Origin of the sequence: Pseudoxanthomonas sp. UTMC 1351 (assembly GCF_040948865.1) — a bacterium.
Lineage (GTDB): Bacteria > Pseudomonadota > Gammaproteobacteria > Xanthomonadales > Xanthomonadaceae > Pseudoxanthomonas_A.
This window is the reverse complement of the sequence record NZ_JAVGJT010000015.1, coordinates 1-44,513: the sequence shown is the minus strand read 5'-3', so window position 1 is coordinate 44,513 and position 44,513 is coordinate 1. Positions and strand designations below refer to the sequence as shown.

Here is a 44,513-nt window from a genome sequence, read left to right as displayed (position 1 = left end):
CCCCCCCGGCCCCCCCCTCCGCCCCCCCCGGTGGGTGGTCAATCGCGACCACCGATGTTGTACTGAGCCGCCGCCGCGTTGCTGATGATGCCCGAGAGCGGCAACAGCTGGGTCAGGAAGCGGTTCCAACGCGTGATGCCTGCCGGGCCCACCCACACCACGTCGCCCGGGCGCAGCGAGAACTGATCGGCCAGGGCGAAAGCGACCGGTGATGTCGCGTCAAGGTGATAGACCTTCGCTGGTGCGCTTTGCATGTTCTCCACGCCGCGGATCACGTAGACCGCCCCGCCCTTGGATGTCACCGGATTCAAACCACCGGTCCGGCCGAGCGCCTGGGTGAGCGTCATGTCCGTAGTCTTGAAAGTGAGCGACTGTGGGCGCAACACTTCACCTACCACATAGACTTCCTTGCGGTCGTTGAACGGCAGGAACAGGCGATCGCCCGGCTTCAGGTAAATGTCCTGGGCGATATTGCCGTTCCGGTTCAATGCATCCAGATCGAGTTGATAGTTGCGTCCGTCGCGGGTCAGCACCATACCGGACAGATCGGCCTGCTCGACATTGATACGTCCCCTGCCGATGGCCTGCGCGAGAGTCAGCGGTACCGTCGTGAACTCCTGCGGTGTGGTATCGGTGAAGGCACCCTGCAGCGCCACGCGGCTGCCGAAACCGACGACGTTGACGTCCAGCTGCGGGTTGCGCAGATAACGCCCCAGCCGTTCGGCCAGTGTGCTGCGCAGCTGCTCGATGGTCATGCCGGAGACATTGATCTTGCCGGCATAGGGATAGAAGAACGTGCCGTCCGGCTGTACCAGACGGCCGTTGGTGATCGCCTGTTGCTGGCTACCCGCAGGCGTCGTCAATTCAGGATGATCCCAGACCGTGACCAGAATCGTGTCGCCAGGATGTATCTGGTACGACTCCGGCTTGTAGCTGGCCAACTCAGGGGGGAGTTCCACGGCGCTGCGGGGCGCCGAAATCACTTCTGGCGTAATGGCGATCATCTCCACGTCGCCGCCCTCCACCAATGCGTGGTTCCCTGTCATCCGCTGACCTGGTCCTAGTGCGCATCCGGCAAGCATGGCGGCCAGTGCGGCCGCGCCAATACGAAGCATGATTTTCACCTTGATAGGCCCTCATAAGGTCATGGCACCGGCACCGTGCGTCGACCGCCGTATGCCGCTAGTTGCGATGGGATGTGCCGACTACCGATCGCGTGGTCTCGACAGCGTCGGCCAACAATAGGCGTGTGCTGCAGGTCACATTGGAAGCCTAAATTGGGGGTTGCGGTAAACGCGTGAAGGAACAAAGCCTGGTCTGCCAGTGTTCATCAAATCGCTTTCACGAACAGATCACATGGATGTATCGGCTTTGCTTTGCAAATAGGTCGCGGCCAACGCCGCGAACTCCTTCATTGCCCGGCCACTGCGCCACAGCGCACTGGGCGACGGCAACCAGCTGCGTACCCAGCTCATGCGTCGCGCGCGTTCCGGTACGGGCACCGGCACGACGTGAAAACCGGCTTCACGGAAAACCAGCGCGGCGCGCGGCATGTGCAAGCCCGAAGTGACCAGCAACACCGTTCGTATGCTGCGTGGCTTGGCCAACGCCGCGGTGTACTGCGCGTTTTCCCGGGTACTCCGACTGCGCTCCTCCAGCAACAATGCAGAGTCCGGCACTCCCAACCGGTTGATGGCCTCGGCCATACGCTGCGCCTCACTGATACGCCCGGCCTTTCCCCCGGTCAGAATGATCACCGGTGCTCGCCCGGCCAACCATGCCCGCGCGCCCGCCGCCACACGGCTGCTTTCAAGATCACTCAGCCGAACGTTCTCTTTCTTGAGCCAGCCGTAGTACTGCCCCCCGCCCAGGACCACGATGGCGTCGGCTTTCGGCAGAGTTTCTTCGTTCACCTTGGGGTAGTGGAATTCCAGATGGCCGCGCAACCAATCCGACGCTTGCGGAATCGACCAGATCAGTGACCACCCCACCGCGAACACGGTAAGCGCCACCGCCGCCTTTCGCCGGCGCAACAGCAACAATATCGCGCCGGCCCCGAGCAGCCACAGCGACAGCGTCAGCGGGAAGGTCAGCGAGACCACGAAGCTTTGCAGCAATGACAACATAGGCGCGTCAGATCACGATGGCACGGGTCACGAGCACGTAGAAGACAGCGCACGAGGCCACCAGGCACATCCGTATCAGCAAAGGATTACGCAGGAAGGCGAGCCGATTGTGACAGAGCACCGCCGCCAGTATCAGCGACACCGCAAGCCAGCCTGGCAACAGGTAGCGATTGGAGAAAAATCCCCAGCCGACCGAAAAGAACGGCAGCAGCAACACCAGATAGACCGCCGTGCTGTCCTTGATTCGTTCCCGGTAAGGAAACCGCACCATCGGCGCAAGCACGTGCGGAAGCACATACCAGAAGATGGAGAATATGGCGAAGTCTATTCGCACCCCCGATTCGAAGCGCGTGGTGGCGGTGTACTCCATGACGATCTGGTATACCGATGGCAACGCCGTGCGTACCGCCGCCATCGACAAGCCGGATACATAGAACAGAAAAGCGGCCGCGGCCAGATAGCGCTGGAAACTGGGCCGCAGCAGAAGCACCGGAGCGAAGGCCAGATACAGCAGCGACGAGTAGTGAAAGCTGGTAGCCAGCGCCCCCCACAACGCGAATTTCCACCAATATCGCTGATGAAAGGCCAATAGCGCGGCGAAGACCAGTAGCGCCGCCAGTCCCTGCCGGATCGCATTGATCGACGCGTTGACGAACATCGGCGAAATCAGCAGAAACATCACCGATGCGCTGAGGAGAGTAAAGAAGCCGCTGGCGGCGCCAAGATAATGGAAGTAGCGCCGGGTGGCGACGGCGGCGGTTCCCAACAGCAGCGCGAACAGCACCGCTTGATACCCGATGACACTTACGCCCATCTGTTGCAGCACATAGCTCAGATAGACGAATCCAGGTTCCAGGCGGGTTTCCACCAGGCCGCCTTTCAGACGCTGATAGAAGCCGGCGTACGCATCAGTGTCGGTCCCCAATTCAAGCGGCCGGGTGCCGATCAACCAGCAACCGAAGACCGCTACCGCCAACAGCAGTATCAGGCTAAGACCCGTTGCCGCCGCCGAATGACTTTCTTGCTGTGGCCGCAGCGACGAATCGCGCGGCCTCAGGAGGGTGGTGGTTGTCGTGGTCATGGAGAAAGCTGATCTCCTGATTGGAGGCGGCGCAGCCACAGCACCAAGTGGCGGCGTGCACGGCGGATCTTGCCGACACTGCGCGTGAACATGCGTTCACGCGCGCTGACCAGGCCCATTCGCTGCAGCTCGTTGCCGACCTCGCGGCCGGCCCGATGCATCGCGTCGAGGTCTCCGCTTAGTCCGCCGGCGCCGAAGGCCGGCTTGTGCAGGTAAGCCAGAACCTGGTTGATCTTGGCGCAGCGATAGCCGGAATGCGCGATCTGCGCCCATAGCAGGTAGTCCTCGACGAGCCGGAACTTTTCGTTGAACCGGAACGGAAGGTCACGCCGCAACACCACCGAGGGAGTAGAGAACGGATTGTTCAGCAGCAAGCGCCGGCGACCGACAATGGTCGTGCGGATCGGCTTGCGAAGCGATTCCGGCTCAAGGCCACGGCTGCGCACCCGGATGCGGTGCGATATCAAAGCGATCTGCGGATCCGCCAAGAGCGCCTTCACCTGCAACTCCAGTTTGCGCGGCGCCCAGCTATCGTCCGAATCCAGGAACGCAACGTATTCCTGGGTGGCCTGCTCCCAGCCGGCATTGCGCGCGCGCGACGGGCCACTGTTAACGGGCAGCGCGACAACTTTGATCCAGCCGGCAGGATAAGCGCGGGCAAGCGAATGCAGCGTCTCCAGCGTACCGTCTCCGCTACAGTCGTCGACCAACAGAACTTCCGCCGGCGGCAGCGTCTGGGCAGCGATCGACGCAACGGCGTCGCCCACGGTATCGGTGCAGCGGTAACACGGAACTACCGCACTGACGGGCGCGCGCGAAGGTGTCTGCATCAGCGGCACGTTGGCGTTCATGCCGCAATGGCCCTTCCCCACGGCGCACGCAAAAAAATCTCCTGGGCCTGCAGCGCATAGTCGTCGCGCGAAAGCCCCGGAGTGTCGTACTCACCGAACATCGCATCGAATCCCTGCGCGAATGCGGCGGCGCTGTGATGCTGCGCGGTGATCCGCCGCGACCAGGGCAAACCGATGTCGTCGGCAAAATCGGCACATTTCGGGTGATAGTCGACGATCAGGAACGGCACGCCCAGCATGTAGGCGACGATCGCACCGTGCAGGCGCGTACTGACGAACGTATCGCACTTGGCGATCGCCTGCGCCATGGCGACCGGGTCGCTACGGCGATAGCGAGTCAGCTCGGCGGAAATGCCATGTGCGGACAGTCCCTGCTGCAATGCCTCGGACAGTTTGAGATCGCCATGCTCCGGGTGGTCGTTGAGGCTGAATATTTCAGGCTGCACGCGATATCGGCTGTTCAGCCGCACCAGCGCCTCGATCAACGACACCTGAAGCGCGGCAGGCTCAGGCGTCGGGTAGTCCGCGCGAGCGCTATAGCGGCACGGTGCGATACCGATGCGCAGCGAATCTCCTGGTACAGGCAACGGCGGCCGTTCTGTCATGGGCAGCAACAGCGGCAATAAGCCGGCAAGGTCGCGGCCGTGGTGAACACGATCCGCCACCCCCATCTTGGCCGCCAGTTCGTAGGAACGGCGGTCGCGCACGGCAATGTAGGAGAACTGGCGCATGAACGCTGCGGCCGAGTCTTGCGCTGCCTGGCTGCCGAACGGACCCACCGACACCCCGACCGCGGCCAGTTGCAGACGTCCACGGCGCTGGGCCGACAACATCAGCGGCCGACGAAACGATCCATGGCCGTTGATCACCGAACCACCGCCCATGACCAATACATCGGTGTCGCGCACCGCACGAAGAAAACTGTAGAACCGGCTCGCCTGACCGACCATATTAGTCGCGCCATAAGTGGCCGGCGGATACCACGCGGGCATCGTGTAGTGCGAACTCACGCCGTCGATCGCCGGACCAACGACCCGCGGTCTTGCACCCCAGAATCGGGGCGCGGCGGCCGTGCAGATCGCGCCGAACAAATCGTCGCCGAAATTGCGCATACCGTAGTACCCGGTAAAGCTGACGCGTAGATCGCGCTCCATCATTCCTCCACGAATGTCTTGATACGGCGTACGCCGAGATACATGGAAAGCAACAGCAGGATTTCCGCAGCCACGGTGGCGGCGGCCGCGCCGAACTCGTTGAATTCGGGAATCAGAAGTACGTTCAGCACCACCGCCGCGATTGTCGCCCACGTCATTGCACGCACGCGGTAGCGCATGTGCCCGCCCGTGAGCAGCGCCGAACCCACTGATGTGGACAGGAAGCGAATGGGAACGCATATCGCCAGCACCATCAGGATGCGGGCAACCAAGCGATAGTCTTCGCCGAATATCCATGGCACCAGCCACGGCGCCGACGCCGCCAATCCCAGTCCGGTCCCAAGCCCCAGCAGCAACATGCCGATATTGCCCTGGTGGTAGACACGCCAGAACTTGGGTTGATCGTGCACTGCCCAGCGATGCAGCTTGGACAGCAGGAACTTCTGGTAGATCGTGGAAGGCAGTAGGTAGATCGCGGTCATCACGGCCATTGCGATGCCGTAACGCCCTGCCTGCGTGTCGCCATTGATGTATTTGACCAGCACCGTACTTACCTGGAAAAACACCGGATAAAGTATAGCGGCCACACCGTATGGCCAGGCTTCACGCCATAGTTCGGCTATGCCGGGATCCGCGGGCATCGGTCCCTCCACGCGCGGGCCATGCCCACGCAGCTGCATCTGGCCGCTAAGCATGGCGCGCGTCGGCGGATATGAGATCGCGGCGACAAGCAGCCCCACCACGCCATAACCGACCGCAGCGGAATAGGCGGTCATGGGCACCAGCAATGCCAACAGCGCGACCAGAAGACGCCCGGCCGGCATCATCAAGTGCAGACTGGCCAACGCGCCGTAGCGATCTTCCAAACGCCATTTGCTGCCAACCAGATTGATCCCCAGCAGCCCAAGGACCACCGGTGTGAGCAGCAGCAGCGTCGCCCGTGTCGCGGCATCTACCGGCGCGCCGAGCAACGCCCACGCCACGATCGAACCTATTGCCAGCAGCGTCGTCAGTGTCGTGAACCATAGCGACGAGGAAAGCCAGCGGTCGCCCTGCCAACCTTCCGCCCCGTACACCCGCAGGCGGAATTGCGACAAGCCGAAGCCGGCCAACGGCGCCACCATGGAAACCGTCGCCAATGAAGAAGCGAACAGGCCGTACTCGTGGGGGCCCAGACGCCGTGCGAGTATCGCCTGAGCCAGGAACACGAAGAACGCTCCCGCCATCGTGGCCAGCCACAGCATGGAAACCGCGGCGAACGCCGAACGCCATGAGCGCGGAATCATGAGACAACGTACTGCGGCGTCTCGTCCGTCAACGGCGCTCCCAGCAGCTCACCATAGACGTCGATGGTTTTCTGGATGACGATCCGCTCATCGAAATGCTGTAGCACTTGCTCGCGCGCTTGCGCGCCGAGCCTGCGCACCAGCTGCCGGTCATCGTCCAACCGGGCCAGCGCATCGGCCAGCGAGCTGGCGCTGCGCGGTTCCACTCGCAGGCCGTCCACGCCATGTTCGGTGACGACTTCCCTACAGCCGGGCAGCCCCGTGGTGACCAGCGCCAAACCACTGGCGGCACCTTCAATCAAGCTCTTGGGCACGCCCTCCCGGTAGTAGCTGGGGAGCGCCATCACGTCGACCTCGCGCAACAGTGCCGGCATATCGTCGACATGGCCCAGCCACTTCAGCACACCTTCCCGGTTCCATCGTTCCACTTCGTCGCGCCCGACCGACCCGGGGTTTCCGGGATCGGGCATACCCGCCAGCAAGAATTCGATCTGCCGCCCTTGTTGGCGCAACAGCAGGGCCGCGTCCACGTACTCGCGGATGCCTTTCTCCCACAGCAGTCGCGCGGCCAAAATCACCCGCAGTGGGCGCACCGCCGCCGCATCTCGATCCATCGGACGGAAACGTTGTATGTCGACGCCGGAACTGCGGATCAGGCGAATCTTCTCCGGGGCGGCGAGCCGAAGTCCGGTGAATGCCTCGGCATCGTCCGGGTTCTGCAGAATGATGCGCGAGTTCCCACAGGCCAGCGTACGGCGCATCAGCTCGCTGACGACAGGCCTCAGCACGCGCGCTTTGGGATTATTGCTGGTGAACACGTAGCCCATGCCGGCAACGGCATTGACGACCGCCGGAACCGCGGCGCCGCGCGCCGCCAACGCGCCGTATACCGCGCACTTCACCGTGAAGTTATGCAGCAGATCGGGGCGCTCGTCCTTCAGAAGCTGCGCCAATCGCCGCAGCACCAGAGCTTCGCGCAGCGGATTGAGGCTTGCGCGATCCATCGGCAGCGTCAACCAGCGCACGCCGTGCTGGGCAAAACGGCCACCGAAATCGCCCGGCGGTGAAATCATGACGGTCTCGACACCCAGCGACCTCAGCCGCAAGGCCGTGGTCAATCTGAAGTTGTAGAGATACCAGTCTGTATTAGCGAAGAAGGCGAATTTCATTGGGCTTTCAAGCACCGCCCTTGGTTGCCAACGAATCACCCGGAGCGCCTTCCTTTCGCAGCCCCAGGTGGCGCATCGCCGCTTTTGCCGGCGCCTTCATCGGCCGGACGAACCTACGGTAGAAAGCACCCTTGATGCGATTACCCCGCGGAATACGCCAGCCGAAACCTTCATCCACCGCGTACAGGCAGGGGTTGCAGTACCCACAAGGTTTCGCGCCATGGGGCTTATGGCAGAACCACGTCATGCTTAGTATGTCGATCCAGCCCCGCTCCCGGGCGATGTCGGCCGTTTCGCTTTTCCCCAGCTCGAACAGCGGAAACGAGAATCCGCCGAAGATCAGGAATTCCTTGGTATCGCGGTATTGGGAACTGATCCTGTAGGTGCGATAGCCGCCACCATCGGTCTGCATCACGAATCGTCCGATAATGCCTTGGATCCTGCCGCCGCGGTGGCCCGCGGCGAGTTCAAGCTGCGCGATGCCCTGCTGGTTGCGGAATCTCGCCAGCCATTCGTACTGGCTGCCGATGAATCTCTCGGCCACGATACGACGGAACGCATCGGTCACGCGTGCATCCGGCGCCAGGTCGGCGACATTGAACTTTTGAAGTGGCGCCAGCAATTGCCGTGTGTACGGATACTTCTCGAACAGCGCGTCGCGGATGCGCTCCATTGCGGCCAGTTCGGCGCGGGTGGAGGGCCGCGTTGGGTCCAGCAGATAGTGAGGCACGACCTCACGGCGGTGGAGCAGCAACAGCTGCAACAGCTGGAACGTCGAATCCCAGCCGCCGGTCCAAAGCAGGTCCACCGGAGGATGGACGGCTTGGCTCGCCGGTGTGGCTACGCTCGCAACGCTATCGCTGGCAGAGGCGCCCATATGGTGGACCTGATGTGGTTGAAGGAAGGGAATCACGCGGCTTCCGGCAAGAGTTTCTATCTATTTATCTCGATTTATGAATGGGGGAAATTTTGCACGGACGTCGTGAAGACCCAATGAGCGCGATAGGCTGCGCTTCTCAAAACACGGCGCGGCTTCAGCAGAAGCATTTGCGGCGGTAACTATCGATAGTATTGCCGCCCGTTCATTACCGCTCGGTAACGAAAATTTTTCAGGAAATATTTTGGATTTGCGCGCGCATTCAGCTAACCAAGAGCGTATTCACCAATATTAATGCGCCTTTCACCAATTTGAATAACGGTGCGCATGAACCCTTCAGCGAAGTAAATCCAAAATCCCATCACAAATACGCACATCCAGTGAAGCGAAAGTGAAGAACTGCGATAGATTAAAAAAATGGTCGCAAAGGTGGTTATCGGCAGGACGCGATAGGCGCGACCTAACAAGCACTCCAACTGGGAAAACCTACTCCATGAGCAATAATCAACTCGCACGCACTTCGTGCGGGCCAGGGATGGCGCGGCGCAATTTCCTGCGCAAATCGGCTTTACTCGCGTTGCCCGTCTCGCTATCGGGCCTGGCCGGGCCCGTCATGGCCGCGGTTGCTTCCGCGAACTACTCGCTTCCATCCCTGAAACGTGGCAGCACAGTCGTCAGCGTGCGCAGCTACGGTGCGCTGGGCAACGGAGACAACGACGACACGGCCGCGTTCCAGCGAGCGATCAATGCCCTGCCGTCTACCGGCGGCACGGTCGACGTGCCGGCAGGCACGTATTCGCTCGATCCCAGGGTTTCCGTTCGCCTGCGCAGCAACATGCATCTGAGGCTTGCTGACGGCGCCATATTGGCGACCAGGCGCAACAGTGAGGACCGCGCCTACACACTGATGCTCTACAAGGTGAACAACGTCGAGATTTCCGGTGGCAGGCTCGTGGGAGACCGCGACAACCACCTGGGAACGACGGGCGAATGGGGCCACGGGATCCAGGTACTGGGCTCAACCAGCATCGTCATCCGCGATATCCACGTTTCCAAGTGCTGGGGCGACGGCGTATGCGTCGGCGGTGCCATGGTGTCCAATGCCGCTCCCATTGCTTCACGCAGCATCACCATTGCCAATGTCGTCTCTACCGGCAACCGCCGCCATGGCCTGACCATCGCCAACGCACACGGCGTCAGGGTCTACGACAGCGAATTCAGCAACTGCAATGGTCTGACCTTCGGTTGCGGTATCGACATCGAGCCGAGCAACAGCAATACCGCGTCGGATATCCGCATCGAGAACTGCCTGCTCGATAACAACCAGGCCAACGGCATCATGGTCTACAAGCGGGTCAGCACCGTCACGATCAAACGCTGCACGATTACCAGCAATGGCGGCTACGGCGTCCTGACCATCGCGCCGCTGACCGGGTATATCTCGCAGAACCGGATCCGCCACAACTACCTTCAGGGGTTGATGTTGCGTGCCGGTACGTACAACTACAAGGCCGCCGGAAACTACTTCCGCAACAACAATACCCGCCTGCACGGCGTCAAGACCGCGGCATCGCCGTATGTGGCGATGTCCGGCCTGGTGGGTGGGAACAACGGCAACGGCGCTCACATCCAGAAAACGGACGATTGCCGCAGCATCGGTGTGACCACCAACTACTACGCGAAATAGCGGCAGTTGTAGTTTCGTTTCACTCGCGAAGGATGCCGGCATAGCCGGCATCCTTTTTTGTGCGCGACCATCGCATGCGGCCGTAGGAGCAGTATCTCTCCGGTAGGAGCGGCGTCTCGCCGCGAGCTCTTTCCATCAGGTCGCGATAGAAGCTAAGAGCTCGCGGCGGGACGCCGCTCCTACATAGCTTTAAACAGTCGGTCTTGCTTGGCGTCACTCCACCACGTTGTCCGGCCCCATCCGAACCGCAACGCTGTCCTCGGCGATCCGTACCTGGTGCTTGCCACCGCGCCCGCGGTCATTGTCCTTGATCCGGTTTCCGGCTACGCGCACATTGCGCGAACGGGTGCGCAGGTTTATGCCGCGCAGGGTATTTTCCCGGATGATGTTGCCGACGAAGACGCAATCGATGGCCGTTACCGCCAGAATGCCGTCACCCCGGTTGCGCTCGATGGTGCAGTTCCTGATCGTCACGTCGGCGGCACGCTTGAACAGCGAAATTCCCGGTCCGCGATTGCCGCGCACCAGACAGTTCTCTATCACGACATCGCTCGCGACATCGACATCTGGTTCAATGTCGATACCCGCGCCAGGCGCTATGCCGCCGGTATAGCTGAATTCGCAATTGCGTATGCGCACGCGCCGCGAGCTGCCGATGGTCAGGCCTTGGCGGCGGTTTTCGGTGGAGACCACCTTCTCGAACACATAATCGCGGCCGGGCCGGCTGGGCTCGCCAGGATGCTTGATGCCACCCGCGGAAATGCCATCGCCCCAGCAGCGTGAAATGTGGATATTGCGGATAGTAACGCCGGAGCAGCCGCGGACCCGGATGCCGTGGCCCCATTCGCCGGTGGTGCCCAGGTGCGAGTCGCGGTCGCCGATGATGCGACCGCCGGAGATTTCCACATCTTCCAGTTCCTGCGCCAACAGCACGTACGCACGCGGGGCGGCATTTGCCTTGGCCAGGAGCCTGGCACCGGTTGCCATGGACAGGTGCATGCGGCTCCGCAGCTTCACGCTGCGCGTGGGATCGATGACGTAGGCGCCGGCCGGCACGTACAAGGTCCCGCCGTCTTCCGGCAATGCGTCGACCGCATCCTGGAAGGAATCGGTGTCGTCATGTTCGCCATCCCCTTTTGCGCCATGGTCGCGCACGTCGATTCTCGCGCTTCCACGCTTCCTCGCTACCGCACTCGCGGGCGCCGCCAGAACGACGCTCGTACCGCAAACCAATGCGGAGGCGGTAAACGTGAGCAAGCCACCCAGAAAGTCTCTTCGCGCTGCCGAACCTGGGCTTTCTTCCCAATCGGGATTCATGCCGCGACCGTCTGCAATGCGACCTCACGCTGCATTGCGATCTCGCGACGATGCTCGACCATCCAGGGCAGCACGATAGCCAGCAGATAGAATTTGGAAGCGTGATATTTGTTGTCCAACCGCCGCCGGTTTCTGTCCAGCCAGGGTACGGCGCCAGGCAGCAGATCGCTGGTTTGCTCCGCGTAGCTGCGCACCAGGTCGAAGCGTTGCGCCGCCAGACCGCACAGATCGAACCGAAAGCTGCCTTTCTTGCGCACGTAAGGCAGATCCTCGCCAAAGCGGGTGGCGATGTGCTTGCGGATCAGCATCTTGTTGACGTGGGTGACCGGGTCGACCTTCTGATCGCGCGGCACCTCGCGGTGGATCCACTCGCGCAGCGTGCGGTCGCAGAATGGATAGGCCGCTTGCAGCGACAAGGCGCTGGCGGTGTACAACCCTTTGGCGAACGCGCCGGCCGACCCGGCGATGGACATCGACATATCGCGCCATTCCCAAAGGCTGGTCGCCGATGCGATCTCATCGTTGAACAACGCCAGGCGAGCACGCGATTCACGCGAGATGGGACGCCCGAACAAGCTGTCAACTTCCGTATCGCTGAAACGCGAACCGGGGAAGACGCGTTCGATCGCATTCATCTGCAACGTGCCCAGCATGAAGCACAGCTGGAAACTGCGATCGACCAACGGTAGTTCAGCGACGTTGCTTGGCAGGCGGATATTCCGAGCCAGCCTGGCGAGTATCCGTTGTTGCCGGTCCACCGGCGTGCCGAAATAGCTGTCCGCCCCCAATCCATCGATAACGCCGTCGCCACCACGCGCAGCGACCTCGGTGGCCAGGTCCACATAGGAAAGCAAGGCGAAGTCGGCGGTCAGCAACGGCATGCGATCGGCCACCGCGACATAACGGTCATATGCCCGGCCGGGATCGCACACCAGCGCTTCATGCCGCAAGCCCAGCGATCTGGCGACGTGGCGGGCCGACTCCAGTTCGTTCTCCTCGCGGCCGCCAAGATAAGTGATGCAGGTGGTATCCGGCCTGGCATCGGCTGCGGCGATCGCCAGCGTGGTCGAATCCTTGCCACCGCTCTGCAGCAGCCATGGCGCTTTCATCTCGGAACACGAATTGCTGATGGCCTGACAGAGCAAGCGATGGTAGACACCTACCCAATCCTGGTCCTGCTTCGCGACCTCGGGTACCTCGCCGGCATTGCGGAACTTGAAATGGAATACCGGCGCCACGTGCATGTCGTGATTGGGACAGAAGCCGAAGGTCACCAGTTTCACGTCCTCGAAGATCGAATGCGGTGGATAGACGAACGCGTTGCGCAGTATGTCGGCCACGGATATCAGATCGATCCGTTCGCGCGCGGCGCTGCCCTTCGACAACGCGGAGAAGTCCGGCTTACCGTAGTACGGGGACATGGTGATCTGCATGCTAGGGCCTGTGAACACTATTGGAATGGGTCACGTTGTTTCTCGCCTTTACCAAACGCTCGCCCTTGTGGGAGCGCCGTCCCCGGCGCGAGCTTTTGCTTCTATCGCGATCTGACAGGAAGCGTTCGCGGCGGCACCTCCGGATGGCGAACGCGTGTGCTTCAACTGCTCTCGGCTTTGCAGCGGTCTGACGGAAGAGCTCGCGGCGGGACGCCGCTCCGCGCCCCGATAGCCTCTCGGCCTGCTCGATCGAAAGCGCGCCGCAGCGCGTCCAGATGGCGAACGCGTGTGCTTCAGTTGCTTCTTGGCTTCCATCGCGATCTGACGGGAAGAGCTCGCGGCGGGACGCCGCTCCGCGCCCCGGTAACCTCTCGGCCTGCTCGATCGAAAGCGCGCCGCAGCGCGTCCGGATGGCGAACGCTCGCGCTTCAACTGCTCTTGGTTTTAAAACGACCTGACGGAAGAGCTCGCGGCGGGACGCCGCTCCTACAGGGGCGGAACGCGGAGAAGCAACCCGACGGGCCGCAACCCAGTGCGCACGGTGCAGCGTCATCATTCCGGCATGTATCGGCATACGTCTCCTCTTTCTTCTTGCCCCGCGCGCACTGGATTGCGGCGTGGCCCTGCGCTCAACCCAGCTTCGAGTTGTTGCGGGCAGGGATGTACTCGTAATAGCTGTACGCGTACCGGCCGGCGCCGCGCTTCTGCACGCCATTGAATATGGCGCCTTTGACGCGCACGCCGTTCTGCTCCAACCGTTGCTTGGCCAACGCGATCTCCCGTTGCTGGTTCAAGCCCCAACGCACCACCATCAGGCTGGTGCCCACGTGATGGCCGATGACCGCGGCATCGGTTACCGCCAGCACCGGCGGTGTATCGATCACGACGATGTCGTACTGCTGCCCTAACTGCTGCAACAACGAAGCGAACTTCGGGTTCATCAGCAGCTCTGAAGGATTGGGAGGCGCTGATCCCCGCGAGATGAACGACAGATTGTCGGTACCGGGGACGCGGCGGATGGCGTCCTCCAGCTCGACCCGCCCGGAGAGCAATTCGGACAGCCCCCCTTCCCAACGGACGCCGAGTGCTTTATGCAAGGTGCCGCGGCGCATGTCCGCATCGATCAGCAGCACGCGCTGTCCTGCCTGGGCAATAGCGACGGCGAGATTGGCGCAGACAAAGGTCTTGCCCACGCCGGGACTTGGCGCGGCGATCATCAGCAGATTGTTCTTGGTCTTCAAGCGCGCGAAGTGCAGGCTGGTGCGCAGCGTGCGCAAAGCCTCCATCGCCAGGTCCGTGGGCGCACGCAGGGCGAGCAGATGCTGCCGCCCATCGCGGCTGTAGCGATTCTGGTGCACGCTCAGCTCGCGGCCTTTTTCGCTGAAAGGTATCGAGGCGTAGACGGGCAGGCCCAGCAGTTCGATATCGATGGGGTCCTCGACTCCGCGCTTGAACGTCTGCTGCAGCAAGACGAAGGCCACCATCACGAAAGCGCCCAGCAGGGTGCCTCCGGCAAGGATTGGGAGCGTTTGCGGCCATGCGGGATTACGCATGTTGACCGCCGCCGGATCGATCACCAACGCATTGCCCACCGCGCTGGCACGCGCGATGTCGAGCTGTTGCGCCTGATCCAACAGATTGGCATAGGTCTGGTTGGTCACCTCGACATCGCGGTTCAGACGGAACAAACCCTGCTGCGTGTCCGGCAGTTGCTTGATCCGACCCATGAGCGCGTTCTTCTCGCCCTGAAACTGGCCGATCTGCCGCTGCAACGCCTGATAGCTGGGGTGCTCCGGCGTGTATCGGCTCGCGATGTCCGTCATCTGGATACGCAGCTGCTGGATACCTGTGTCCAGCGCGATGGTCTGGTCGATCAGCGCCTTGTTCTGCACACCGACATCCAAGGTCTGGGTGCGGTTCTGGAAGTCGCGCAGCGCTGCCTGCGCTTTCGCCAGCTCGTCGCGTACATTCGGCAACTGCTCGGTAACGAACTTCAGACGCTTGGCCGCCTCGGCGGAATTGCGGGCGACGTTCTGGTGTACGTAGGCCTGAGTGATTTCATCCAGCACGCGCTTGGCACGCAGCGGATCGGTATCCGCGTACGTCAGCGAGATGACGCCGGAGCTGCGGCCCTGCTCGGTAGCGATAACGTCGCGCTTCAGGCCGGCCATGATCGTGGTGGTGTCCAGACGCTTGACCTTGAAGCGCATGCCGGGATTGGCGACGAGTTCGTTCACCCGCACCTTGATGCCGTTGCTGTCCACGTCCTGCCCCGCGCGCCCTTGTACCAGCACGCGGCCTTCGCCATCGGACAAGGTATAGCGGCCTCCTTGGCCGACATTCATTTGCAGCGGAACGTCGACGTATTCCGGCGGCACGTCCAACCGCGCGATCTTCACCCGCTCGCCGCCCCAGCCATAACGGCTCAGTCCGAACCAGGGCGATGCCAGATCGCCGGGCTTCGATGATTGATACTGACGCGCGATGAAATCGCCGATCAGCGGCAAGCGGAAGGGCTCGATGGCGATATCCAGATCAAGCTTCTCCAGTGCCTGGCCCAGCACTCGGCGCGACGTCAGCAGCTGTATCTCGGTGGCGGCTGGCGCTTCAGCGGGCGACGGCGCCGCCATCGCGTTGCTGCTGCTCAAACCGGGCACGTTGGGAAGCCTGTTCTGGACCTGCACCACGGCGTTGGCTTCGTACTTGGGTGTGACCAGTACGATGTAGGCGAGGCTGGCGAGCAGGAACAAGCCCGTTCCCAACAGAATGGTCCGTTTATTTTCAGAGAGCGTCGTCACCAGAGACGGCAGGTCGATGTCGTCGTCGTGGATCGTCGGCGTCTGACCGCGCGTGGCGGTCCTCGTCATTAAATGCGTAGCCATAGTGCTTCACCAGTCAAAGTGGGAGTCACCGCGCACAGCTGCGACAAGGGCCTGCCTGCGCGGTTGAGTTGCTGCCGTTCTTCGCGTCCGCTATCCGGCGGATGTGGATGTAGCGGGTTCATAGCGCCCCCCGGATACCTTGGATACCTTCCAGGCCTGGAGCGATAAGCGGGCCTGTGCCCCGCGTCGGGATCGCGGAGGCGGTTTTTGTGGGGCACAGGTCCGCCAATGCTTCGATGATGCGTTGGCATGCGATGTCTTCGCCGCTCCAATCTTCCGATTCCAGGCACATCGCTTCGTAAGCGGGTTGCTCGCCCAGCAACGTCAGGATGCGGTCGGCCATGGTCGTCGGGTTCGGGCCCACCGCTTTCACGTTGGCGCGTTCAATGACGTCCACCGGATGCGAGCCTCCCTGCACCACCAGCACCGGTTTGCCCAGCGCCGCGGCTTCGGCTTGGGTTTCGCTGTCGGCCACGATCAGATGCGCCGCGTTCAGCAGATAGACCCAGGCCAGGTAGTCCTGCGGATCGATGGAATGCACGTTGTTGAATATGCTGAGCGGCGCTTCGGCGCTGTCCAGGGAGCGGGGTATCAGCTCGGTCGGACAGGCGATATCGATTTCCGGGTGCCAGGGCGCAACGCGGCGCAATGCACCGGCGACCACGCTGCCGTTCTCGGCCATGCCGCCGCGGCAGGCGACCAGGAGCAAAGGACTGCCCGCGCGCAGGAACGAGAACCGGCGCGCCAGATCCTGGTTCAATACGGCGTCCCGTCGCAGGCGTCCCAGCGCCATGTGCAGAGTGTCGACGGCGGTATCTCCGGTCACCAGCATGCGATCGGCGGGGACACCTTCGGAAAGCAGGTCGCGTTCGGCGTGTTCACTGTGAACGACGTGCAGCGAGGCCAGCGTATGGATGATCTTCCGACTGGCATCACCATTGAGGTGGCTGGCGGCCGCGTCCGGGTGCCCGGTTTCGATGCTCACCACGGGAATATGACGGTAGTAGGCCGCCAGCGCCGCCGCCAAGGTAGTTGACGCATCTTCAGGCACCAGCACCAGGTCCGGCTGGACTTCGTTCAACACGCGCTTCATTCCACCGAGCGCGGCGAAAGCGGCATCGGCCGGGTCCTCACCCGAGCCGGCTTCGAGTTGCACGTCCGCCTGCAGGTCGAACAGCCGCAGCACCTGCTCGGCATCATGGCGAGGAGTAGCGGTAACGCACACGGTCGAATCAAACCGTTCGTCGTGCAACAGCTTCTGCGCAATCGGCGCCATCTTGACGGCATCCGGCGCGGCCGCAAGCACGCATAACGTCTTAACGGACGACGGCGCTTCGACAGCGGGTCCGGCCGTCTGCAGATCCTGTTCGGTAACTTCGTCGATCAGTACAGGCAAGCCGGAAGGAACTGCGGCGATGCGTTCCAGCGCCAACGTGCGATCAGTGGCGACAGAGCTCCATGGCATCGACGGGCCAGCCGATGGCGAACGCCACTCCTTTGGCTTGCGGAGCCATGCGAGCAACGGCGGCAACCACAACATGTACGCGGCCAGCACAGCGACGAAAAGTGCCGCGCTCACTGTCTCGGGTGCGCCGCGCAATGCATAGCCCAGCATCACCAGCACGCCGGCAGCCGACACGATGGCCACCAGCGCCATGCGCGGCGGACATCCGGCGTCGACCAAAAGATGATGCAGGTGCTGTCTGTCCGGCTTGAACGGCGAGCGGCCCAGCCTGATACGCCGGTGCATCACCGCCAGCGTATCCATCACCGGCAGTGCCACGCACCACAGCACATCGACCGGTGCCGTTCGGCCGACGCTGCGATGGCTCACATAGATGAGGCTCCACGCCAGCACGAACCCGATCAGCGTGCTGCCCGCATCGCCCATGAAGATCTTGCGCCCGTCCGGCCACCCAAGATTGACGCACAGGTAGGGCACGAGCGCCGCGAACAGAATTTGCAGCAGAAACAGCACGCCTGGCGATGACATTCCGGCAGTGTCGTAAAGCAGTACGGCGGCGATGCTGACCATCGCCATGGCAGCGGCGAGGCCGTCGATCCCATCCAACATGTTGAAGGCGTTGATCAGTCCGATAACGGCGAAGACCGTTACAGGAATACCGATCAACCCGAGACGGAATCCTTCGATGCCGAGCAGATCACCCAGATGGTCGATATAGAAACCCGACACCACGATCACCATGGCGGCAGCGGTGGCTTCTATCAGCAGCCGGGAGCGGACACTGGTGTCCTTGACGTCGTCCACTACGCCTGCGGCGACCAGCAGCGCTCCGCCGGCCATCAGGCTCATGACAAACCGATCCAGATACCCCAGATAGGTAAGCCCGACCAGAGTGCCGAAGAAAAAGCACAGCCCTCCGATCAGGGGAATGCGGCCGCGATGACGCTTCCGGGCATCCGGTTTATCCACCAGTCCCAGACGCCGGGCCCAGGGACGCATCGAAAAAATGGCTACTAAGGTGACTGCCAGTGCGATAGCGCTGGCCGCCACCAGTTTGGGGTTCTCCATGCACCTTTGCCTCGGACTTATTTATGGGTTTTTTTGGAATCCGTGTGCATCCGCACCTACAGCAACCACGCCCCTCAGCGGTTAACCCTCATGCACCATGGCGGCATTTCACCGGCAACGCGCATGCTGGCCGTCCTGTTATATCGAAGAGAATTTAGTGGAAAAAATCTGATGACAGGGTGAAGAACAGGCTGCATTCTGATGAAAGGACATTACGCGCAGCCATTATTACGCGCCCGGACGGCCAGTCGTGAAAGCGGTGTCACGTGTTAAAAGACGAGCTAAATGCGTGGACACCAATGCTTGATACTTTCATCGATCATCTGATATGCGCGCTCGTACGCGGACAAGTCCCGGCGGTAAGGGTCGGGGATTTCCAGATTGCCCTGCCATTTTCCCAACAGGTGGATTTTTGCGCGGGCACCCGGGGCCAACTTTGATAGCGCGGTCATGTGCTTTTTTTCCATGGCCAGAACGATGTCGGCGCCCTCGACAAGTGGCCGGTTTACCCGGTGGGAAATGTGGTTTTCGCCGCTGAAACCACGCTCCGCCAGCAGCGCTGCCGCCCTTGGATCCATGGGGTTTCCATAGACGGCCGCCAGGCCAGCCGACTTAACTGCGTACGTATCGGCAGGCAATGCGTGCCGCAGCAACACTTCGGCCGTTGGACTGCGGCATAGGTTTCCAACACAGACGATCAGTATGCGTTTCGACATTCGCTAATATTAATGAGTAGAACCTGTATACCTAACAGCCGCACGCGCTTACTGGCATGATCGCTTCACGCTGCCATCACGATATTCTCCGCAGCTCATCTACCAGCCTTCACTTGATAATCACCACGGTGAATCCGACGATATGATCCTCGGCACGCTGGACTCTTGATAATGGAGTTCCGTCGCAACGTTATGGAAAGCGCCTATTGGAATTCTCGGGTTGGTGAGGGTCAGCAAGCCCCAAATAAAAAAGCGCCCCGCATACGCGGGGCGCCTTCGTAGGACCTGTGTCGCTATCGGATGTCGCTACGCATCCGCCTTCCGATCAATGCGGCGCCGCAACACCCTTCAGCAGCTTGTCGGATGCTTTCCGATCGCCGCTGTAGGCGAAGTTGGATAGCGACACCACGCCGACCAGGCGCTTGTCGCGATTGACCACCGGCATCCTGCGCAACTCAAGATCGGCCATGTTGCGGGCGACATGGTCGACGTCTTCATCTTCGTAGCAGTATTTGATGTCGGTCGACATCGCTTCCTGCACAGTGGTGTCCGGCGTCTTACCGTGGGCGACGGCGCGTACCGCTATGTCGCGGTCGGTGATGATGCCTACCAAGCGGTCATTGGTGCCTACAGGCAGGCTGCCGATGTCCATCTTTTCCATCAGCATCGCGGCATCGCGCAACGTATTGTTCGGCGACACGACGCATACGTCCGTCGTCATCATTTCGTGCACTTTCATCGCTAGCTCCTCGGTTCGCTCGTCCGACAAGCCTATCGGCCCCGCAATAAAAGCATGGTGAAAAAAAACGTCGACAGCTGTGAACAGCCGCCGACGCTTTTTGAGTTTTGTTTGTTCGCGCTTGCGCGACGGCTTGCTATTGCCTGGTACGCGTGGTGCCAAGTGATCCACCCATGCGTTGCCACACCTGCTGCAACAACTCGCGCATTACATGCCAGTCCATGCGATCCATCCTGTCGAATCGTTCGCTGTACTTGGCTTCCAAGGTGCGCAGCAACTCGTCCAGCGGAATCTTGTGGTGCTGCAGATAGGCATCGTAAGCGAAAAGCAGGCTGGGCTCGTATTTTTTGAACGGCACACCGGGTTCATAAAACCCATACTCGTGTATGTCCCTCTTCCACTGCTCCAGCTCCGCCTTGATATCCACGACCTCGCAGCGGAAGCGACCACTGGACGGATACTGATTCAAACTGCCCATCTTCAAGACCTCCTTGGGGGATGACGAAGATGTTCATGAATACGCTCCAGGATGTAAATTTCACATGGAGGTGAGGTTAAAAGAATGAAAATGGACGGTCTGTATGAACGCCACGCAGGGGCTCACGTTCATAAGCGGCCGGGAGAATGTCTTTGTCGTACGCCGGCTGAATCTCGTTAAGCGCTAACAATCTGGAGACACACCCTACACTCCGTTTTCGCGGGCAACATCTTATAAAGGTCGCGTGGGTGCCAACCTACTTGGGTTGGCCAAGCCTGAATTCAGAAACTCCGCAAAGAAGCTTTGACCCAGGACCCACTGGAGAATCGACGCCAAACCGTTTTATTGGTTTCGCGAGAAGTGCGGGTCAACCTCGTCTGGATCGCCTATCGATTCTCCGCTGCGGCAGGAGCGGCACCTTGCGGTGGTGTGGTGCCCGTTTCCTGGGCGGGTAGCCGGACTCGCGAAGCGACCGCCCTCCGCCGATACCTCTTTTCTATGCGGGTCACGGTTCTGCTCCCTCCGGCGCCCGCCTTTTTCCCTTGGCGGATTTCATTGGCTAGCTTCCTTGCTGTGCAGGCGTTGTGCGCGGTTATCCTGTGCCGATGCCCCTCCGAACGATAGCCGCCACTCGCTATGTCACTCCCCTTAGGGAAGGGGGCTCCATGCCCGCGGTGATCGAGGCCGACGACCAAGGCATGTACGTGCTCAAGTTCCGCGGTGCCGGCCAGGGGCCCAAGGCATTGATCGCCGAACTGGTAGCCGGTGGCATCGCACGCGCGCTTGGCTTGCCAGTGCCTGAAATCGTACTGGCGGAATTGGACCCGGATCTGGCGAGGACGGAAGGCGATCCCGAGATCCAGCACCTGATACGCGCCAGTGCTGGGCTGAACCTTGCGCTGGATTACCTGCCAGGCGCGGTGAATTTCGATCCGGTGGCGGAACAACCCTCACCGGATCTCGCATCCCGGATCGTCTGGTTCGACGCCTACGTCAGCAACGTCGACCGTACCGCTCGCAATACCAACCTATTGATGTGGCACCGGCAGCTGTACCTGATAGATCACGGCGCGGCGCTTTACTTTCACCATGGGTGGGACGGGCGTACCGCCGGTGCCGACAAACCTTTTGTTCTGATCAAGGACCACGTGCTGCTGCCGTGGGCGGCAACGCTGGCCCAAGCTGATGCGGAAGCGGCTGCCAAGTTGGATCGCGATGTTATCGCCGGCGTCGTGTCGCAGATTCCCGATGCCTGGCTGGACAGCGAAGACGCTTTCGCCGAGCCAGCCGAACAACGCGGCGCATACGTGGACTATTTGGTGCTGCGGCTGGCGCAGCGCGCGGCGTTCGTGCAGGAGGCGATCCGTGCACGCACTTGATACCTACGACTATGCGGTGATCCGTGTGGTGCCGCGGGTGGAGCGGGAAGAATTCGTCAACGTGGGCGTCATTCTGTCCTGCGAAAGGACTGGCTTTCTGGACGCGCGCATCGAACCGGAGGAATCCCGGCTACTGGCCTTGGACCCCACGCTGGACCTGGAATCCCTGCGCCGCCATCTGGATGCCATTCCTGCGATATGCCGCGGCGGTGCGCAAGCCGGCCCTATCGGACTGCTGCCGCATCGCGCGCGCTTCCACTGGCTCACCGCCAAGCGCAGTTCCATCATCCAGACCTCGCCGGTACACATGGGCAAATGCGGCGATATGCCCGCCATCCTGGAGCACTTGATGGATCGCATGGTGCGGCCGCCACGATGAGTCTTTTTGCGGGTCTTGTTTCAACCACGCGCTTTAGCCAGTCGCGCGCATGAGCGTCTACGTCGATGACGCGGTGACACTATGGCGTGGCCAGCGCTGGGCCCACCTGATGGCCGACACGCTGGATGAACTGCATGCCTTCGCCGATCGCCTGGGTATTCCACGGCGCGCTTTCCAGAACAAGACCAGCGGCGCGCATTACGATCTTCCCGCTGACGTACGCGAGCACGCCATCCAACTCGGCGCCATCCCTATTTCCCGCCACCGCGACCGCGATCTCGTCCGCGCGGTCATTCGCAACGCCAAGGCACAAGGGCGCGGGTTGGCGCAGTGACCTAGTACCGCGCTTTCGTAGCGCCGAGATCCTATTTCGAGAGTCAAGCCGCCGTGGCAACGACGTCGGCATGGCATCCTTGTGGGAGCGACGTAAGTCGCGACCTGAAACATCAACGTCGCGACTTACGTCGCTCCTGCAGGGAATTAATCCGCTCCACGAGAAGCGCCTCCAATGGCTATTCGCCATCGCTCTCTGTTGCGATACGCCTCGTTGCGGCCCAGCACGGCGCAGGCGGGTTCGGCGACAGAGAGCAACCGTTTCCTATTCCCGGTTCCCCGCTCTCCGGCTACCGCACCGGTTGCGCCAACCCGTTAGCGATGGCTGCATCGATCAGCCTTTCGGCTTCACGTTGCGCCGCTTCGCTGGCGGCACGCTGGCGCTCACCCAAGGCCTGCTGTTGGCGGCCGAGTTCCTGCTGTTTGGTACCGAGCGCTTGTTGCTCGCGGCCAAGTTGATCTTGTTGTTCTCCCAAGGCTGCAAGGCGCTTCTCCGTGTCGGCCGCCTGGGCCTTGTTGTGGACGCCGGGGTCGGTGCTGACACTGCGCACTACCGCGACCGCATGCTGTGCCGCGATTTCGCCCTGCCGCGCGCCGAGCTCGCCCTGGCGCACACCTAGCTCGCCCTGTTTGGCACCCAGCTCACCTTGCTTTTCGCCCAGGCGGCCTTGCTCTTCGCCCAGCTTCACGACAGGCGCGTAGGCGGCTTGCAGTCGACGAATAGTCGCCACGTCGCGCACTACGTATTTGCTGTCGCCTTTCCGCACCCACAGCAACGCTCCGCCGTTACGCTGCTGCGACTTCGCAGCGCGAAGATCATCGGCGTTGCCAATGGCGTTAGTAGTATTGCCGTCGATCAATACGTGCGCGTAGTCGCTATTGCTATGCGTCCAGACGCCGTTACTGACAAGGGGCCGTGGTGGTGCGGGTGGGGCGGCAGGAGCAGCCGCCATGGCAGAAGGAGCCGGAGGCGCCGTGGGAGGTACGGGCACCACCGGTGGTGCAGGAACGATGCGGGAAGCAGCCATCGTCTGCGAAGAGGCCATTGTGATTGGAAGCTCCATCGGCACCGGGACAGGTACCGGTACCGGAAATGCATTCGCAGCCGGTGCGGGATTCGAAGCCGGTGCGATGGGTTGGGCCGCGTGCGCAGTGACGCGATAAGGCACCACGCCGACCAGTGCGACTGCGACCGTCAGTACCAGCGCACTGGCGCGCAAGGGCGAAGCGCTTTGCTGCAACATGAGCAGTCTCCGCTTGAGCATGAGAAAAGTGGGAGAGGCGCTGGCCAGACCAGCACTTGGACGAGTCGCGACGCCGAGCCGTAAGAGCAAGCGCCCATAGTCACCTGCGCATTGCGGATTTCCGGCAAGCACGGCGGCATCGCAGGCGGCTTCGCGGGCGAAGGCGTACTCGCGCGCGGCCAGATGCGCGAGTGGATGGAAGAAGAACACGTGCTGCGCCAGCGACGGCAGCAGGCCCCACCACAGATCGCCGCGCTGCAGATGCGTCAACTCGTGGGTGAGGGCCATATCCAGTTCGTCGGCATCCAGCGATGGCAGCCGATGCGCCGGCAGCATCAGCACCGGCGACCACGGACCGATCAGTTGCGGCGAACTGATAGCAGATGACAACCGCAGCTTCGGCGTCTTGCGCAAGCCGTGCGCTTCCGCGGCGAGATTCAATGCTTGCGTCAATGTGGCGTCGCGGCATGGCACGGACTCCCGCAGCAGGCGACGCGTCGTCAGATAACCCACTAATGTGCGGGTGATCATGAAGCTGAGGCCCAGCAGCCATAGCAACGACAACACTAGAGGCCATGACCAAGCGGACGACGGAGGAGCAAGGGCAGTGGACGAAAGCGAAGCTTCCGACATAGCGGGCAGAATCGCCGCGGTACCGACAGCCGTCGTTGTTGCGAGCGGCTGCAAGGGGGCTAGCATCGCCGGCATTTCGGAATCAGCAGGAAGCAACGGCAGCGCCAACGGACTGGCCCACAACACGCCCACTACTAATTGCAGGGCGACCAGCCACCATAGCCAGCAACGCGCCGCCGCGGGCAAACGCGGCAGCAGACGGCACAACGTCCACACCACAGCGACCAGCAATGTCGATTGCACGCTGGCGGCGAACAGGCGCGGCAACAGGATTTCGCTGATGTATTCGAGCGCCATATCAGCTCTCCTTGCGCTTGGATTGAAGCGTGGCGACCAACGCTTCGAGTTCCGCCAGCTCGCCCTCACTGACTTCGGTGCGCTCCGACATCCAGGCCACAAAAGGCGAGACAGAACCCTGCAAGGTTTTCTCGACGAAGCTGCCCACCGCGCTGCGCATCAGGTCATCGGGACGCGCGACCGGCGCATAGCGGTAAACCCCATTGACATGGCGGCGGCGCAGATAGGACTTGGCACGCAGGCGCTCCATCATGGTCAGCACCGTGGAGCGAGCCAGGCCACGCGATTCGGCGAAAACGGCAGCTACTTCGCCCACCGAAGCCTCGCCGTGCTCCGACAGATACTGGAGCAGTGCCAGCTCCTGATCGCCGATGGTTTTTTGCGACTTGGCCATGAGAATTCCATTGACTACACCTGTAGTCAACATGACTCATGACTACATCTGTAGTCAACCCTGCCGGAAGTCATTGTCGCCAGCTTGCCGACGAACGGTAGGGTGACTTTTTCACACCCGTACCGCCGGTCGCACTACGTAGTTACAAAAGCCGGCTACCCCGATGGATCGCGCTGTTGTAGGAGCGGCGTCCCGCCGCGAGCTTTTGCCTCACGACAGACAACTCGGAAGGCGCAAAAACAGAGCTGACATCGAATCGCTAACGTAATTGGCAAGCCGGTGCCATTGGCGCTTTGCAGTGCGTGGTCCAAAGCGCTCGCTTGCATTTGCAACCGGGTATCACGCTCACACCAGAACGTGGCCGATCAGAGCGTGTCGCTGCCCCGTCGCAAATCGATGCCCATCACAGAAGCGAGTTGCTGCATCGCTTCGTCATCACGACTGAGGGCTGTCCAGCCGGCGTAGGCATCGCTGCCGGTGCTCCAGTTCCACAAGGTATAGCCGTGTTCCCGCAAACGGTCGTAGGCTGTGTTCAACAATGCGGGCACGTCGGTGTTTTCCAGGAATTCATCGTCGCTGGGATCGCCGCCCCAGTCGATGTCGATGCTGTACCGCGCGGCGAGTTGGTTCAGGCAGTCGATAAGGGCTTCGCTGTCTTTTTCATCCACGTAGAAACCCGATGTCCAATCAACAACCTCTTTGATGAACCAGATCGTTTGGTCGCCGGCATCGGGTTCGCCTGCCGCATCGCGGTAGGCCGAAAACTGGCGCAACGCGGTTTCTTCGTCGCCGGGGTTGATCAGCGTCAGGAGATTCCAGACCAGGGCTTCGGCGTCGTCCAGATCGATGTCGTCCTCATCCTGGAAGGCCTGGTCGAAGTTGTCGTCGGGGTCGAATTCTTGGTCAGGCAGGGACATGAGGCGGGCCGAAAGGAAGTGTGTGGGTACCGCGGCGTGCCGATATGCGGAAAAAGGCAATGCGATGGCTGTTTTCGCATTATCGCGCTTTCGTGTTGCTGCTGCGGAATCTTTGGCTTGTAGTCTTTCGCGGGTGAGTTGTTCGGCCCTTCTCCTGGCGGCTGGGCGAAGAGCAGCGGAGCCTCCAAGGGGATGCAAGCACAAGCTCCGCTCTACGTGGCGCGGCTTTCGGAGGGTTGGGCGCGCCATAAAGCGGGCCGCGGCGGTCTGGTTTATCCTTGTCGGCCCTGTGGCGCTGGCCACGATGCAGCCAACGATTTCCATGACCGATACGCCTCCTGACCGCTTGGCCTCCGATCCGCGCAGCCCTTTTCACGACGCCGAAATGCTGGACCGCGGCATCGGTATCCGCTTCAACGGCGTGGAACGCGACAACGTGGAAGAGTATTGCGTCAGCGAAGGCTGGATCCGGGTGGCGGTCGGAAAATCCAAGGACCGCCGCGGCAATCCCATGACGCTGAAGATCAACGGTCAGGTGGAAGCCTATTTCCGCACGCAGGACTGAGGAGTGGTCGCGATATCAGGCGCGTTCCGCAAGGATCCGGCCTGATAACACCGCTCCAAGGAGCCGGATCTCGGCCTGCGCCGGAGCCGCTTGATCAGCCATGACGGCGCTAGCGGAGCAAGCTCCGCTCTACGAGAGGACCGGAGCCGATATGCGAAGGATGGCGCCGGGTTAGCTGCGCCCAGTAAGCGGTTAGCACGACAACACCTGCCTGTCCTGCGGACTGACTCGTTATTTTTCTTCACGATCAGCCCGGGTGGTCGGGCATTCCCGTGCGCTGCGCAACTTATCAAGAACCTAAGCGCTGCACGGTCCGATACCTCTGGCGGCATGGCACAATCGCCGCTCGCGCGCCATGGGCGCCCTTGGGAGGACCGCATGAAATTCGCATTGCTGATCTACACCGACGACACGATGTTGGAAGAGCTGCCCGCCGGAACTTACGACACCATGATGCATAGCTGTATAACGCATGCCGATGAACTGCGCGCGGAAGGCAAGCTGCTGGATTCGCAGCAACTGGAAGAGCCGGTGACCGCCAAATCGGTACGGATACGCAATGGCCGCACTTCAGTAATGGATGGCCCGTTCGCCGAAACCAAGGAAATTCTGGGTGGTTTCAATCTGATCGAAGCGGAGAATATGGAAGAAGCCGTCCGCATCGCACAGGAATTCCCCTGGACCAAAACCGGCTGCGTGGAGATTCGGCCAGTGCGCGACTTTGAAGAAGTGCGGCGCAGGGTCGGCGCCTGACGGGTGCACAGATTCAGCTGGAAGCTTCTCGCAAGTGAACACTGGACACTCCCGACTCTGGTAACAGACATCGCCGTGCTCAGGTTGAGACATGGACCCAGGTATGGCCCCGTTAGTTATCGTCACCCTCACGCAGGCGGGAAGCGTTTTTCAACCGCCGCATGGCGGGTCATCCAGCGACTTCAATCCATGAAGAACAGAGGCGCTGGGTTCCCGCCTTCGCGGGAATGACAAAAAAAGGGTTGTTCTGACCTTTCCTAGGAGCGCCGACGCACGTCCGCGCTGTTTCCGCGCGATAGCACCATCGATGCACTGCGCCGTTTCGCGCAACTCATCATTCCGCCATCGCGGCTCATTCGACACGATGTTTACGCCGCTTGCGCCACGCTGCGATGTGAATAGTCGTGGGAGCACTGCATGACATCAAGCCAGTGGCAGGACCTCGTTGCCGTAGCGTGGCCGCTGTTGATCGCGTTGGTCCTTGGCCTGATCGTGCAACAGGTGCTGCTGGCGATCGCCCGACGCGCGCGCCGGCACGCAGCGGAATACCTGCGGGCACGCATCGCACAAGTGGTTGCGGCGCCCGCGGCTTTCGCGCTGCCGCTGTTCTTCCTCAGTGTGGCCGTGCGTGCCACCACGCTGCCGCCGGAATGGATAGCCAACATCCAGCATGCGCTGGGCATCGGCGGTTTGCTTTGCCTGACCTGGTTGGCGGTGCGCGCCATTGGCGCGGTGGAACGACGCATCGTGCGCGAGCATCCGGTGGAAGTGGCGGACAATCTGGCCGCACGCCGGATACAGACGCAGACGCGCGTCATCAGCCGTGTGGCCCAGGGTGGCGCGGTACTGATAGGTGTTTCGATCGCGTTGATGACCTTTCCCACCATTCGTCAGATCGGCACCACGCTGCTGGCCTCGGCGGGCATCATTGGGCTGGTCGCGGGCATCGCGGCCAAGCCGGTGTTCGGCAATCTTATCGCCGGCCTGCAGATCGCCATCACCCAGCCGATCCGCCTGGACGATGTGGTGATCGTGGAAAACGAATGGGGCCGCATAGAAGAAATCACCAGCGCGTACGTGGTAGTGCGCATCTGGGATGAGCGGCGGCTGGTGGTGCCGTTGACGTGGTTCATCGAGCATCCTTTCCAGAACTGGACCCGCACCAGTTCAGATCTGCTGGGCACTTCTTTCCTGTGGCTGGACTACCGCACGCCGATGACGGACGTACGTGAAGCGCTACAGCGCATCTGCGAGACGGACGAGCGCTGGGATGGCCGCGTCTGCGTGGCGCAGATCACCGAAACGGACCAGACCACAGTGCAAGTGCGACTGCTGGTCAGCGCGCGCAACTCCGGCGAGCTGTTCGACCTGCGCTGCGCCGTGCGCGAGCGGATGATCGACTACCTGGTGCATGCGCATCCGCAGTCGCTGCCGCGGCTACGCATGGATCTTGCGCGCGATGAAGGCAAGGCACCGGCGTCCCCCAGCGAGGCATTGCGAGCGGCGCAGGCCACCAACGAGGTCGCCGAGCACACCCGCTCACCCGGTGCAGAAGACGTCACGCCTGCTGACGCTGCGATCGAAACGACGACAAGATCTCCGCCCCCAGCGCCGTAGGATGGGTCGAGCGTAGCGACACCCCATCACTGTGATCGATGGGTGTCGCTCCGCTCGACCCATCCTATGGAGACATCTGATCCGCCGCAGGCAGCGTTGCGACATCCTCCACAACTTCGGGTTCGATCGCCGGATACTGTCGGCGGTAGAGCACACACAGATACAGCATGCAGACCAGCGCGAAAGCGTTGAGTGCAACGGCGACATTGCTACCTATATTCAACAGATCGAACTGGAATGTGCTGCCAACCTGATAAGCGAAGCCGCTTTGCGAGGTGGTCATATTCCACCACACACCGATGTTGGCCGGCGCCCAGAAAACGTAAGTCATTACCGGCGAGATCAGTTGCGGCACCTGCAGTGCCCAGAACACCAGATTCAGCGCCACGGCGTGGCGATGGTCTTCCAACATCCACAAACCGGCCACGATGCCTACCAGGTAAAGCAGTGCGAACGTCACCAGGATAATGGCACCCAGTGCATTCAAGTCCTGCTGACCGGCAATTACCGTCGTCAACACCGCCAGCCCGGCGCCACCGCCCACGATAGGCAGTAGCCCCAGCGTCCGCCTCAGCCATGGTTTCATGGGCCCCTCCCCGTTCGCGGCACGTTAGCAGCGGCCACATCCGCACACTGCGGACTACGTTGCATATCCAGATACTCGCCATGGATGGAGCTTCGGCTACTCTGCCGTGGCCCCGCCCAAGTGACGCCCCAGGAACGCCAACAGACGGGTGTAGTACTCGCGCCGGTGCGGTTCGGTGTAGAAGCCATGCCCTTCGGTGGGGAAGTAAAGCGTCTCCACCGGTGTCCCTGCCGCCTTCAGTGCCTTCTCCATTTTCTTGCTGTGGCTTATCGGCGCGCGATCGTCCTTGCCGCCCGCTGCCATGAACACCGGCACCTTGATGTTGCCGGCCAACGTGGTGGGCGAACGCGACGCCAAGGTGCTGCGCTCGCCAACCCATTCATTGGCCCAGGTTTCCATCCATCGGGTAACCCCGGCATCGTCCTTGTGCATCGCGGGCAAATCGTAAACACCTACGTATCCTGCCGCGCAACGGTATAACGTGGGCTCCATTGCCGCACCCATCATCGCGGCATACGCGCCATAGCTTGCGCCGTAGATACAGATGCGTTGCGGATCGGCGATCTTCTGCTCGATCGCCCAGCGGGTGGCATCGGTCAGATCGTGCTGCATGTCGCCACCCCACTGGCGCGCGCCTGCGTGGTAGAAGGCACGGCCATAGTTACCGGAACCCCGGAAGTTGATGCGCAGGACGGCATAGCCCGATTGCGCCAGCATCTGCGCTTCATTGTCGAAACTCCAGTCGTCGAAGACGCCGAAAGGGCCGCCATGCGGCATCACCACGAGCGGCAGCGGTTCGGTGGCGGCATTCCGCGGCACAGTGAGAAAGCCATGCAGTGCCAAACCATCGCGCGCCGCCAACTTCACCGCGCGTGTTGGCGCCATCAGGGCTGGATCGAGCCATTCGCGACGGCTGAATACCCGGTCGGCGCGCTTTTTCACCGCGTCGTACAAGAAGAAATCGCCGACATTGCGATCGCTCCACACACTCAGCAGCAGTAAGCGGCCATCGCGGGTGGCTGAAGTAATGAAGAGCGCACTATCGGGAAATGCTTTTTCCAGCGCACGATACATGCGTGCCGTGGGCAAGGTTTCATCGAAGAAGCGGTTGCGAGCGCGGTCGGAAGTGAAAAGCGCGCCGACGGGTTCCGCCGCATTGTGCTGGTGCAGAATCGCGTACGGATCGACCGTTTCGTCACGCAGCAATTCGCGGCGGTCGCCACTGTCCAGATTCACCGCCACGATGGCGTCAGGCCCTTGCGGTTGCTCCACCTGAAGGTATGCAGTGCGGCCATCGGCCGAGAAACCAAGCGGCATTTCAACGCGATGGGTCTTTGCTTCGTCGTTCATCAGCTGCCACTCCGCTTCATTGCTATCGCGGTAGTACAGCTTGCTGATGTTGTCGTTCCCCGCGCCGCGCGCAAAACGCACCGCACCTTTGGAGTCGGTGGCGAAGCGAGCGCGCCGGATAGGCGCACTGGCGACTCGCCAAAGCTTGCCGTTATAGATGTTCAGCCGCTCCACGTTGGTCATGGGATTGGCGCTGAACGTCCTCATGCTGATCAGCACATGGCGCTCATCATTGGGCAGGTCGTCGATCAGGAAAGCGGCACGCGGTTCAGGGCCCCCGATGCGTACCGTGTTTACGGAGTTATTTGTTCCGTACGGGCTGACCAGCAGCTTCGCCTGGCTGCCGTCGGCGTTGATCGCGTAGAGCTCGCCGGTGGCATAAGGCTGGTCTTCGGAGCCGTATTTCTCGGCCATGCTGACTACGATGCGTTCGTTGTTGGCCCACCAGAAGTCGTCCACCACTGAATGCTTCTCGCCACCCACGTTGGCAGTGATCTGCTTGTCCGAGCGGCGGATGACCACCAGAGCGGTGCGATCTTCCAACGGCATCGTCACCGCGTAGTACTCGCCGGTGGGCGATATTTTTATTTTCTCCAGGCGGTCCTGTTTCAGGAACGGCGCCAGATCAACGGCGGCCGCAGGCGCAGCCACCAGCATCGCCGCAACGGCGATACACACTTTCCAAACCTTCATCCCTGACTCCCCCGAGCCCCACTAGTGGCAAGAATGTAACCGCAGAACGGAGGCTTGTGTCGCCCCTTAACCACTTCCATACGTAGGAACGAAGGTGGAACGGCCACCGGCAGGGCACCTGAGGTTTCAACGGCCAGGCAATTCCCGGGTGGAATTGACGTACGGGAGCGGATCCCGCCAGCCTGTCACCAGCGGGCTTATGTCCGTCGGGAGCAACATTCCCCGGCCTGCTTCGCCTTTCGCCGTGCGGCTCCCGTCGCCATTGGCCGTCACATTTCAAACAAACGCTTAAAGCGCAGCGAACTTCGGCGATCTGGACACCATCGCCGGCTTCGCGCAGACTGCCGCCCTCCCCTGGAGCACCCGATGGCAAAGCTGCTGGTCCTACATGGTCCCAATCTGAACCTGCTCGGCAGTCGCGAGCCGGGGATATATGGCCATGCGACCCTGGCTGACATCAACGCCCAGCTGGCGGCACAAGCCGCTGCCGCGGGGCACGAGCTGACGTCCTTCCAGTCCAATGCCGAGCATGCACTGGTGGACCGGGTACAAGCCGCGGCAGGCGATGGCACCGCGTTCATCCTGATCAATCCGGCCGCCTTCACCCACACCTCGGTCGCACTGCGCGACGCGCTGGCGGCAATCGCACTGCCCTTTATCGAAGTCCACCTGTCCAATCCCCACGCCCGAGAACCCTTCCGCCACCACAGCTATTTCAGTGACCTGGCGGTCGGCGTGGTCTGCGGCTTCGGCGCCGACAGCTATCGCTTCGCGCTGGATGCCGCCTTGAAGCGGCTGGGCGAGCGCGCATGAGTCATTGCCAGAACGCATCGCCTGCCCCGGAACGGGTCCCGATTCCGGCGCCTGCCACCGGCACCATCACCTCGTGCCGCCACCACCGGCGCGAACATCACGACAACCGCTGACAGCTTTACCGAGATCTTTGCCGATCAGTCGCTCCATCGCTGAACGGCATTTACCACACACCTAAGAGGCCCCTATGGATCTTCGCAAAATCAAGAAGCTCATCGACCTGCTGGAAGAATCGAATCTCGCCGAAATCGAGATCAAGGAAGGCGAAGAGTCCGTACGCCTGGCCCGGGTGCCCAAGGGCCATTACGCCGCGCCGGCTCCCGCGCCGATGATGGTGCAGGCAGAGGCTCGCCCACAGCCACCCATGCCGATGACCTCGCCAACCGAAGCCTCCACCGGCGGCAGCGCCAAACCGGCCAGCAATCTGCCGGAAGGCCACGTGGTGCGCGCGCCGATGGTGGGCACGTTCTATCTCTCGCCCGCGCCGGACAAGCCGCCGTTCGTCACCACCGGTCAGGCGGTCAAGGCAGGCGAGACGCTGGCGATCATCGAAGCGATGAAGATGTTCAACCCGATCGAAGCCGATGTATCCGGCACGGTGGTGGCGATCCTGACCGAAAGCGGCCAGCCGATCGAGTTTGATCAGCCGTTGTTCGTTATTGGATGAAGCGGGAACGGGGAACCGGGAACGGGGAATGAAACTTCCCGATTGCCGCATTCCCCGTTCCCTGTTCCCTGTTCCCGCCTTTGAGAACTTCCATGCTCGATAAAGTCGTCATTGCCAACCGAGGCGAAATTGCGCTGCGCATCCTGCGCGCCTGTCATACGCTCGGCATCCGCACCGTGGCCGTGCATTCCACGGTCGATCGCAACCTCAAGCACGTGGCCATGGCCGATGAATCGGTCTGCATCGGGCCGGCGGCGTCGGCGGACAGCTACCTCAACGTTCCCGCCATCATCGCCGCGGCTGAAGTGACCGATGCGCAGGCCATCCATCCCGGCTACGGCTTCCTAAGCGAGAACGCCGACTTCGCCGAACGCGTGGAGCAATCCGGGTTCGTCTTCATCGGTCCCAAGGCCGACACCATTCGCCTGATGGGCGACAAGGTGGAAGCGATCCGCGCCATGAAGGCCGCGGGTGTGCCGTGCGTGCCCGGTTCCGGCGGTCCGTTGGGCGATGACATCGTCGCCAACACCAAGATCGCCCGCGAGATCGGCTACCCGGTGATCATCAAGGCCGCGGGCGGCGGTGGCGGGCGCGGCATGCGCGTGGTGCATGCGGAAGCGGCGCTCAGCAACGCCATCTCCACCACCAAGTCCGAAGCCAAAGCCGCCTTCAGCAACGACCAGGTCTACATGGAAAAATTTCTGGAGAATCCGCGCCACGTGGAGATCCAGGTATTGGCCGACGGTCAAGGCCATGCGATCCATCTGGGCGAACGCGATTGTTCGATGCAGCGCCGCCATCAGAAAGTCGTGGAAGAGGCGCCTGCGCCGGGCATCAGCGAAAAACAACGCGCTGAGATCGGCAAGGTCTGCGTCGAGGCCTGCATTCGCATCGGTTATCGCGGAGCCGGCACGTTCGAATTCCTGTATGAGAACGGCCACTTCTACTTCATCGAAATGAACACTCGCATCCAGGTCGAACATCCGGTTACCGAGATGGTCACCGGCATCGATCTGGTTGTCGAACAACTGCGCATCGCCGCCGGCCAGAAACTGAGCATCAAACAGGAAGACATCGTCCTCAACGGCCACGCCATCGAATGCCGCATCAACGCCGAGGACGCGGAAACGTTCGCGCCCAGCCCCGGCCTGATTCAGCACTTCCACGCGCCCGGCGGCCCGGGCGTGCGTGTGGACACGCATATCTATGAAGGCTACCGCGTTCCGCCGAACTACGATTCGATGATCGGCAAGCTGATCGTGCACGGGCCGGATCGCGACACGGCTATCGCACGCATGCGTGTGGCGCTGAGCGAGATGGTGGTGGACGGCATCAAGACCAATATTCCGCTGCAGCAGCGCATCATGCGAGACCGCGGATTCCAGGCCGGCAGCCAGAATATCCATTATCTGGAAAAGCGATTGGCCGAACGCAAGAACAAGTCGATCGCTTTGGTGTGATGCTCCTGTGTGGCTTCGGCTTCTGTAGGAGCGGCGTCCCCGCCGCGAGCTCTTCCTGCGGCCGCCGGGATCAAAAGCAAGAGCTCGCGCCGAGGACGGCGCTCCTACAAGAGCCAAGGCCGCCTCGGCGGTTCTCGCCTTTGTAGGAGCGCCGTCCCGGCGCGAGCTCTTTCTGTCAGATCGCGATTAAAGCGAAGAGCGATTGAAGCCCGTTTGTTCACCATGTCGACGCGCTGCGGCGCGTTCTTGATCGCGCACACCGAATGGCTATCGGTGCGCGGCGCGAGCTGTTTCTACGGTTGTGGGATCAAAGCAAGAGCTCGCGGCGGGACGCCGCTCCTACGGGGATGGCGCTCTGACGGCGCTCCTACCTGTTTCCCGTTGCAGCCTGCTGCGTATCCCCAACAGGCGTCACGCCGGCCGCCGATTTCGGGTCGACGATCATGATCGTTTCGCTGGAACCGTCCGGCCAGACGATCTTGAAGGTACTGCCGGGTGGCAGCGCCGAGAAGGGCGTGCCGCTGGAAGCACGGTAAACGGCCGCGGCCTGCGCGGCGCCCAAGATCCTGACCTCTTCGGGCGATTGCACCGAGGTCACCGATACGTGGGTCAGGTTCCGATATTTCGGACTCAGTGTATCGATGACGGCGCTGGCAGCCACCACCCCATAGCTGACGAAAAGCAGAATCCAGAACCAGAGCTTCGCCCGTTGTACAAAGCGCATGCGGTTCATTTTACGACTCCTGGGTTATACAAAAGGGTATCCACCATTTCTTCCAACTTGTCCGCCCCTTGCCGGGGCACTCCCGCGTCGAGGACGAAGGCGTTGAAGTCCTGCGAACTATTGCGCGAACATATTCCGCCATTGGCGCAGTACGTTGTCATCAGTGTGCTGTCGGGTCCGCATTCCTGGCCCAGCTGACACGCCGCCACTACCCACGCCAGTTCGGTAAGCGCGGTGCCGGACACATCGCCAAAACTGTCCACGTCTTCGCTGGCGGCGATGCCCATTGCCGGCGAGATAGCGACGTAGGCCTCCGGATCGCGCGAAATCAGCACGCGTTGCACGAGATCCTTTTTGTAGTCGCCGCTGTCGGAAAGCGGCGTACCCATGGCAAGCAGCGAAGCTTCGGCGGCCACACTGCCAGCTTCCGCGGCTTCTTTACGCCTGGCCACGATGAACCTTGGCGACAGATTGTCGCTGGGTAGGAATCGCGCGCAGCGCCGGCTAACGCGTTCGCGAGCGGTCACCAGCGCCGCAGTGTTGGGAAATCTCAGCTCCGCCATCGCGCGGGTATCGCCGGCATAGCCCGCCGGATTCATCGCGTAGCCCATGCAGTATTCATGCACGCGACTCACCAGCCATAGCGCTTCCGGATCGCCGGCGCGTTCCCTGCCGGCCAGGCTGCGCGCATAGGCATAAAGATCGTTTGCGTGTTCGAATTCCACACGCGCCGACAAGGCACGCCCGGCTGCAGCACTCTTCGCTGCGCGAAGGCTTGCTGCCGCGGCAGCCTGCGCTGGACTGACGTCTCGGCTGGGCGCCGCCTGATCCGCCGCGTCGATCACTACGGCCGAAGACGCGGTGTCGCGACTACCGCTGTACCACGCCAGCGATGCCACGGCCACCGCTACTCCGGTAAGCGTAAGCAGCAGCGACTTACTTGGCATAGCAACCGTTTTCCTGACCGCCATATCCTTCATCAATGCACCGGAAGCGTTCCTGGGAACGGAGTGGCTGCGGACTGCACCGGACCGTGCAGTCAGACCCAACCGGATTCGCACTCGCTTCCGATGGCTGCCGCATAGTCTAAACCAGTTGCCCAGAGAGCCTTTGCCGGGCATTGCCGACGCGCCGCCGGTGCCGGGCGGCCTTTCCCGGTACCGGAACGGACAGGTGCGGCCTGCGTCAAGCGCTATCGGGTATTCGCATCCGTCGGGTATCTTTCCACGGCAGCTCGGTGTTCGGCACAGGATGGCGGGCCCTCCGGGCTTGCCAATCGACCGTCCGGCCTGCTGCAAACGCCATACATCGATCCCAACCCTCACTCCTTCGAACGGCATCATGCCCTACCTAGAACTTTCCCTGCGTTGCCGTGAATCCGACCAGCCGCGCTACGAGACCGCGCTGGAGGATGTTGGGGCGCTGTCGGTTACCCTGCTGGATGCCGACGCGGACACCACCAATGAGCACGCCATTCTCGAGCCCGGTGTTGGCCAGACACCGCTTTGGAATGCGTTGCTGTTGACCGCGCTGTTTCCGGCGGACACCGACGCGCTGCTGCTGTTGGCTGCGCTGGAATCGTTCGACCCCGGCCTGGATTGGACACAGGCCAGCTTCCGTACCGTCGAAGACCAGGACTGGGAACGCGCCTGGCTGGACCAGTTCAAGCCGATGCGCTTCGGCACCCGCACCTTTATCGTGCCCTGGAACCATGAGCTACCCGAAGGCGCCGATATCCCCGACGCGGCCGTGGTCCGGCTGGATCCGGGACTGGCATTCGGCTCCGGCACCCATCCCACCACTGCGCTGTGCCTGCAGTGGCTCGACCAACTGGCCGTGCAAGGCGAACTGCAGGGCCGGAGGGTGCTCGACTTCGGTTGCGGCTCCGGCATCCTGGCGCTGGCCGCCCTGAAACTGGGCGCCGCGCACGCAATGGGTGTCGACAACGACCCGCAAGCATTGCTGGCGACCACTGACAACGCGCAGCGCAACGGCGTTGCGGAGCGTTTGTCGGTGTATCTGCCGGAAGACGAACCTGTGGACACCTACCCTGTCGTGGTCGCCAATATCCTGGCGTCCGCACTGGATGCATTGGCGCAGACATTGGCCTCGCGAGTCGCCAGGGGTGGTCGAATCGCGCTTTCCGGCATCCTGCACGGCCAGGAAGGCGAACTGCTGACGCGCTATGCGGAATGGTTCGACCATCTGGCCGCCACGCAGGAAGGCGATTGGATGCGTATCGATGGCGTGCGTCGCTGACTTACCTGCAGCACGCGAAGAATCCAGGGCCGGCTTACCGCCGCACCGGCAAGCATGATTGAATACGACCATGTTCGCCGCATGTCCGCATTGCCACTTCCTGATCGCCCTGCATCCGCAGAAACGCGTTGTGCCTGCCATTTGCCCACGGTGCGGCAAGCAGGTGGACGATGGCTCTTCTTCGTCCTCTGAAACCGCGGCCGTCGAGACGGGTGAAGAAATGCCGGTAGCGCTTTCAACCTTACAGACAGAAAGCGGGGCCACGGAGCCGGCGCCAGTCGACGCTGCAATGCACAACGTAGATGCCCAAACCGTGGATGCGGACGATGGCATGGACAGCGCGGAAGAAACATCGGCTGATTCACCACGATCAGAACCTGAGACGAACGACGATCCTGGCCGGCTCGCGCTCGCTTCCGCGATGGAAGCGAGCGTCGTCGCACCCTCTCGCGAGAACCCGCCACCCGCGGCGGCGCACCTCAAAACAGCGATTCCCAGTTTCACGCATGCCGCGCGCACCGCCGAGGTGCGGACTCACGTGCCGAGATGGCAGTGGATCGCGTTGATCGCGTTGTCGCTGCTGCTGGCGATACAGGTGCTGCTGGCGGATCGCGTGCGTTTAGCCGCCGATGACGACTGGCGTCCCTTCGTTGCGCGTCTGTGCGGCGTCTTCCGCTGTTCGATACCGGTGTGGCGTCAGCCCGAAGCCTTCACGATGCTGAGCCGCGATGTGCGGCCAGTGGCGGGCAGTCCCGGGACATTGCAAGCGCAGGCGACGTTCCGTAACGATGCGCACTGGGCGCAAGCCTGGCCTATCGTTCTGTTGACGCTTAAGGATGCCGACGGCCGTACGCTGGGCGCGCGAGCATTGATGCCATCGGAATACCTGGGCGCGGGCCAGATTCAGAGCGAAATCGCGCCGGGCCAAAGCGCGCAGATCGCGGTACGGATACGCGAACCCAGTGCCAACGTCGTCGCTTTTTCGTTTGACTTTCGTTAGTTGAAGCAATTCCGACAAAAAGCGGATGCACCGACGCGTGTCAGGCGCTAGACTCGTTCCCCCGCCAAAAACGCACAAGCAAAAGGCGGGTGCCTCGTTCCGTTGCATCAGGGGATTCGTGTGAACGCCGCCTCCACTCGTCAAGACACCCGTGGCAATCCCAAGCCGCCTTTACGCGAACACGTCGCGCAGTCCGTGCGCCGTTACCTGCGCGATCTGGACGGCCACGAAGCCGATGACGTCTATGAAATCGTATTGCGCGAAATGGAGATTCCGCTGTTCGTGGAAGTGCTGAATCATTGCGAAGGCAATCAGAGCCGCGCCGCCGCCATGCTGGGCATCCACCGCGCGACGTTGCGTAAGAAGTTGAAGGATTATGGTTTGGTGTAAGTAGTAGAGCCGGCATTGTCCCCTTGTAGGAGCGACGTAAGTCGCGATGAAGCTTTATCGGTAGAGCTTCATCGCGACTTACGTCGCTCCTACAAGGAATTCACCCGCGCTTCTGGCGTATCTGGCGGGCGAAAAGCCTGAAAAACCTCGGCCAGCCGCCCACGGCTATAATTGCCGCTTCCCCTCCGCTTCGTCTAACCATGACCGTCAATCTCCAGCCCGTGCGCCGGGCGCTGCTATCCGTTTCCGATAAAACCGGCCTGATCGACCTGGCCAACGCGCTGTCCGCGCAGGGCGTCGAGCTGTTGTCCACGGGTGGTACCGCCAAGGCTTTGCGCGATGCGGGCTTGACCGTCAAGGACGTCTCCGAGATCACCGGATTCCCGGAAATCATGGACGGCCGGGTCAAGACGTTGCATCCGAATGTCCACGGCGGGCTGTTGGGCCGCAGCGGCACGGACGATGCGGTGATGACGCAGTACGGCATTGCCCCTATCGATCTGCTGGTACTGAATCTGTACCCGTTCGAAAGCGTCACCGCGCGCAATGACTGCACGTTGGACGAGGCGGTGGAAAACATCGACATCGGCGGCCCCGCCATGCTGCGTGCTGCGGCCAAGAATTTTGCCCGGGTGGCGGTCGCCACCGATCCAGCGCAGTACGCCGGCATTGTCGAAGAGTTGAAAGCCAACGAAGGCGCGCTGTCGGCGCGTACGCGTTTCCAGCTGTCGGTAGCCGCGTTCAACCGCGTCGCCCAGTACGATGCCGCGATCAGCAATTATCTTTCCGCTATCACCGATACCTCGACATCCGTCGCCACGCGGAGCGAGTTTCCCTTCCAGCAGAACAGCAACTTCATCAAGGTCATGGACCTGCGCTACGGCGAGAATCCGCACCAGCAGGCAGCGTTCTACCGCGATCTGTATCCGGTATCCGGCACGCTGGCGACATTCCAGTCGTTGCAGGGCAAGGAGTTGAGCTACAACAATCTGGCCGATGCCGATGCAGCGTGGGAATGCGTACGCCAGTTTGAGCATCCTGCCTGTGTGATCGTCAAACATGCCAATCCCTGCGGCGTGGCGCAAGGTGCCGCTTGCGGCGATGCTTACGAGTTGGCTTACGCCACCGACCCGACGTCCGCTTTCGGCGGCATCATCGCCTTCAATCGCACATTGGACGCGGCAACGGCGAAGGTGATCCTGGAACGGCAGTTCGTGGAAGTGCTGATCGCACCGGATTACGAGGCAGGCGCGCTCGCTGCTGCGGCGAAAAAGCCGAATGTCCGCGTCATCCGTATCCCGCATGGCGAAGGCCGCAACAATATCGACGTCAAGCGCGTGGGTTCTGGCCTGCTGATGCAGACCGCGGACAACCGCGAAGTGACCAGCGAAGAACTGAAGGTCGTGACGAAGCGCGCGCCGACGCCCGCCGAACTGTCGGATCTGTTGTTCGCCTGGCGCATCGCCAAGTTCGTCAAGTCCAACGCGATCGTCTATGCCAAGGGCCAGCGCAGCATCGGTATCGGCGCCGGGCAGATGAGCCGCGTGGTCAGCGCCAAGATCGCCGCACTGAAAGCCGAAGAGGCCAAGCTGTCCGTCCCGGGTTCGGTGATGGCATCCGACGCCTTCTTCCCGTTCCGCGACGGCATCGACGCCGCGGCGGCGGCGGGTATCAAAGCGGTGATTCAGCCCGGCGGGTCGATGCGCGACAACGAAGTCATCGCCGCCGCGGACGAGCACGGCCTGGCGATGGTATTCACCGGCGTACGCCATTTCCGCCACTGACGTGAAGCGGTCGTAACGCGGGTTGCGGCAGACTTTGCAGCAGCTTGGAAAAAGCCTATGTGGATCCGCACAGAAACCCAGGCAGACCACGCCGCGATCGACGGCCTCCTTGGCGCGGCATTCGCTCAGACGCCCGGCGGCGGACAGGTCGAGCGCCGTATTGTCGACGCACTTCGCAAAGAAGATGCACTGACGCTATCGCTGGTCGCCGATATCGATGGCCGCATCGCCGGGCATGTTGCTTTTTCCCCGGTGGTCATTGGAGATACGGTGCACGGCTGGTATGAACTGGGGCCGCTAGCCGTCGCACCGGGCGATCAGAAGCGCGGGATCGGTAGCGCACTGATCCTCGCCGGAATAGCAGAGCTGGAACGGTTGCGCGCACAGGGCTGCGTGGTGCTGGGCGAGCCGGATTACTACTCGCGTTTTGGTTTCCGGCACGTGCCGGAGCTGGTGTATCCCGACGCGCCCGCGGAGTACTTCATGGGGTTGCCCTTTGGCGACCGCCCGGCGCGAGGTGTTGTTGCCTATCATCCTGCGTTCTTGGTTTCTTAGGCCGGTCGCGAGCTTACGCAAAGCTTGTAGTCAGTGTGCAGAGCCGAGATCCTATGTTGACTGTTAACACGTCGTGGCAGCAACTCGGCATAGCATCCTTGTGGGAGCGACGGCCGCGTTACTATCAACTCGGTGCTATCACGAGGCGCAGCTCGGCTCTACATTACGTCCGTTCTTTCCAAATCTCATGATCAACACCATCGCCCAGTTCCGGATACTCCGCGATATGGAACGTTGGGGATTTGCCTTCGCTCAGCTGGCGGTCGTAGTCGCGGGTCAGTTTGATCACCACGCCCGACAGCATCACGATGGCGACCAGGTTGATGGACGCCATCAGTGCCATCGCCGCATCAGCGGCTTCCCACACCAACGCCACTTTCGAGTACACGCCCCACACAACCACGCCCAGCGCGGCGACCCGCAAAGCGAACAGCATCCGCTTTCCGCCACCCAGGTAGAGCAGGTTGTTTTCGGCGTAGGAATAGTTGCCCACGATGGTAGTGAACGCGAAGAAGAACAGTGCAATGGCCGTGAACCACACGCCCCATTGACCGAAGAACACCATCATCGCGCGCTGCGTGATCTGCACGCCGTCACCGCCTTGTCCCAGAACACCGGACAGCAGAATCACGATGCCGGTGGCCGAACAGATCAACAGCGTGTCAATGAAAACACCCAGCGACTGCACCAGCCCCTGGCTGGCCGGGTGATGCGGCACCGGTGTCGCGGCGGCGGCCACGTTCGGCGCGCTGCCCATGCCGGCCTCATTGGAATACAGGCCGCGTTTCACGCCCTGCAGCATGGCCACCGCAATACCGCCCAGGACGCCACCGGCGGCCGCGTCCAAGCCAAACGCGCTGCGCAGGACCAGCGCGATCACGCCAGGCAACTGCGGCAGATGAGTCAGCACCACCCAGGCCGCCAGCGCCAGGTACGCCAACGACATGAAAGGCACCACCCACTCAGCGAAGCGCGCCACTTTGCGCAAGCCACCGAAGATGATGGCGGCTGTCAGCAATACCAGCCCGATGGCGATAGGTGCCGGGCTGATGCCGAAAGCCTCATGCAACGACTGCGCGATAGCATTGGAATGCACGCTGCTGAAGATCAGTCCGTAGGTCAGCAACAGGCACAGCGCGAACGCCACACCCATCCAGCGCCGCTTGAGTCCACGGGTCATGTAGTACGACGGGCCGCCCCGGTATTGACCATTCGCGTCGCGCACTTTGTACAGCTGCGCCAGGGAGCTTTCCGCGTAGGCCGTCGCCATGCCCAGCACGGCCGTGCACCACATCCAGAACAGCGCACCCGATCCGCCCACGCTCAACGCAATGGCAACACCCGCCAGGTTGCCGGTGCCCACGCGTGCCGCCAAGCTGGTGCACAACGCCTGGAACGGCGAAATGCCCGCCTCGTCACCCCCGGTGCCGCGCCTGATGATCGTCAGCATGTGCGGGAAACGCCGGACCTGCAGCAACCGCAGCCGCACCGTGAAGTACAAGCCGACCGCCAACAGCCCATAGGTCAGCACATAGTCCCAAAGCACGCGGTTGATCAGACCGACCACGGGCGACAACAGCCATTCGATCCATTCCAACAACTGCGGCATCACGATTTCCGGGGGATTTATGCGACTGCCGATGTTAACAGCCGGGTCGCGCCCCACCGGTGCCTCACGTAGAATTCTCGGCCCCACGTTCAAGCGCTTAGGCCAGGAGCAGGCATGAAGGTCCTCGTTATCGGTTCCGGTGGCCGCGAACACGCATTGGCCTGGAAGCTGGCGCAGTCGCCGCGTGTGGACGAAGTGCTGGTGGCGCCCGGCAATGCCGGCACTGCCACCGAGGACAAATGCCGCAATGTCGACGTCAAAGTGACGGACATACCGGGCCTGCTGGCTTTGGTGAAGGACGAAGGCGTGGCAGTGACAGTGGTGGGGCCGGAAGTTCCGCTGGTCGCCGGTGTCGTCGATCGCTTTCGCGAAGCCGGCCTGCGCGTTTTTGGTCCCACTGCGGCGGCGGCACAATTGGAAGGCAGCAAAGCCTTCGCCAAGGATTTCCTGGCACGCCACGGTATTCCTACCGCGTTCTATTCGGTATTCACCGACGTGGATCAGGCACTGGCGTATGTGCGGGCCAACGGCGCTCCCATCGTGATCAAGGCCGACGGCCTGGCCGCCGGCAAGGGCGTCATTGTGGCGATGACGCTGGAAGAGGCCGAAGCCGCCGTGCGCGACATGCTGTCGGGCAATGCTTTTGGCGACGCCGGTGCATGCGTGGTCGTCGAGGAATTCCTGGAAGGCGAAGAAGCCAGTTTCATCAGCATGGTGGATGGCAAGACCGCGCTACCGATGGCGACATCGCAAGACCACAAGCGCGTCGGCGACGGCGATACCGGGCCAAACACTGGCGGCATGGGCGCGTATTCGCCCGCACCGGTGGTGACGCCGGAAGTGCATGCGCGGGTGATGCGCGAAGTGGTGGAACCCACCATTCAGGGCATGATCGCTGATGGTGTTCCTTTCACCGGATTTCTGTACGCGGGTCTGATGATCGACGCGTCCGGCGCGCCCAAGGTCATCGAGTTCAACGTCCGTTTCGGCGACCCGGAAACCCAACCGGTGATGCTGCGCCTGCAAAGCGATTTGCTGGATCTGGTGGACGCCGGCATCGATGGACGCCTGCACGAAGTACAGGCGCAGTGGGATCCGCGCCCATCGGTGGGCGTGGTGATGGCCGCCGAGCACTACCCGGACACGCCGCGTACCGGCGACATCATCAATACGTGGGACGTGCCGGATCTGGAGGACACCAAGGTCTTCCACGCTGGCACGCGAGTGGAAGGTGATCACGTCGTCACCGCCGGTGGCCGCGTGCTGTGCGCCTGCGCCCTGGGCGACAGCGTAGCCGAAGCGCAAAAGCGCGCGTATTCCGTGGTGGCCGGCATTTCGTGGCGCGGCGAGTTTCACCGCCACGACATCGGCTGGCGAGCGATCGAGCGCGAGCGCTGCTGATAGGTCTTTGATCTTGTAGGAGCGGCTTCCCGCCGCGAGCTCTTTCCGTCAGATCAACGCGCACCTGTAGGAGCGCCGTCCTCGGCGCGAGCCCCTTCCGTCAGATCAACGTGCACCTGTAGGAGCGCCGTCCCGGCGCGAGCCCCTTCCGTCAGATCAACGCGCATCTGTAGGAGCGGCGTCCCGCCGCGAGCTTTTCCGTTCAGATCAACGTGCACCTGTAGGAGCGCCGTCCTCGGCGCGAGCTCTTTCTGTCAGATCAACACGCACCTGTAGGAGCGGCGTCCCGCCGCGAGCTTTTCCGTTCAGATCAACGCGCACCTGTAGAAGCGCCGTCCTCGGCGCGAGCTCTTTCTGTCAGATGGCTATAAAAGCAAAGAGC

Annotated in this window: 39 protein-coding genes; 16 read left to right on the top strand and 23 right to left on the bottom strand. The window is 61.9% G+C overall.

From position 1 onward, the window contains the following. Positions 1-38 precede the first annotated feature (38 nt). The 8 genes from AB6O04_RS12080 to AB6O04_RS12045 form a co-directional block, all read right to left on the bottom strand. Positions 39-1,115, bottom strand: a complete 1,077-nt coding sequence (locus tag AB6O04_RS12080) for a polysaccharide biosynthesis/export family protein (protein WP_368564210.1) — start codon at positions 1,113-1,115, stop codon at positions 39-41. A 237-nt stretch (positions 1,116-1,352) separates the two neighbouring features. Beyond that, positions 1,353-2,126 (bottom strand): YdcF family protein, encoded by a 774-nt coding sequence (locus AB6O04_RS12075; RefSeq protein ID WP_368564209.1) that lies wholly within the window; start codon positions 2,124-2,126, stop codon positions 1,353-1,355. A gap of 7 nt (positions 2,127-2,133) precedes the next feature. Continuing rightward, on the bottom strand, positions 2,134-3,207 hold the full coding sequence (locus AB6O04_RS12070; protein WP_368564208.1) for an EpsG family protein: 1,074 nt from the start codon (positions 3,205-3,207) through the stop codon (positions 2,134-2,136). Further along, positions 3,204-4,058, bottom strand: a complete 855-nt coding sequence (locus AB6O04_RS12065; RefSeq protein ID WP_368564207.1) for a glycosyltransferase family 2 protein — start codon at positions 4,056-4,058, stop codon at positions 3,204-3,206. The genes AB6O04_RS12070 and AB6O04_RS12065 overlap by 4 nt, the downstream gene beginning before the upstream one ends. Beyond that, entirely contained in the window at positions 4,055-5,212 is a 1,158-nt protein-coding gene (locus AB6O04_RS12060; protein WP_368564206.1) for a polysaccharide pyruvyl transferase family protein, read from the bottom strand. Before AB6O04_RS12060 ends, AB6O04_RS12065 begins: the two co-directional genes overlap by 4 nt. Then, complete coding sequence (locus tag AB6O04_RS12055) at positions 5,212-6,498, bottom strand: lipopolysaccharide biosynthesis protein (RefSeq protein ID WP_368564205.1); 1,287 nt, start codon at positions 6,496-6,498, stop codon at positions 5,212-5,214. The genes AB6O04_RS12060 and AB6O04_RS12055 overlap by 1 nt, the downstream gene beginning before the upstream one ends. Continuing rightward, the gene (locus AB6O04_RS12050; protein WP_368564202.1) at positions 6,495-7,667 is read right to left on the bottom strand and encodes a glycosyltransferase family 4 protein; all 1,173 of its coding nucleotides are present in this window, start codon (positions 7,665-7,667) and stop codon (positions 6,495-6,497) included. The genes AB6O04_RS12055 and AB6O04_RS12050 overlap by 4 nt, the downstream gene beginning before the upstream one ends. A 7-nt stretch (positions 7,668-7,674) precedes the next feature. Beyond that, on the bottom strand, positions 7,675-8,580 hold the full coding sequence (locus AB6O04_RS12045; protein ID WP_368564201.1) for a hypothetical protein: 906 nt from the start codon (positions 8,578-8,580) through the stop codon (positions 7,675-7,677). A gap of 457 nt (positions 8,581-9,037) precedes the next feature. Here AB6O04_RS12045 and AB6O04_RS12040 point away from each other — a divergent pair, with 457 nt between their 5' ends. Then, positions 9,038-10,231, top strand: a complete 1,194-nt coding sequence (locus AB6O04_RS12040; RefSeq protein ID WP_368564200.1) for a right-handed parallel beta-helix repeat-containing protein — start codon at positions 9,038-9,040, stop codon at positions 10,229-10,231. 213 nt (positions 10,232-10,444) lie between these two features. Here AB6O04_RS12040 and AB6O04_RS12035 read toward each other — a convergent pair whose 3' ends face one another. The 7 genes from AB6O04_RS12035 to AB6O04_RS12005 all read right to left on the bottom strand — a co-directional run bounded on the left by AB6O04_RS12035 (position 10,445) and on the right by AB6O04_RS12005 (position 20,329). Further along, complete coding sequence (locus AB6O04_RS12035; protein ID WP_368564199.1) at positions 10,445-11,386, bottom strand: right-handed parallel beta-helix repeat-containing protein; 942 nt, start codon at positions 11,384-11,386, stop codon at positions 10,445-10,447. A gap of 158 nt (positions 11,387-11,544) precedes the next feature. Then, positions 11,545-12,969 carry an asparagine synthase-related protein gene (locus AB6O04_RS12030; protein ID WP_368564196.1) on the bottom strand — a complete coding sequence of 475 codons (1,425 nt, stop codon included), beginning with the start codon at positions 12,967-12,969 and terminating at the stop codon, positions 11,545-11,547. A gap of 641 nt (positions 12,970-13,610) precedes the next feature. Then, complete coding sequence (locus tag AB6O04_RS12025; RefSeq protein ID WP_368564195.1) at positions 13,611-15,863, bottom strand: polysaccharide biosynthesis tyrosine autokinase; 2,253 nt, start codon at positions 15,861-15,863, stop codon at positions 13,611-13,613. A 118-nt stretch (positions 15,864-15,981) separates the two neighbouring features. Beyond that, on the bottom strand, positions 15,982-18,396 hold the full coding sequence (locus tag AB6O04_RS12020) for a UDP-N-acetylglucosamine 2-epimerase (protein WP_368564192.1): 2,415 nt from the start codon (positions 18,394-18,396) through the stop codon (positions 15,982-15,984). A gap of 281 nt (positions 18,397-18,677) precedes the next feature. After that, positions 18,678-19,112, bottom strand: a complete 435-nt coding sequence (locus AB6O04_RS12015) for a low molecular weight protein-tyrosine-phosphatase (protein WP_368564191.1) — start codon at positions 19,110-19,112, stop codon at positions 18,678-18,680. Positions 19,113-19,437: 325 nt separating this feature from the next. Next, entirely contained in the window at positions 19,438-19,851 is a 414-nt protein-coding gene (locus tag AB6O04_RS12010; protein ID WP_368564190.1) for a CBS domain-containing protein, read from the bottom strand. Between the two features lie 136 nt (positions 19,852-19,987). Further along, a complete protein-coding gene (locus tag AB6O04_RS12005) occupies positions 19,988-20,329 on the bottom strand; it encodes a hypothetical protein (protein WP_368564189.1) in 342 nt (113 codons plus the stop codon). A gap of 605 nt (positions 20,330-20,934) precedes the next feature. Here AB6O04_RS12005 and AB6O04_RS12000 point away from each other — a divergent pair. From AB6O04_RS12000 to AB6O04_RS11990, 3 genes are read left to right on the top strand one after another with little or no spacing between them, the layout of a single operon-like run. Then, the gene (locus AB6O04_RS12000; protein ID WP_368564187.1) at positions 20,935-21,708 is read left to right on the top strand and encodes a HipA family kinase; all 774 of its coding nucleotides are present in this window, start codon (positions 20,935-20,937) and stop codon (positions 21,706-21,708) included. Beyond that, positions 21,695-22,087, top strand: coding sequence for a DUF3037 domain-containing protein (locus AB6O04_RS11995; RefSeq protein ID WP_368564185.1), 393 nt, complete (start codon positions 21,695-21,697; stop codon positions 22,085-22,087). The genes AB6O04_RS12000 and AB6O04_RS11995 overlap by 14 nt, the downstream gene beginning before the upstream one ends. 49 nt (positions 22,088-22,136) lie before the next feature. After that, positions 22,137-22,421 (top strand): DUF4031 domain-containing protein, encoded by a 285-nt coding sequence (locus tag AB6O04_RS11990; RefSeq protein ID WP_368564184.1) that lies wholly within the window; start codon positions 22,137-22,139, stop codon positions 22,419-22,421. A 289-nt stretch (positions 22,422-22,710) separates the two neighbouring features. Here AB6O04_RS11990 and AB6O04_RS11985 read toward each other — a convergent pair whose 3' ends face one another. From AB6O04_RS11985 to AB6O04_RS11975, 3 genes are all read right to left on the bottom strand, one after another. Next, entirely contained in the window at positions 22,711-24,594 is a 1,884-nt protein-coding gene (locus AB6O04_RS11985; RefSeq protein WP_368564183.1) for a M56 family metallopeptidase, read from the bottom strand. A gap of 1 nt (position 24,595) precedes the next feature. Beyond that, complete coding sequence (locus AB6O04_RS11980) at positions 24,596-24,988, bottom strand: BlaI/MecI/CopY family transcriptional regulator (protein ID WP_368564182.1); 393 nt, start codon at positions 24,986-24,988, stop codon at positions 24,596-24,598. Positions 24,989-25,353: 365 nt separating this feature from the next. Continuing rightward, positions 25,354-25,905, bottom strand: a complete 552-nt coding sequence (locus AB6O04_RS11975; RefSeq protein ID WP_368564211.1) for a hypothetical protein — start codon at positions 25,903-25,905, stop codon at positions 25,354-25,356. A gap of 322 nt (positions 25,906-26,227) precedes the next feature. Here AB6O04_RS11975 and AB6O04_RS11970 point away from each other — a divergent pair, with 322 nt between their 5' ends. The 3 genes from AB6O04_RS11970 (at position 26,228) to AB6O04_RS11960 (ending at position 28,840) form a co-directional block, all read left to right on the top strand. Beyond that, positions 26,228-26,470 (top strand): DUF3297 family protein, encoded by a 243-nt coding sequence (locus tag AB6O04_RS11970; RefSeq protein WP_368564181.1) that lies wholly within the window; start codon positions 26,228-26,230, stop codon positions 26,468-26,470. 378 nt (positions 26,471-26,848) lie between these two features. Further along, positions 26,849-27,223 carry a YciI family protein gene (locus AB6O04_RS11965; protein WP_368564179.1) on the top strand — a complete coding sequence of 125 codons (375 nt, stop codon included), beginning with the start codon at positions 26,849-26,851 and terminating at the stop codon, positions 27,221-27,223. Positions 27,224-27,640: 417 nt separating this feature from the next. Next, positions 27,641-28,840, top strand: a complete 1,200-nt coding sequence (locus AB6O04_RS11960) for a mechanosensitive ion channel family protein (protein WP_368564177.1) — start codon at positions 27,641-27,643, stop codon at positions 28,838-28,840. 64 nt (positions 28,841-28,904) lie between these two features. Here AB6O04_RS11960 and AB6O04_RS11955 read toward each other — a convergent pair whose 3' ends face one another. Both AB6O04_RS11955 and AB6O04_RS11950 read right to left on the bottom strand, forming a co-directional pair. After that, positions 28,905-29,426 (bottom strand): hypothetical protein, encoded by a 522-nt coding sequence (locus AB6O04_RS11955; protein ID WP_368564176.1) that lies wholly within the window; start codon positions 29,424-29,426, stop codon positions 28,905-28,907. Between the two features lie 96 nt (positions 29,427-29,522). Beyond that, the gene (locus tag AB6O04_RS11950; protein WP_368564175.1) at positions 29,523-31,469 is read right to left on the bottom strand and encodes an alpha/beta hydrolase family protein; all 1,947 of its coding nucleotides are present in this window, start codon (positions 31,467-31,469) and stop codon (positions 29,523-29,525) included. A 366-nt stretch (positions 31,470-31,835) separates the two neighbouring features. Between AB6O04_RS11950 and aroQ the strand changes: the two genes are divergently transcribed. The 3 genes from aroQ to accC all read left to right on the top strand — a co-directional run bounded on the left by aroQ (position 31,836) and on the right by accC (position 34,409). Beyond that, positions 31,836-32,282, top strand: a complete 447-nt coding sequence (gene aroQ, locus AB6O04_RS11945; RefSeq protein WP_368564174.1) for a type II 3-dehydroquinate dehydratase — start codon at positions 31,836-31,838, stop codon at positions 32,280-32,282. Between the two features lie 187 nt (positions 32,283-32,469). Further along, on the top strand, positions 32,470-32,949 hold the full coding sequence (gene accB / locus AB6O04_RS11940) for an acetyl-CoA carboxylase biotin carboxyl carrier protein (protein ID WP_368564173.1): 480 nt from the start codon (positions 32,470-32,472) through the stop codon (positions 32,947-32,949). A gap of 92 nt (positions 32,950-33,041) precedes the next feature. Beyond that, the gene (gene accC / locus AB6O04_RS11935; RefSeq protein WP_368564171.1) at positions 33,042-34,409 is read left to right on the top strand and encodes an acetyl-CoA carboxylase biotin carboxylase subunit; all 1,368 of its coding nucleotides are present in this window, start codon (positions 33,042-33,044) and stop codon (positions 34,407-34,409) included. Between the two features lie 367 nt (positions 34,410-34,776). Here accC and AB6O04_RS11930 read toward each other — a convergent pair whose 3' ends face one another. Together AB6O04_RS11930 and AB6O04_RS11925 are read right to left on the bottom strand one after the other, a co-directional pair. Beyond that, entirely contained in the window at positions 34,777-35,142 is a 366-nt protein-coding gene (locus AB6O04_RS11930; protein WP_368564170.1) for a hypothetical protein, read from the bottom strand. Beyond that, positions 35,139-36,080: a hypothetical protein gene (locus AB6O04_RS11925; RefSeq protein WP_368564169.1), complete on the bottom strand. Its 942-nt coding sequence runs from the start codon at positions 36,078-36,080 to the stop codon at positions 35,139-35,141. Before AB6O04_RS11925 ends, AB6O04_RS11930 begins: the two co-directional genes overlap by 4 nt. Positions 36,081-36,474: 394 nt before the next feature. Here AB6O04_RS11925 and prmA point away from each other — a divergent pair, with 394 nt between their 5' ends. From prmA to AB6O04_RS11900, 5 genes are all read left to right on the top strand, one after another. Next, on the top strand, positions 36,475-37,392 hold the full coding sequence (gene prmA, locus AB6O04_RS11920; protein ID WP_368564167.1) for a 50S ribosomal protein L11 methyltransferase: 918 nt from the start codon (positions 36,475-36,477) through the stop codon (positions 37,390-37,392). A gap of 70 nt (positions 37,393-37,462) precedes the next feature. Further along, complete coding sequence (locus AB6O04_RS11915; RefSeq protein WP_368564166.1) at positions 37,463-38,392, top strand: DUF3426 domain-containing protein; 930 nt, start codon at positions 37,463-37,465, stop codon at positions 38,390-38,392. A 120-nt stretch (positions 38,393-38,512) separates the two neighbouring features. Further along, a complete protein-coding gene (gene fis, locus AB6O04_RS11910) occupies positions 38,513-38,782 on the top strand; it encodes a DNA-binding transcriptional regulator Fis (RefSeq protein WP_368564164.1) in 270 nt (89 codons plus the stop codon). Between the two features lie 200 nt (positions 38,783-38,982). Next, a complete protein-coding gene (gene purH, locus AB6O04_RS11905; RefSeq protein ID WP_368564162.1) occupies positions 38,983-40,566 on the top strand; it encodes a bifunctional phosphoribosylaminoimidazolecarboxamide formyltransferase/IMP cyclohydrolase in 1,584 nt (527 codons plus the stop codon). A 57-nt stretch (positions 40,567-40,623) separates the two neighbouring features. After that, complete coding sequence (locus AB6O04_RS11900) at positions 40,624-41,121, top strand: GNAT family N-acetyltransferase (protein ID WP_368564161.1); 498 nt, start codon at positions 40,624-40,626, stop codon at positions 41,119-41,121. Between the two features lie 163 nt (positions 41,122-41,284). Here the strand turns inward: AB6O04_RS11900 and AB6O04_RS11895 are convergent, their stop codons facing one another. Further along, positions 41,285-42,730: an alanine/glycine:cation symporter family protein gene (locus tag AB6O04_RS11895; RefSeq protein ID WP_368564160.1), complete on the bottom strand. Its 1,446-nt coding sequence runs from the start codon at positions 42,728-42,730 to the stop codon at positions 41,285-41,287. Between the two features lie 114 nt (positions 42,731-42,844). Between AB6O04_RS11895 and purD the strand changes: the two genes are divergently transcribed. Then, complete coding sequence (gene purD / locus AB6O04_RS11890) at positions 42,845-44,131, top strand: phosphoribosylamine--glycine ligase (RefSeq protein WP_368564159.1); 1,287 nt, start codon at positions 42,845-42,847, stop codon at positions 44,129-44,131. Positions 44,132-44,513 lie beyond the last annotated feature (382 nt).

Excerpts from the sequence above, each read along its gene's own strand:
- AB6O04_RS11900 (WP_368564161.1), top strand. The coding sequence starts at position 40,624 with ATGTGGATCCGCACAGAAACCCAGGCAGACCACGCCGCGATCGACGGC.
- prmA (WP_368564167.1), top strand. The coding sequence starts at position 36,475 with ATGCCCTACCTAGAACTTTCCCTGCGTTGCCGTGAATCCGACCAGCCG.
- AB6O04_RS11915 (WP_368564166.1), top strand. The coding sequence starts at position 37,463 with ATGTTCGCCGCATGTCCGCATTGCCACTTCCTGATCGCCCTGCATCCG.
- AB6O04_RS11895 (WP_368564160.1), bottom strand. The coding sequence starts at position 42,730 with ATGCCGCAGTTGTTGGAATGGATCGAATGGCTGTTGTCGCCCGTGGTC.
- AB6O04_RS11975 (WP_368564211.1), bottom strand. The coding sequence starts at position 25,905 with ATGTCCCTGCCTGACCAAGAATTCGACCCCGACGACAACTTCGACCAG.
- AB6O04_RS12080 (WP_368564210.1), bottom strand. The coding sequence starts at position 1,115 with ATGCTTCGTATTGGCGCGGCCGCACTGGCCGCCATGCTTGCCGGATGC.
- AB6O04_RS11970 (WP_368564181.1), top strand. The coding sequence starts at position 26,228 with ATGACCGATACGCCTCCTGACCGCTTGGCCTCCGATCCGCGCAGCCCT.
- AB6O04_RS12020 (WP_368564192.1), bottom strand. The coding sequence starts at position 18,396 with ATGGAGAACCCCAAACTGGTGGCGGCCAGCGCTATCGCACTGGCAGTC.
- AB6O04_RS11930 (WP_368564170.1), bottom strand. The coding sequence starts at position 35,142 with ATGAACCGCATGCGCTTTGTACAACGGGCGAAGCTCTGGTTCTGGATT.
- AB6O04_RS11950 (WP_368564175.1), bottom strand. The coding sequence starts at position 31,469 with ATGAAGGTTTGGAAAGTGTGTATCGCCGTTGCGGCGATGCTGGTGGCT.
- purD (WP_368564159.1), top strand. The coding sequence starts at position 42,845 with ATGAAGGTCCTCGTTATCGGTTCCGGTGGCCGCGAACACGCATTGGCC.
- AB6O04_RS12055 (WP_368564205.1), bottom strand. The coding sequence starts at position 6,498 with ATGATTCCGCGCTCATGGCGTTCGGCGTTCGCCGCGGTTTCCATGCTG.
- AB6O04_RS12030 (WP_368564196.1), bottom strand. The coding sequence starts at position 12,969 with ATGTCCCCGTACTACGGTAAGCCGGACTTCTCCGCGTTGTCGAAGGGC.
- AB6O04_RS12065 (WP_368564207.1), bottom strand. The coding sequence starts at position 4,058 with ATGAACGCCAACGTGCCGCTGATGCAGACACCTTCGCGCGCGCCCGTC.
- AB6O04_RS12070 (WP_368564208.1), bottom strand. The coding sequence starts at position 3,207 with ATGACCACGACAACCACCACCCTCCTGAGGCCGCGCGATTCGTCGCTG.
- AB6O04_RS12025 (WP_368564195.1), bottom strand. The coding sequence starts at position 15,863 with ATGGCTACGCATTTAATGACGAGGACCGCCACGCGCGGTCAGACGCCG.
- AB6O04_RS11965 (WP_368564179.1), top strand. The coding sequence starts at position 26,849 with ATGAAATTCGCATTGCTGATCTACACCGACGACACGATGTTGGAAGAG.
- purH (WP_368564162.1), top strand. The coding sequence starts at position 38,983 with ATGACCGTCAATCTCCAGCCCGTGCGCCGGGCGCTGCTATCCGTTTCC.
- AB6O04_RS11990 (WP_368564184.1), top strand. The coding sequence starts at position 22,137 with ATGAGCGTCTACGTCGATGACGCGGTGACACTATGGCGTGGCCAGCGC.
- AB6O04_RS11925 (WP_368564169.1), bottom strand. The coding sequence starts at position 36,080 with ATGCCAAGTAAGTCGCTGCTGCTTACGCTTACCGGAGTAGCGGTGGCC.
- AB6O04_RS12060 (WP_368564206.1), bottom strand. The coding sequence starts at position 5,212 with ATGGAGCGCGATCTACGCGTCAGCTTTACCGGGTACTACGGTATGCGC.
- AB6O04_RS11985 (WP_368564183.1), bottom strand. The coding sequence starts at position 24,594 with ATGGCGCTCGAATACATCAGCGAAATCCTGTTGCCGCGCCTGTTCGCC.
- AB6O04_RS12005 (WP_368564189.1), bottom strand. The coding sequence starts at position 20,329 with ATGGGCAGTTTGAATCAGTATCCGTCCAGTGGTCGCTTCCGCTGCGAG.
- AB6O04_RS11955 (WP_368564176.1), bottom strand. The coding sequence starts at position 29,426 with ATGAAACCATGGCTGAGGCGGACGCTGGGGCTACTGCCTATCGTGGGC.
- AB6O04_RS12010 (WP_368564190.1), bottom strand. The coding sequence starts at position 19,851 with ATGAAAGTGCACGAAATGATGACGACGGACGTATGCGTCGTGTCGCCG.
- AB6O04_RS12015 (WP_368564191.1), bottom strand. The coding sequence starts at position 19,112 with ATGTCGAAACGCATACTGATCGTCTGTGTTGGAAACCTATGCCGCAGT.
- AB6O04_RS11980 (WP_368564182.1), bottom strand. The coding sequence starts at position 24,988 with ATGGCCAAGTCGCAAAAAACCATCGGCGATCAGGAGCTGGCACTGCTC.
- AB6O04_RS12040 (WP_368564200.1), top strand. The coding sequence starts at position 9,038 with ATGAGCAATAATCAACTCGCACGCACTTCGTGCGGGCCAGGGATGGCG.
- AB6O04_RS12050 (WP_368564202.1), bottom strand. The coding sequence starts at position 7,667 with ATGAAATTCGCCTTCTTCGCTAATACAGACTGGTATCTCTACAACTTC.
- AB6O04_RS12000 (WP_368564187.1), top strand. The coding sequence starts at position 20,935 with ATGCCCCTCCGAACGATAGCCGCCACTCGCTATGTCACTCCCCTTAGG.
- AB6O04_RS12075 (WP_368564209.1), bottom strand. The coding sequence starts at position 2,126 with ATGTTGTCATTGCTGCAAAGCTTCGTGGTCTCGCTGACCTTCCCGCTG.
- aroQ (WP_368564174.1), top strand. The coding sequence starts at position 31,836 with ATGGCAAAGCTGCTGGTCCTACATGGTCCCAATCTGAACCTGCTCGGC.
- accC (WP_368564171.1), top strand. The coding sequence starts at position 33,042 with ATGCTCGATAAAGTCGTCATTGCCAACCGAGGCGAAATTGCGCTGCGC.
- accB (WP_368564173.1), top strand. The coding sequence starts at position 32,470 with ATGGATCTTCGCAAAATCAAGAAGCTCATCGACCTGCTGGAAGAATCG.
- AB6O04_RS11960 (WP_368564177.1), top strand. The coding sequence starts at position 27,641 with ATGACATCAAGCCAGTGGCAGGACCTCGTTGCCGTAGCGTGGCCGCTG.